This is a genomic window from Pseudomonas sp. S11P7, from assembly GCF_023195435.1.
Classification (GTDB): Bacteria; Pseudomonadota; Gammaproteobacteria; order Pseudomonadales; family Pseudomonadaceae; genus Aquipseudomonas; species Aquipseudomonas fluorescens_G.
This window is the reverse complement of record NZ_JALPKS020000002.1, coordinates 3,880,749-3,938,419: the sequence shown is the minus strand read 5'-3', so window position 1 is coordinate 3,938,419 and position 57,671 is coordinate 3,880,749. Positions and strand designations below refer to the sequence as shown.

Sequence of the window (57,671 nt, the reverse complement as noted above, 5' to 3'; positions counted from 1 at the left end):
CTGGGCCTGCAATTGCTCGAAGTGCTCGGACGTCAGGGCGACAGCGAGGCGTATGAGCAACAGGAAAATCACCTGCGCGAACTTGGCGTCGACGAACAGCCGTTACGGGAAACACGCGCCCGCCATCCGAAACTGGCCGGCAGCGCGGCGCTGGCGTCTGCAGTGCCGATTGTCGCGGCCGCGCCTGCGATAGTTGCTCAACCACCGGCCGAGGACGACTTCGAACTGAAGCTGGGCGAATTGTCGATGGAGTCCAGCTGGGACCTCGAAGACACCCGTCAAGCCCCTTCAGCCGAAAACGCCGACCTCGGCGCAGGGCTGGAAGTACTGCCTCAGGATTTCGAGCTGCCCGAACCGACGACCGGGGAAGAAGCGGAGCTTGAGTGGATTCCCGAACCGGATGCACAGCCGCTGGACGATGACTTTCTCAATGAGTTTGCTGATCCCAAGCCTTCGATAGTGCTTGAGCCGTTGGACCTGCAGGCGCCTGAACCTGGCGGCTCGCAGAAGCTTGAACAGGCGCAAACCTGCATCGACGACGGCGACATCGACAGTGCAATCGCACTGCTCAATGAATTGCTCAAAGAGGGCGATGAACCGTTGAAGCAAACGGCGCGCACGTTGTTGGCGGGAATTCGCTGATTTCGGCAGTTTTGTAGCGCATCCGATAACGCTTTCGCGAGCAGGCTCGCTCCCACAGGGAAACGCATTTCAATGTGGGAGCGAGCCTGCTCGCGAAGACTGACTGCCGGGCAACACCGGCCTAGAACGTCTGCCCCAGGTTCAAATAAACCGCCTGCTCATCCGCATCATTCAGGCCATAACTGAAATTCAGCGGCCCCAGCGGCGTATCAAAACCGATGAACACGCTGGCCGCGTTGATGTAGCCGCTGTCGAATTCATTGTCGTTGTTCCACGCCCGGCCGCGTTCCAGCGAGGCGCCGGCGTACAGCGGGAAGTCCAGCGGCAGATAGGCGCGAGGCGTCAGGCGGCGGTAGTACACCGCGCGCATCAGGCTGATGTTCTGCCCGGAAATCGCGTCTTCACGGAAACCCGACAACTGCCGCGCACCGCCGAGCAGGAAGCTCGATGTCACCACATTGGCGTCGTTGAGCGTGCGTCCGTAGCGCCCGCCGAGAATCAGCGTGTCCGGCCCATGGCTCATGGCCTTGTCAATCTTGAAATCCCACTGCCGATAACGCGTATCCGAACCGAGCCCAGGCTCGTACTGCACCAGGGTCAGGCTGATGTCCTTGCCTTCATGCGGGAAGTAAACGTTATCCAGCGAATCGTAGGAATACTTCAGCGCATAGAAACCTTCGTTGAAGTTCTCGCTCGGCAGATCCTGATCACCAATGCGCACATCGGCTTTGCCCCAGGCTTCGCCGACGCCGAAGCGCACTTCACCGTTGTTGCCGATCTGGCGACCGAGGTTAAGGCCGAAACCGTAGCGCTCGACGCGATATTGCGCGATCGGGTCGTTATCCAGCACCGAATCGACGTTCTGCGCTTCGAACGACGCGTACGGCGCGACGAAGTAGCGCGAGCCAACGTCCAGCGGTTGGTAGAACTCGCTGTACAGCTCCTGTTTATCGCCGATCTGTGCGCGAGTCAGCCATTCCGCGCCGAGGCGGTTGATGCCGTTGACGCGGTAGCTGGCGCCGAGGTTGAAGGCGCTGTCGCCGCGCATGTCGTCCGACAGGTTGAGGCCGACCCGCAAGTAATCAGTCCCGCTGCGTTTGCCGCGGGCACTGATCACCAGGGTGTGATCGTTGCCCTTGTGTACCACGCGGTATTGCACCTGTTCAAAATAATCGAGGCCGTACAGCGTGCCCATGTCCGAGTGCAGACGGCCCAGATCCAGCGGCTCGCCGACCGGTTGGCGGATGTAATAGCGGATCACATCGTCGTCGACCTTCGAATCGTTCTCGACGCGGATCGCGGTGATGATCGGCGTGCGCTGGCCGGGTGAGCGCGCGGCGTTGAGTTCGGCGTCCTGGGATTGCTTCGGTTTGAGCACGGCGAGGCGCTTGTCGAGGATGCGCGTCGCGCGATAACCGGCGTCGATCATCTCCTGGGTCTTGCCGAAATCGGTCACGCCGTAGGCGGCCAAGGCGGGCTGGATCAGCACGTCGGTGGCTTTCAGTGCGGCCAGTTGTTCTTCGGAATTGCTGCGAGTCATCAGGGTGATCGACTGATTCAACACGTCGACTACCGTGGTCAGTTGCTTGCGATTGCGCAATGGCGTACCGATGTCGACCACGATGGCTACATCGACACCCATTTGCCGCGCCACATCAAGGGGAATGTTGTCGGTCATGCCACCGTCCACCAGCAGCCGGCCGTCGAGTTCGACCGGGGCGAACACCGCCGGGATCGACATGCTGGCGCGGATCACCTGGGGCAAATGACCTTTGCGAAACACCACTTTTTCACCGTTGGCGATGTCGGTGGCGACGGCGCGGAAGGGGATCGGCAGCTTGTCGAAGTCGCGGGTATCGCTGGTATGTGCCAGCAGGCTCTCCAGCAGCAGCGCCAGGTTCTGGCCCTGAATCACCCCCAGCGGCAGGCCGAGGCTGCCGTCGTCGCGGAAGCTGAGTTTCTGTTTCACCAGAAAATCGCGGTCGTCCTGCTTGCGCCGGAACGGCACGTCTTCGCGTGGTGGCGCGTCGGACAGCGCCGCTTGCCAATCGATGCTCAGCGCGAGTTTTTCCAGCTCATCGACCTTGTAGCCCGAGGCGTACAAGCCGCCCACGACGGCGCCCATGCTGGTGCCGGCGATCGCGTCGATCTTGATGCCTTGTTCTTCCAGCGCCTTGAGCACGCCGATATGCGCCAGCCCGCGCGCCGCACCGCCGGACAGCACCAGACCGATTTTCGGTCGCGGCGCTTCGCTGGCGTGAACGAAAAATGGCAGGAAACCAAGCAGCAGGCAGAACAGCAAACGGCGCATTGTGAGTCTCGGGGCAAGCGATAAAGCCGGCTATTATAGCGGCGCCCTCTGTCTCAGGAGTTTCAGCGAACATGACTGTCGCAAAAGCAGAAGTTGTCATTACCTATTGCACGCAATGCCAATGGCTGTTGCGCGCCGCGTGGCTGGCGCAGGAGCTGCTCAGCACCTTCGGCGACGACCTCGGCAAAGTGTCGCTGGTGCCGGGCACTGGCGGAGTCTTCCACATCAGTTGCGATGGCGTGCAGATCTGGGAGCGCAAGGCTGACGGCGGTTTTCCCGAGGCCAAGGTGCTGAAACAAAGGGTTCGTGACCGAATCGACCCGGAGCGCGACCTCGGCCACAACGACCGCACTCAGTGAGACGCGGCCTCGGCGGCGACGGCTTTCTTCTCGGCATGCCCTGACATCCGCGCTGAGACGACGATGGCGACAATGATCAGCGCGCCGCCCAGCAACATTCTCGGTGTCGGGTTCTCATCGAACAGCAGCCAGGCAATGGTGATGCCGTAGACCGGCTCCATCGCGAACACCACCGCCGCCGTGCGCGCCTTGATCACCGCCAGACTGGCGACGAACAGACTGTGCGCAACTCCGGTGCAGAACACGCCGAGCAGGGCGATCCACAACCAGTCCAGTGCGCGCACTGCACTCAGTTGCGGCGCCGCGACCGGCAGCAGACACAGCGCCACCACCACGTTCTGGCACAACGCCGCCTGCACCGCCGGAATTCGCCCGGAGCTGGCGCGGTTGGTCAGCGACAGCAGCGAAAACAGCAGGCCCGATAGCACCGACCAGAGCAGACCGATGGTCGCGCCGCTGCCCAGATCGAACGCCGGAGTCACCAGAATCAGGCCAACACTGACCAGCAGCACCAGCAGCATCTCGTTGGCGCGGATGCGTTCGCGAAAGATCAGCCCTTCGAGAATCACCGTGAAGGCCGGGAAACTGGCAAACCCCAAAGTCGCGATAGCGACGCCGGCGACTTTCACCGAGAGGAAAAAACTCACCCAGTGCCCAGCCAACAACACGCCGCTGAGCGCGAGGCGACGCCAGTCCACGGCCTGGAGTTTTTGCCAGCCGTGCTGACTGGCGAAGCGGGCAAAGAAGGCCAGGGCGAGTACGGCGAACGCGGCACGACCAAAGACGATCACCGCAGGCGAGGCGGCAGCGAGTTTGCCGAACACACCGGTCAGGCCAAACATCAGAGCGCCGATGTGCAGGGCGCCAAGGGCGGTACGCGGAGTCATTGCGATCCTTTTATTTCAAATAGGTGGGACTTGATCGTTCCCACGCTCTGCGTGGGAATGCCTCCGGGGACGCTCTGCGTCCAGTGACGCGGAGCGTCACGGGCTGCGTTCCCACGCAGGAGCGTGGGAACGATCAATCATCTGCGGCAGCTACTGCATTGAACCGCGGATCGCCCGGTAAATCTGTCGCCAGGCTAGCGACTTTTGTCGCAGGAGTCGCGGCGCAACTGACGCGGCGAAGCGCCGAACTCACGCAGCACCGCAGCAGAAAAGGCACTCTGCGAGGCATAGCCGACACGGCTGGCGATTTCGCCGATCGGCAGCGGTGTGTCGCGCAGCCATTGCACCGCCAGATGCAGGCGCCGGCTGCGGATGTAATCCATTGGCGTCTGCCCGCACTCAGCCATGAAGCGTGCATGCAACCGTGCGCTGGACAACCCGGCAACCCGTGCCAGGTCGGCGACTTGCAGCGGATAAGCGGCGTATTGCTCGATATGCGCATCCAGCGCGGCATAGGGCAGGCGACGAGCGGCGAGTTCGGCAGGCCGCGCGTGGTTCAGGCTGGCCAGCAGCAGCACCGCGCCTTGTTGCGCAATCAACGGATCGGCGACCGGGCTGTTTGCCAGCCAACTGACCAACTGGCTTTGTCCCGCATCCAGCGACAACCGCCCCGGCTGATCGAGCATGCGGCGACTGGCGTCGGCATGCTGACCGAGCGAATCCGTCAGCCACCCTCCGTCGGGGACGTCGAGCACCAGACAGCGGCTGCCGCCGGGGCTGCCACAGGCGTGATGAGCGCCGGTCGGGATCACCACAAAGCTTTGCTGGCGCACCTGGCTGCCGCAACCTTCAACCTCGAAATCCAGCGCACCGGACAGCCCGAATACCAATTGCGCGTGGTCGTGAATGTGCACGATCAGGTCGTGGGTGTAGTGACGCAAGGTGAGGATCGGTCGCATGGCAGGCAGTCTCCGCAGTGGCCGCCAGTCTACACCGCCGCCATCAGGATGCGTTGTCACAGGACTGACTTGCGCTTGTCATGGTCGATTCACCGGGCCGGTGCACGATGGCGAAAACATCGCAGAGGGTTGTCCATGACCAGCGCCGAGCTCGCCAGACCCAGCCGCAAGCAACGGGTGCGAACCCTTTGGATTTCCGACGTGCATCTGGGCACGCGCGATTGCCAGGCGGAACACTTGTCGAAGTTTCTCAAGGGTTATCACGCCGACAAGATCTACCTGGTCGGCGACATCATCGACGGCTGGAAACTGCGCGGCGGCATGTATTGGCCGCAGGCGCACACCAACGTGATCCGCCGCTTGCTGACCATGAGCAAGCGCGGCACCGAAGTCATCTACGTCACCGGCAACCACGACGAATTCCTGCGCCGCTATTCGAAACTGATTCTGGGCAATATCCAGTTGGTCGACGAGGCGGTGCACGTCACCGCCGACGGTCGTCATCTGCTGGTGATTCATGGCGATCAGTTCGACGTGATCACCCGTTACCACCGCTGGCTGGCGTTCCTCGGCGACTCGGCCTACGAATTCACCCTGACACTCAATCGCTGGCTCAACCACTGGCGGGCGCGTTATGGCTATGGCTACTGGTCGCTGTCGGCGTACCTGAAACACAAGGTCAAGACCGCGGTGAGTTTCATCAGCGACTTCGAAGAAGCGATCGCCCATGAATGCGTGAAGCGCGAGTTGCATGGCGTGGTCTGCGGGCACATTCACCATGCCGAGATTCGTAAAGTGGGCGAGGTGGATTACCTCAACTGCGGCGACTGGGTGGAATCGTGCACGGCGTTGATCGAGCACTGGGATGGCACGATCGAGCTGTACCGGCTGGCGGATGCGCAGGCGCGCGAGGCGCAGCTCAAGGCGGCAAAGGTCACCGAACTCGCCTGATTCTCGGGTGGTTGAGAGGGCCTCATCGCTGGCAAGCCAGCTCCCACAGGGTTCCTGGGTGCACACAAAATGTGTGAGAGATCCAATTCTCTGTGGGAGCTGGCTTGCCAGCGATGGGGTCAGAACAAACAACATCAAACCGTGGTGTGTTCTTCCATTGCGGCTTTGTAGATCGAGTTCTTCGGCTGCGCAAACAGCCGCTCCATCATCGGCTCAAAGAAACTTAACGGCAGCGTGTCATACGCCGGATCAAATGCCGCCGCATCGTACTTGGCGCAGAACTCGGCCGTCGCCTGAAACTGCGGATGCTCCTTGAACTGCTCACGCAGGTGCCGATCCATGCCCAGGTGATGAAAGAAGTAATACCCCTGAAATACCCCATGCTTCTCGACCATCCACAGATTTTCGGCGCTGACGAACGGCTTGAGAATCGCTGCAGCGATGTCTGGATGGTTGTACGAGCCGAGGGTGTCGCCGATGTCATGCAGCAGCGCGCAGACCACATATTCCTCATCGCGGCCATCACGAAACGCACGGGTCGCGGTTTGCAGCGAGTGGGTCAGGCGATCCACCGGAAAGCCGCCGAAGTCGCCTTCGAGCAATTTCAGATGGGCGACGATCCGTGCCGGCAATTGCCTGGCGTAGGCACTGAAATCCGTGGCGATGATCGCCCAGTCTTCCTCAGTGCCGTCTTTCATGTGGGTAAAGCGGGCAGTGGCATTCATGGGCAGACCCTCCTTCAGAACGCTACGCGACCCAGAATCATGTCGCGGTACATGACGAAGTCACCGAGCAGGCTGTACAACGGATGCTGGAAAGTCGCCGGTCGGTTCTTTTCAAAGAAGAAATGCCCGACCCAGGCGAAGCTGTAACCGGCCAGCGGCAAGGCCAGCAACAGCAGCCACGCGCCTTTGGCGATGCTCAGGGCGAGAATGAAGATCACCAGCGAAGTGCCGATGAAATGCAGGCGGCGGCAAGTGCTGTTGCTGTGCTCGGCGAGGTAATACGGGTAGAACTCGGCGAAGCTGTTGAATTGCTTTACGTTTTCCACGACTGCGGTCTCTGTGGTTATTGTTCTGGCGACGAGTTGTGCGGCGGGTAGCGTATTTGAGTCTAGAGTGATCATGGGGGTGGGCCAGTGACAATCGGCGCCACTTTAGTATCCTTCGCAAATCGGGCCGTAACATGCGGCCCATCATGTATAAGAAAAACGCCATGAGCGAACGAACGACTTCTGCAAGCTGGGCGATGGGGATTGTCAAAGCGCTGGAGATGGACGGCCTGGATTGCCGGGTTCTGTTCAAGCAACTGGGGCTCGATTACGCAGCGCTGGATGATCCGGATGCGCGTTTTACGCAAGACTCCATGACCCGGCTCTGGCAACGCGCGGTCGACCTGTCCGGCAACCCGGCGATCGGCCTGAACATGGGTAAGGTGGTGCGACCGGCCTCGTTTCATGTCGCCGGTTATGCGCTGATGTCGAGCAATACCCTGGCCGAAGGTTTTCAACGGCTGGTGCGTTATCAGCGCATCATCGCCGAAAGCGCCGACCTGAGTTTTCGTCTGCTCGATGAAGGTTACGGACTGATTCTGACGGTGCACGGCGATCATCTGCCGCCGACCCGGCAAAGCGCCGAAGCTTCGCTGGCCTGTGCACTGGCCCTGTGCGGCTGGCTGAGCGGGCGCCCGCTGCATCCGGTCAAAGTGTTGGTGCAGGGCGACCAGCCCGCCGATCTCGAACCTTATAAACAAGCCTTCCACGCGCCGCTGGTGTTCAACGCGCCGTACGACGCGCTGATCTTCAAGCGCGCCGACATGGAAGCGCCGCTGCCCACCGCCAACGAAGCGATGGCGTTGCTGCATGATCGTTTTGCCGGGGAATATCTGGCGCGGTTTTCCGAGAGCCGCGTGACGCACAAGGCGCGCCAGGTGCTGTGCCGCTTGCTGCCGCAGGGCGAGCCCAAGCGCGACACCGTGGCGCAGACCCTGCATCTGTCGCAGCGCACCTTGCAGCGCCGGTTGCAGGAGGAGGGCACCAGTTTTCAGCAGTTGCTTGATGACACTCGCCGCGAGCTCGCTGAACAGTATCTGGCGCAACCAAGCATGACCTTGCTGGAAATCGCCTACCTGCTGGGCTTCGCCGATCCGAGCAACTTCTTTCGCGCTTTCCGTCGCTGGTTCGACACCACGCCCGGCGACTACCGGACGCGGTTGCTGCAGGCAACAAACGCGGTCAGTGACGCCAGAACGCCGGAATACACAGCACAAATACCGTAATGATCTCCAGTCGGCCGAGCAGCATGCCCGCCGACAGAATCCACTTGGCCGCATCCGGCAGGGTGGCGAAGTTGCCAGCCGGGCCGATGGTTTCACCCAGGCCCGGGCCAACGCCGGACACGGTGCTGGCGGCGCCTGTCAGCGCGGTCATCCAGTCGACGCCGAGCAAGGACAGCAGCAGGGCGATCACGCAGATGGTGATGGCGAAGAAAAACGAGAAAGTCAGAATCGAGCGCACGATCTCTTCGTCGAGGCGGTGGCCGTTGTACTTCTGCTTGATCACCGCTCGTGGGTGGATCAGCTGATTGAGGTTGGCCTTGAGCAGAATATAGGCGACCTGAAAGCGGAAAATCTTGATCCCGCCCGCCGTCGAGCCGGAACAGCCGCCGATAAAGCCCAGATAGAAAAACAGCATCAGCGAAAAATTGCCCCACAGGCTGTAGTCGCCGAGGGCAAAACCGGTGGTGGTGACCACCGAGGTCACGTTCAGCGCCACATGCCGCAGGGCTTCGAGCCAATGGAGCTTGGTGGTCCACCAGTACCAGGTGCCGAGCACCAGCCAGGTCACCAGCAACATCGCCAGCAAACCCTGCACTTGTTGGTCGCGGAGCAACGCTTTGCGATTGCCGCGCAAGGTCGCCACGTACAGGGTGAACGGCAGGCTGCCGAGAATCATCACGACAATCGCCACCCAATGCACCGCCGGCTGCGTCCATTTCGCCAGCGACTGGTCGGACGTGGAAAAACCGCCGGTGGAGATCGCCGACATCGCGTGGTTGATCGCATCGAACGGGCTCATCCCCGCCCACCAGAACGCCAGGCTGCCGAGGATAGTGATGCCGACGTAAGCCGCCACGATCAGCCGCGCCACCATGTGCGAGCGCGGCATGACTTTCTCTGAACGGTCCGAGGATTCGGTCTGGAACAGGCGCATGCCGCCGATACGCAGCAGCGGCAGAATCGCCACTGCCATGCCGATAAAGCCGATGCCGCCGATCCAGTGCAACAGCGAGCGCCACATCAGGATCCCCGGCGACATGGTGTCCAGGCCGTTGAGCACGGTGGAACCGGTGGCGGTGATGCCCGACATGCTTTCGAAGAACGAGTCGGTGTAGCTGATGTGCTGGGTCAGCAGAAACGGCAGTGCGGCAAAAATGCACACCACCAGCCAACTGCTGACAGTCAGCAGATACATGTCTCGCGGGCGCAGGTGAACGTGTTCCGGACGGCCGGGAATCACCAGTGCGAGGCCGGCGACGAAGGTGATCATGCTCGCCCAGAGGAACGACGGCAGGTCGCTGGTGCGCTCGAAAATCACCAGCGTGGCCATCGGCACGACCATGGCCACAGCCAGGGTTATCAGGAAAATGCCGATGATGAAACCAATGGTCCGTAAGGTCGGCAACGCCATGAAATCCGCTCGGGCTGATGGGGGAAGGGCGCCATTCTACCCGCGGGGCAGGGCATGTAAACCGGCAGGCGCTGCGCAGTTAAAGCTAGAATAGCCGCACATTTTTCAAAGGAGGTGGCCGATGCAGGCTCTCGACGCGTTGCTCAACCGTGTTTCCGTTCCCCGCCTGGTCGAACCGGCCCCCACTGCCGAGCAGCGCGAAGCCCTGTTTGGCGCCGCCCTGCGCGCGCCGGATCACGGGCATCTGCAGCCGTATCGTTTCCTGACCGTTGAAGGCGCCGCGCGTGAGCAAATGGGTGAGTTGCTGGCCGAAGCTGCGCAAATGCAGGCCGGCGAAGTCACCGAAGCAATGATCGACAAGGCCCGCAACGGCCCGCTGCGGGCGCCGCTGGTGGTGGTGGTGATTGCGAAACTGCAGGAACACGTCAAATACCCCAAAGCCGAGCAATTGCTTGCGGCCGGGTGCGCGGCGCACGGGATTTTGCTGGCGGCGTATGCGCAGGGGATTGGTGCGGTGTGGCGGACTGGGGATCTGGCGTATTCCAGTCATGTGGCAAAAGGCTTGGGGTTGGCAGAAGGCGAAGAAGTCATCGCATTCTTGTACCTTGGCACCCCGCAGAAAGAACCGCGGGTGGCGGAGAAGGTTGATCTGAGTCAGTTCGTCAGTGCCTGGCCCGGTAACGCCTGAAGATCAAGAGCACCCTCACCTAGCCCTCTCCCGGAGGGAGAGGGGACTGATTGGGGGATGCTATAGAACTACGTCGAAATGAGCCGTCTTCGCTGAATCCACAATCGATTCAGGCGCAGGACGTGTTGTTTCCGCGAATCCATAATCGACTCAGACGCAGGAAGTGTTGTTTCTGCGAATCCAGAATCGACTCGGTTTATCAGGTCGACGTGGAACGTAAGACGCCTCGGTCAGCCCCCTCTCCCTCCGGGAGAGGGCTGGGGTGAGGGTAGCTTTCAGGGCTGCACCACCGCCCCAGGCACCAGCGGCAATTCCAGACTCGCGACAAACCCGCCCTGCGGATGATTGGCCAGCGTCAGCGTGCCGCCATGCCGCTCCGCCGCCCGCTTGGCAATCGCCAGCCCCAGCCCATGTCCCGCGGCCGTCTGCCCCGGCGCCCGGTAAAACGGCTCGGCCAACTGACTCAGATGCTCAGCCTGCACCCCCGGCCCATGGTCGCGCACGCTGATGACAATCCGCTCGCCCTGACGCCAAGCCTGCAAATCAATCGGCTGCTCCGGCGGATTGAAGCGCTGAGCATTGCGCAGCAGGTTGTCGAGCGCACGCTCGATCATCGTCGGCCAGCCTTTCAGGTTCAGCTGCGGCTCAGCCTCCAGGCGCACGGTCTGCTCGGGCGAGCCCAGCTGCGCGTCCTTCTGCAAGGCACCGAGCAGGGCATTCAGGTCGACCTCTTCAGCACTGGCGTTGTCGGCGTCGACCCGCGCCAATACCAGAATCTCACTGATCAACGCTTCCAGCCGATCACATTCGCGGGTCAGCCGTGGCCAGAGCTTTTCCCTTTCTTCCGGGTTCGCCCGTTCGGCCAGCGCCAGGGCAATGCGCAGCCGCGCCAGCGGTGAACGCAATTCGTGGGACACGTCGCGCAGCAATTGCCGTTGACTGCCAATCAGGCTCTGCAAACGCGCGCCCATGCGGTTGAAGTCGGTGGCAAGGACGCCGAATTCATCGCGGCGGTTAGCCAGTTTGGCCAGGCTGTTTTGTTGATAGGTGGTTTGCCCCAGATCATGCACCGCACCGCGCAAACGGCTGAGCGGGCGGGTGATCGAGAACGTCACGAGCAGACTGAACAGGGTCAGCACGACCAACGCGATGCCCAGCGCACTCAACGGCCAGAGCAGGCTTTCGCGGTGCCAGGCATCGAGTTCCGGGTGGGGTATGCGGTAGATGAACAGGTAGGTGTCACCGGTTTTTTCACTGGTGATTTCATCGGTCAGGCGCCGCCACGGCAAGCGGCGGTCGTCGTTGTTCTGCCGCGCTTCGAACGCGGCGGCGCGGCGCGGGAAAGTGCCGCGTACGACCGGATCGCCGGTTTCATTGAGCACTTGAACGTCGATGTGATACTGGCGCTTGCGCTGTTCGAGAATGTTCTGCGCGGCTTCCTCGCCCTGAGCTTCGTAGGTTTGCGTCCATTCACTGGCCAGGGTATTGAGGCCGGGATGGCGGCTGAGAATCCACGCGTCCTGGTTGAGCATGTGCCCGAGCAGAATCGACAGCCCCGCGACCAGAGCAATAGCCAGCCAGAAGCTCGCGAGAATACGCCAGAACAGTGAACGCACAGAAAGTCCTCAAAACAAACACACCGATCAAATGTGGGAGCGAGCCTGCTCGCGGAAGGCGTAGTGTCAGTCAATACATCTCTGGCTGATACACCGCCTTCGCGAGCAGGCTCGCTCCCACATTCGATTTGAATGGAACAGGCCCGACGGGGTCAGCCGTCGGGCCCAGGGTCAAACCATTATTGCGCTTTTTGCGCCTGCTGCGCTTTCCACGCTTTGAACTCGGCCCACTCGGCACGGCGTTCAGCGCGCTTTTTCTGGATCTCGTCGAACTGCTTCTGTTGTTCCGGTTTCAGCAGGGCACGAACATCGGACTCGGCTTTCTTGTGGTTGGCCGCAATCTCGTCCTTCATGGCTTTCTGATCCGCCGGCGAGAGTTTTGCCAGGTACTTGTCGACCACTTGCTTACGCTCGTGCATTTGCTCGCCCATGATCTTGCGGATCTGCTCGCGCTGTTCGCGGGTCAGGTCGAGCTGGCTGTACGGGCCCTTGCCATGCATGCCGCCGTGCATCTGACCACCGTGGCGCGGACCGTCAAGCGGGCCACCCATCGGGCCCCCGTCCTGTGGCAGGGCCATGGCCACGGTTGGCAGAGCGGCAGCGAACATCAGAGCGATAAGAGTCTTGCGCATGGTGTATCTCCTTGTCTCGTTCCCGGTACGTTCCGGATGAGTGCAGATTACGCAGATCAAGGTCAGCGGCGGTCAGGGCAGCGTAAAGCTTGGGTAAAGACGCTTTGTCATCGAGCTGACATACCCGGGGGCTTGAAGATCTAAAGCAACGTCAAAAGCCCCTCACCTAGCCCTCTCCCGGAGGGAGAGGGGACTGACCGTGCGGGATGCGAGAGCTACGCCCACGTGCAACACCGAGTCGAACACAAATTTTCAAAGCCAACCAAAATCGGCTCCCTCTCCAGGGGGAGAGGGCTGGGGTGAGGGGAAAATCCACCACAAATCCCAAGCCAACCGCTCCGCTCTTCACCACTCAACAATGAGCGTTAGCTCGAGTGCCCTTGATCTTGATCTTGCCTAACCAGCGACATCGGAAGGCTGAGTGGAGGGATTGATCCGGGCGTGGGAGCGCAGCGACCGTCTGGCGCAGCCAGACACAGCGGAAGGAGGTGCAGCGAAGCAAACCGTAGCCGCTGCGCCCGGATCGATCCCGGAGCGAAGGGACCCGAGCTTGCGAGGGCCGAACGCAGGAGCAAAGCCTTTTCGTTCCTTTTTGGCGTCTGAAAAAGGGACTCGCCGTAAGGGCGAAACCGCCAGCAGCCACACTCGAAACAACGGATATGCCCCCAAAACCCCAACCAAACAAAAACCATCGCCAGCTCAGGCCACGAGCGCCGATTCAAAGGCTGTAGTAATAACCCCGACTCCGCAACGCAACGATCCGCGGCCGTCCGTCCGGGTGAGGGCCGATCTTCTTGCGCAAGTTGCTGACATGCATGTCGAGGCTACGGTCATACAGAGTCAGCTTGCGGCCAAGGGCGATCTGCGCCAGTTCCTGCTTGTCCAGCGGCTCGCCAGGCTGCTTGAGCAAGGCTTCGAGCAAACGGCTTTCAGAGACGGTGAGGGTCTGCTCTTTTTCATCGATGCTGACCACACCGCGCACCGGGCTGAAACTCAAATCACCCAGCTCAAGCTGCGTCGACACCGCGGCCGGGTGACTGCGGCGCAACACGGCGCGCAGGCGTGCAGTGAGTTCGCGCGGATCACAAGGCTTGGCCAGATAATCGTCGGCGCCCAGTTCCAGACCGAGAATGCGGTCCAGCGGCTCGCCGCGGGCCGAGAGCATCAGCACCGGCAGATCGGCGTGATCGTTGCGCAATTGCTTGAGCAGTTCCAGACCGCTGCCGTCGGGCAGCATCACGTCCAGCACCACCGCCGCCGGAGCGGTTTCAGCCAAGGCCTTGCGGGCACTCTGGCCATCGTGGCAGGCGCGCACCTGGAAGCCTTCCTGGCTCAACCAGCTACTCAGGAGTTCGCACAACTCCTGGTCATCATCAATCAATAACAGCTCGCTCATGACTCACTCAATTTAGCCATTGCCGACGTTTTCGGCTTGCTCCACTGGCAAAGATACCGCAGAGCAGCGCCAATAGCGCTACCCCCGCGCCCGTGACGAACCACTGTTGCTGATCGGTCAGCAAACGCGGCAGCGGACTGGCCTGCGCTTCCTTGAGTTGCAGCTTCAGGCGCTGGTTCTCCTGGCGCAACCGGGCAAGCTGGGCGCTTTCACGAGTGTTGTCGGCATTTTGCAGTTGTTTGCTCAGTTCTTCTCGTTGTTGCTCGCTGGCCTTGAGGCGCTGCTGCAACTCGGTGATCTGGCTGCCGGCACTCAGCGAAAATGGCGTGGAACTGCCGCCATCAGTGATTTCCTCACCATGGGCGGGCGCCATGATCGACAACGTGACCCACATCAGACACAACGGACCCTTGCGCATCGCGACACCTGTTTGCAATGGATATTGGGCAGGTTGTCGGCAGGCGAACGAGAATAATGAGCGATTGAGAACGCGATGAACCGACAAGGTTCATCGCGCGGGGGCAGGCTTAAGGCAGGACTTGCTTGAACGGCTTGACCACGACATTGGCGTAGACGCCAGCGGCGATGTACGGATCGGCGTCCGCCCAGGCCTGCGCGGCGCTCAGCGAGTCGAATTCGGCGACGATCAGGCTGCCGGTGAAACCCGCTGCGCCCGGATCATTGCTGTCGACCGCCGGGTGCGGGCCGGCGAGCACGATGCGGCCTTCGCCCTTGAGCGCTTGCAGGCGTTCCAGATGCGCCGGGCGCGCGGACAGGCGAGCTTCGAGCGAGTTGGCGACGTCGGTGGCAATGATGGCGTAGAGCATGTCAGTCCTCGGTTTTTGGTGTTGTGGTATCGGCGTCGTGCAGGTGACGTGACAGATAGATGCCCTGGGCGACCAGGAACAGCACGGTCATGCCCAGGCTGCCGAACACCTTGAAGTCGACCCAGATGCTCTGGAAGGTGAAGGCGACGAACAGGTTGGCCGCGCCGCAGAACAGGAAAAACCCGATCCAGGCGATGTTCAGGCGCGTCCAGACCGGATCCGGCAGGGTCAGCGCGTGGCCCATGATGCGTTTGATCAGCAGGCGGTCACCGATGAAGTGGCTGCCGATGAAGGCTGCAGCGAACAGCCAGTTGACCACCGGCGCTTTCCATTTCAGGAAGGTTTCGCTGTGGAAGGCCAGCGTCAGGCTGCCGAACACCAGGCAGGCGATCAGGGTCAGCCATTGGCTCTTTTCCAGCTTGCGCTGCTTGATGAACAGCGCGCCGTAGACCACCAGCGAGCTGATGATCAGCATCGCCGTGGCGCTGTAAATTCCGCCTACGGTCACTTGTTGGCCAGCGATATCGACGACCCGGGGATCAAGTTTGTAAACGATGAAAAACAGCAGAAGCGGGATGAAATCGATGAATTGTTTCACAGTGAGAGCCAGAAGCTGGATGTGGCGGCATAATAACAAACATATGGGCGCGCGATAGCGCCAGCTGATTTGAGGTTACAACTCCCCGTGAATGTTGATTTGCACTGCCACAGCACGGCCTCCGATGGCGCCCTGGCGCCTGCGGTTCTGGTTGCGCGTGCGTTTGAAAACGGCGTGCAAGTCCTGGCGTTGACCGACCATGACACCCTCGAGGGCCTCGCCGAAGCGCGCACGGCCGCTAATGAGCTGGGCATGCAACTGATCAACGGTGTCGAATTGTCCTGTACCTGGGGCGGGGCGACCATTCATGTGCTGGGCTACGGTTTCGACGTCAACGCTGCGCCGTTGGTCGAAGCGATCGCCAGATTGCACGATGGTCGCTGGCTGCGGTCGGAAGAAATAAGCCGCAAGCTCGCCCTCAAGGGCATGCCCGGTGCCCTCGACGGCGCCCGGCAAATCCAGCAGGAACTGGGCGACAGCGGCAACGCCCCGGCCCGTCCGCATTTCGCCGACTGGATGGTGCGTGAAGGTTTTGTAAAGGATCGCGCCGAGGCATTTCGCAAATGGCTCGGCGCCGGCAAGCTGGGTGACGTCAAATTGCACTGGCCGACACTGGAAGATACCGTCGGCACGCTGCGCGCCGCCGGTGCCTGGGTCAGCCTGGCGCACCCGTGGCACTATGATTTCACCCGCAGCAAGCGCCGCAAGCTGATTGCCGACTATATTCAAGCGGGCGGGCATGCCATTGAAGTGGTCAATGGCTATCAGCCTGCGGAACAGGTGGGCAGCCTGGCGATCCTTGCCCGTGAGTTCGGTCTGCTGGTCAGCGCCGGCAGTGACTTCCATGGCCCTGGCGGCTGGTCCGAGATCGGCCAGTACCGGCCGGTTCCCGAGGACCTTCCACCCCTGTGGTGTCGGTTCAAACATGACCCAGTTATTGCCGCCGTCTGAACAGGTAGAGAATGTGAGTCAATTTTTCCAGATCCATCCGGAAAACCCGCAAGCGCGCCTGATCAAACAGGCGGTCGAGATCATTCGCAAGGGCGGGGTGGTGATCTATCCCACGGACTCCTCCTACGCGATCGGTTGCCAGATCGGCGACAAAACCGCCATCGAGCGTGTGCGCCGTTTGCGTCAGCTCGACGAAAAAAACAACTTTGCGCTGATCTGCAGCGACCTGTCGCAATTGGGCAACTACGCGAAGATTGATACCGGCACGTTCCGTATTCTCAAGGCGCATCTGCCGGGCCCGTATACCTTTATTCTCAACGCGACCCGCGAAGTGCCGCGCCTGCTGCTGCATCCGAAGAAGCGCACCATCGGCCTGCGCGTGCCAAGCCATCCGATCGCGCTGGCGCTGCTGGCCGAACTGGGCGAGCCGCTGATGAGCGTGACGCTGATCATGCCCGGCGATGAAGACCCGCTCAGCGATCCGTACGAAATGCGCCAGTTGCTCGAACATCAGGTTGATCTGATCATCGATGGTGGTTTTGGCGGCATCAAGGCGTCCACGGTGATTGACCTCACCGGCGACGACCCGGAAGTGGTCCGCGTCGGTTGCGGCGATCCGACGCCGTTCATGGTCGAAGCCTGAATGTCCGCAGTGGAAACCGTCGTCGATCCCCAGGCCGGCGCCCAGCAGGAGTTGCCGTTTGCCATGGTCTATGGCCAGGCGGTCATGGAAATGCCGCTGGATCTGTACATTCCACCGGATGCGCTGGAAGTCTTCCTCGAGGCCTTTGAAGGCCCGCTCGACCTGCTGCTGTACCTGATCCGCAAACAGAACATCAACATCCTCGACATTCCAGTGGCGGAAATCACCCGCCAGTACATGGGCTATGTCGAGTTGATGCAATCGGTGCGGCTGGAGCTGGCTGCCGAGTATCTGGTCATGGCGGCGATGCTCGCCGAGATCAAATCGCGCATGCTCCTGCCGCGCGCCGAAACGGTCGAAGACGAAGAAGACGACCCGCGCGCCGAACTGATCCGGCGCTTGCAGGAGTACGAGCGTTTCAAGGCCGCTGCTGAAGGCATCGATGGCCTGAGCCGCGTGGGCCGCGATGTGATCGTGCCCAAGCTCGATGCCCCGGAAGCGCGGGCGCGCAAGCTGTTGCCCGACGTGGCGCTGGAAGAGATCTTGATGTGCATGGCCGAAGTACTGCGCCGTGGCGACATGTTCGAAAGTCACCAGGTCAGCCGCGAAGCGCTGTCGACCCGCGAGCGCATGAGCGATGTGCTGGAACGGCTCAAGGGCGGCGGTTTCGTGCCGTTTGTCGAGCTGTTTACCGCCGAAGAAGGACGCCTCGGTGTGGTGGTGACCTTTATGGCGATCCTTGAACTGGTCAAGGAATCCTTGGTCGAGCTGGTGCAGAATGAGCCGTTCGCCGCGATCCACGTGCGAGCCCGAGCCGAATAACGAGTCCTTGTATGAACCTGACTGAACCCCGCGAGCTGGCGCCCCTGCTTGAAGCCTTTCTGTTGGCCTCGGGAAAACCGCAATCGCTTGAGCGCCTGTATGAACTGTTCGAAGAAGGCGAGCGGCCGGAACCCGCAGTCTTCAAGAAAGCCCTGACCCTGCTGGGCAAGTCCTGCGAGGGCCGCGCCTTCGAGCTTAAGGAAGTCTCATCGGGTTACCGCTTGCAGATCCGCGAAAAATTCTCACCGTGGGTTGGCCGACTCTGGGAAGAGCGCCCGCAACGTTATTCCCGCGCCTTGCTCGAAACCATCGCGCTGATTGCCTATCGTCAGCCCATTACTCGTGGCGAGATCGAAGACGTGCGTGGCGTGGCGGTCAACAGCAACATCACCAAAACCCTGCTCGAGCGTGAGTGGATCCGCGTCGTCGGCTACCGCGACGTACCGGGCAAACCGGCGATGTTCGCCACCACCAAGGCGTTTCTTGATCACTTCAACCTGAAGAACCTCGAAGACCTGCCGCCGCTGGCCGAACTGCGCGAGATGGAAGCCGAACCAGTTCTCGATTTCGACGACGCGCCGGTGCCGCAGAGTCTGCAGGAACTGGCCGACGCCAGTGCCGAGCCGGAAGAAGAAAAAGAGGAAACCAGTTTCCACAGCCTGCTGCTGGAACTGGACAGCATGGAGGAGGGGATCAAGACCGACTTCGATGATTTGCTGCGCGATGCCGTGGATGGCGAAGCATCGCTCAGCGAGCCAGCGCCGACCCCCGACGTTGAACTCGAAGCCGAGCCTGGAGCCGAAGCTGAAGACGACGTTCTGGGTGTCGCCGAGGCCCGCGAGAAACTCTTGGACGCTGTCGCGGCCCTCGAACAGCCGGAACCGGAACTCAGCGAAGAAGAAGCCGAAGCCCGCGCACTGGCCGAAGCCATCGAAGCTGAACGGCGCGAATTCGAGGACTGATGCAAATCTCTGTGGGAGCGGGCTTGCCCGCGATTGCGGTGGGTCAGACCCAATGATGTTGACTGACACTCCGCTATCGCGGGCAAGCCCGCCCCCACAGGGTTTGATGTGTTCTGGAGAGGATGATGAGTTCCACCAAAGACCCGTGCATCAGCCTGTGCAAATTCTCCGACGACATCTGCCTCGGCTGTGGCCGCAGCAAGCGTGAGATCAAGGCCTGGAAAAAACTCGACAAGGACGACAAGCGCACTGTGCTCGCCGAAGCCGCGTTGCGCCTGATCAAACTGCGCGGTGCCGGTCGGCGGAAAAACAAATAACCGGCGATCGATCAGCTAGTCTCTGATGCGCAATGCCGTACATCCGCGTATGATTCGCGACCCTTCGCCGATCCCTTCGGCCGAAGACCAGATTCCAATGCTTCAGGCGCCGCCTGAACAGACCACACCGGGAGGTGCCCAGATGAGTGACATCAATCAGAAAGACGACCAGGAAATCGGCCCTGCAGGCGAAAAGCTGCAGAAGGTCCTCGCGCGTATCGGCGTCGGCTCGCGCCGTGACGTCGAGTCCTGGATCAGCCAGGGCCGCATCAAGGTCAATGGCAAAGACGCCACCCTCGGCCTGCGCGTCGACATGCATGACGCCATTACCATTGATGGCAAGGTGATCAAGCGCGAAGAAGCCGCCGAGTCGGTCCGCCGCGTGATCATGTACAACAAGCCCGACGGCGAAATCTGCACCCGTGACGACCCGGAAGGCCGTCCGACCGTGTTCGACAAGCTGCCACGTCCGAAAGAAGGCCGCTGGATCAACATCGGTCGTCTCGACATCAACACCACCGGTCTGCTGATGTTCACCACCGACGGTGAACTGGCCAACCGCCTTATGCACCCGTCCTACGAGATGGACCGCGAGTACGCCGTGCGTGTACGCGGTGAAGTCGACGACGAGATGATCGAGCGTCTGAAAGCCGGCGTGGTGCTGGAAGACGGCCCGGCGCGTTTCACCGACATTCAACAGGCACCGGGCGGCGAAGGTTTCAACCACTGGTACCACTGCGTGGTCATGGAAGGGCGTAACCGTGAAGTGCGTCGTCTGTGGGAATCCCAGGGTCTGGTGGTCAGCCGCCTGAAGCGCGTGCGTTTCGGTCCGGTGTTCCTCAACTCCGACCTGCCGATGGGCCGCTGGCGCGAAATGAGCCAGTACGAAGTCGACGTGCTCAGCGCTGAGGTCGGCCTGACCCCGGTGGCGATGCCGCAGTTGAACGCCAAGAGCAAGGACAAACTGGAACGCATGCAGCGTAAATCGTCGCGGCCGATGGCCAAGACCGAGCGCGTGCGCACCCTGCGTCCTGCCGCTGGCGCGCCCACCGCGCCGCGCCCGAGCCGTGAGCCGCAGATCGAAGGCGAGCGCCCAGGTCGCAAGCCAGTGGCCCGTGACGGCGAGCGCGCACCGCGTCCGGCCAATGGTCGTACCGAGCGTGGCGAAGGTCGTGCACCGGCCGGTCGCGGTACGCCAGTGGCGGATCGTCCGGCGGACACCACCAACAAGCGCCCGGCCAAACCGGCGCCGAAGCGTCCCGGGATCAAACTGGTCGACGGCGACAAGCCTTCGGGCAAGCGCCGTGGCGCCCCGGCAGGTTCCGGTCAGCGTCCGGGTTTCGGTCGTCGCAAGCCGGAATAAAGACAGCTGCAAGTTTTAAGCTGCAAGCTGCAAGTAGAAACGCCAACCTTTGAGGTTGGCGTTTTTTTGCTCTTGATTTTTGCTTTGTGCTTGCGGCTTGAAACTTGCCGCTTGCAGCTGCTCTTAAAACACAAATCGCCCATCAAACACCGGTTTGTCATCCAGTGCCAACACCCCACCCGAAAAGATCAGGTCCAGGTGATGACTGCCCTTGGCCCCGCCACCCAGGCCCAGGTGCAGGCCGCAATGCCGCTCTTCAAACCCGGCATTGCGCGCGTACAGGTCTTTCACGCCTTCATTGGTGCCAATCCCCAACTCCTCAATCCGTCGGTTCGACGGGTTGGCGTCGAGGTATTTGTTGAAATCATGCTCCAGCCCCGGCACGTCAGTGGCGATGCGGCTGATGGTCGAGTTTTCGATCCACAGCTCCAGGGGGGATTCGAGCACGCCGTACTTGCGCGCAAACGGAATGGTGCTGAGGAAGGTGCCCTTGAATTTCACGTGGCCGTTGATGGCTTCGCTGTGCGTGGCGATCTCGCCAGGGGCCAGGTCGAAGTTGCCGACGCCGTTGATGTCGGTCCATTTCTTGATGCTGCTCAGCGGCGTTTCAAACCATGAGCCGTCGTCGTCCTTGAAACTCAGCGTCGTCGCCTGCGACATGCGCTGGATCAAATGGCTATTGAGCCCGGCGATACGCTGTGGCGTGACGCTGAAGGTGTCGTAGAAATAATCGCCGTAATCCTTGAACAGCAGCGACTTCTTCCAGTTTTGCGCCATCACCGCTTGCAGCGCGCGGACGAATTCCGGGCCGTCGGGGCGCGGGTTGGGCAAAGTCGAAGAGTCGTAGAAGAAAATGTACAGATCGCTGTCGGCAATCGCCTCGGCCAGCGCTGTGGTGCTTTCCAGGTCCAGACGGCGGGCGCTGAAGCGAAAGCGCGGATGCTCGCCGGCCTGTTCGGCGATGGCACCGGTCAGGGCTTCGTAATCGGCGGTGTGGCCGAGCAATACCTTTGCCGAATCAAGGCCGGCAAGGGCAGGGTGATGTTCGAGGTAGTAAAGGAAATGCGAGATGGCGCGGGGCTTGTCCATGAGTCCTCCCTGACTGACCGGGAAATGAAGCGGCAGACACGACCGGCCGGACCGTGCCTGCCCGGGGATGTCTTACAGAGGCCACATCGCCGTGCCGAACGGCACGACCGCATCGGCTTGCATCATTTCCACGGCGGCCTCATGGGTCGGTGCTTCAAACCATTCGTCCAGTTGCAGTTCGGTATCCAAGTCTTTTTCCAGTGCTTGCATGGTCGATCTCCTAGATGACTTTCACGGTTTATGACTGGCCGGTCGAGGTGGCCGGCAAGACGTGAAAAACCTAGTTCAGCGGCTTTTGTAATGCAAAAAATTATCCATTTAATTTTTAAATAGACTTTTTGTTCTGTTTTTAACGGCGGTTTTTCTTGTTTGAAAACAAAAAACTGCAAGGCCGATTTCATTAGCAAGCTAGCTACCGTCAATTTGCAGACGTCCTACGGATTGTTCTGAAATGGAAGCTTTGCGTTACGCCCTGTCAGGGAATATTTACGAAAATCAGCGCCAAACCGCCTGAATGATCAGCAAGCGAAGCGCTGTAAGGACAACCTGCCGAACGCCGTCCCGCCGGGGGCCGCGCAAGGCTCTGGCGCGCTTGTTTCAGCGGCGCAGGCAAGGTGATATGCGGCCCATGCCTGTCGTGCAGGTGCATAACAAGAAGGAGGCGCAATGAACGCCGTGACTGATCTCCATTCCTTTCCGTGGGACGGTTTTTTCCTCGTCCACGCCGATGGTCTGCAAAGGCCTGACTCAATTTTTGCAGCCGCCCGAATGTCCCGGGGCGGACACACGCAATCCCGGCAACCGACACGCTGATCCAGCGGAGTCTGGCAGCAGGGGGTTAGCGGTGTACAATGCGCCGCGTTTTAACTGTGACCCTCTGCGTAATCGCGCAAATCTCAAGGCTACCCGCCTTGTTCACTCCGTCGCGCCACAAGCGTGCCGGGTTCGATTTCGTCACAGATAAAAACAAGCAGGTGACGCATGACCGTTGTAAACAAGCTGAACTCCTGGTGCCTGCGCTGGGGTTTGATCGGGGCTGCCTGAAATCGCAACCTTGCAGCAACGTCTACTGCACACCATCAAACCTTGCGTGAGACCTTTTTCATGAGTGGACAACCCTCGCAGTCAGGCGAGCTGAAACGCGGCCTGAAAAATCGCCACATTCAACTGATCGCCCTCGGTGGCGCGATCGGTACCGGATTGTTCCTCGGCTCGGCCGGGGTGCTGAAATCCGCTGGCCCGTCGATGATCCTCGGCTACGCCATCTGCGGCTTCATCGCCTTCATGATCATGCGCCAGTTGGGCGAGATGATCGTTGAAGAGCCGGTGGCCGGTTCCTTCAGCCATTTTGCGCACAAATACTGGGGCGGTTTCGCCGGCTTCCTGTCGGGCTGGAACTGCTGGATTCTGTACATTCTGGTGGGCATGTCCGAGCTGACTGCGGTCGGCAAATACATTCACTACTGGGCGCCGGACATCCCGACCTGGGTTTCGGCGGCGGCATTCTTCGTGCTGATCAATGCGATCAACCTGGCCAACGTCAAGGTCTTTGGTGAGGCGGAGTTCTGGTTCGCGATCATCAAGGTCGTGGCGATTGTCGGCATGATTGCCCTGGGCAGCTACCTGCTGGTCAGCGGCCATGGCGGCCCGCAGGCCTCTGTCACTAACCTGTGGTCCCACGGCGGGTTCTTCCCCAACGGTGTCAGTGGTCTGGTGATGGCCATGGCGATCATCATGTTTTCCTTCGGCGGTCTGGAAATGCTCGGCTTTACCGCAGCCGAAGCCGACAAGCCAAAAACCGTGATCCCGAAAGCGATCAATCAGGTGATCTACCGCATCCTGATTTTCTACATCGGCGCGCTGGTGATCCTGTTGTCGCTGACGCCATGGGACAGCCTGCTGGAAACCCTCAATGCGTCGGGCGATTCGTACAGCGGCAGCCCGTTCGTGCAGGTGTTCTCGATGCTCGGCAGCAACACCGCCGCGCACATCCTCAACTTCGTCGTGCTGACCGCGGCGTTGTCGGTGTACAACAGCGGCACCTACTGCAATAGCCGCATGCTGCTGGGCATGGCCGAGCAGGGCGATGCGCCGAAGGGTCTGGCAAAGATCGACAAGCGCGGCGTGCCGGTGCGTTCGATTCTGGCGTCGGCGGCGGTGACCCTGGTCGCCGTGCTGCTCAACTACCTGATCCCGCAACATGCGCTGGAACTGCTGATGTCGCTGGTGGTTGCGACGCTGGTGATCAACTGGGCGATGATCAGTTTCTCGCACTTCAAATTCCGTCAGCACATGAACCAGACCCGGCAGACGCCGCTGTTCAAGGCGCTCTGGTACCCGTACGGCAACTTCGTCTGCCTGGCGTTCGTGGTGTTCATCCTCGGCGTGATGCTGCTGATCCCGGGGATTCAGATCTCGGTCTACGCGATTCCGGTGTGGGTGGTGTTCATGTGGGTCTGCTACCTGATCAAGAACAAGCGCAGTGCGCAAACCGCGTTGCCTGCAACCGCGAAATAACCGCGCGCGCATAAACAACAAACCCGGCCAATGTGCCGGGTTTGTTGTTTTCAGCCTTACACAACCCCTTGTAGGAGTGAGCCTGCTCGCGATAGCGGTGTGTCAGTCGACAAATATGTAACTGATAGACCGCTATCGCGAGCAGGCTCACTCCTACAGGGATCTGCGTCTGGCTTGAGAGCTGTTTCAGGTTATCCTGCACCCTCTGAATACGGACGCTTTTCCATGCTGGTGATTTCCAACAACGTGCATCTGCCCGATGCCGAGATCGAGCTGACGGCCATCCGTGCGCAAGGCGCCGGCGGGCAGAACGTCAACAAGGTGTCGAGTGCCGTGCACCTGCGCTTCGACATTCCCAACTCATCGCTGCCCGAGTTCTACAAGGAACGTTTGCTGGCGCTGCGTGACAGTCGCATCACCAGCGAGGGCGTGTTGATCATCAAGGCGCAGCAATATCGCACCCAGGAAGCCAATCGCGCCGATGCGCTGGAGCGGCTGGTCGAGTTGATCCTCAGTGCGACCAAAGTGGAAAAGAAACGCCGTCCGACCAAGCCGACCCTCGGCTCGAAGAAGCGCCGGCTCGAATCCAAGTCCAAGCGCGGCGACATCAAGGCCGGGCGCGGCAAGATCGACTTCTAGTCCTCGCGGTATTTCGCGGTGTGCTTGTACAGATAGACACTCAAGCCAAGCCCGCTCAGCGCGGCGAGCGCAGCAAACAGAAAGATCGACGCAAAGCCGAACCCTGCGGCAATCGCCCCGGCCAGCGGCCCGGTAATCCCCAGCGACAAATCGATGAACAGCGAGTAAGCGCCGACCGCCGCGCCACGGCTTGAGGCGGGCACCAGATTCACCGCCTCGACGCCCAGCGCCGGGAACACCAGCGAGAAGCCAAATCCGCTCAACGCCGCCCCCGCCAGCGCCCAGTGTGCATCCGGTGCGATCCACAGCAGCAGTAACCCGAGGGTTTCTACCGACAGGCAGGCAATCGCCACGCGGAACCCACCGAGGCGGTTGATCAAATTACCGAACAGCAGCCGCGCGCCAATGAAGCTGGCGCCGAACAGGCTCAGGCACAGCACCGCGTTGTCCCAATGCTGCGTTGCGTAATACAGGGTGATGAACGTGGCGATGGTGCCGAAACCGATCGAGCCCAGCGCCAGGCCGCAGCCATGGGGGAAGACTTTGCCCAGCACATGGATGAACGGCAGGCGCTCACCGGCAACAATCGGCGCGGCGGTTTTCGGCCACGCCAGCGCCAGGCCGAGCAGGGCCAGCAGGATGATGCTGACGCCCATGCTCCACAGCCCCAACTGGCCCACCAGCCAGACGCCGAACGGCGCACCGATCGCCAGCGCGCCGTAACTGGCGATGCCGTTCCAGGAAATCACCTTGGCCGTGTTGGCCGCACCGACGCGGCCGATGCCCCAGCCAATCGAGCCGGAACCGACCAGACTCTCGGCGCTGCCCAATACCAGGCGGCCGATCAACAGGCTGATCAGGCTGAACAGCGGCAGGCTTTGCGTCCATGCCGAGAGCAGCATGAACACACCGCTCAAGCCACACCCGGCCAGACCGATCATCACCGCACGCTTGCTGCCCTGGTTGTCAATGATCTTGCCAGCGTACGGGCGGCTGAGCAGGGTGGCGAGGTATTGCACGCTGATCACCAGCCCGGCGATCACCGCGCCAAAACCGAGGTCGCTGTGCACGTAACCGGGCAACACCGCCAGTGGAATGCCGATGTTCAGGTAGCCGATAAAGGTGAAAAGGACGATGGAAACGACTTGCAGCGTAACCGCCAGTGGGCGCTGGGGCGCGGGTATAGACGACATGAGTAACGATCCACGGGAGCAGCAGATTAGATAGGCTGCTCATGATACCGGCGTGAACCGATCAGAGGCGGGGAAAAGTAAAACTATTTGCCGGGCGGCGCGTTCAGGACTTGGCTGGGGCGACCAGTTGGGTGGTGACCAACGCGGCGAGGGCGTTTTCTTCACTGCCGAAACGTGCGAGCAGGGCAGCCTGTTTCTCCGGGGAGAGGCGGTTCCAGATGTCGATCATTTTCTCGGTCGCACCGATCAGGACGGCGGCTTGGCTTTCGGAGAATTCGTCGGTCATGGCGGGCTCGGGTTTCAGGCAGTGTGGAAAGCGCATGTTAGCGCTTTCCACACGGTCTGTACGGCGGGTCTTACGCTTCGCTGTCGGCTTTGCGGCTGTCAGCGGCTTCTTGCGGCTCGGGCTTTTCGGCGCCGGCGTGTTGCGGGGTCGTCTGCTCAGGTACGTGCAGGCTTGGGAAGGGGAGATTAGGAATCTCGTGCATGGTTGCGCTCCTCGCTAAGTCTGTTGATAGATCAGGTGCTCCGCGCTTTACAAAGCCTGCGCAGGATACAGCAGGAAAAATGACAATCAGACTTTTAATTCAAATTAATGCGACAGATGGCCGCAGGGGCGAGAGAGTGCGGTGTTTGATCGTTCCCACGCTCTGCGTGGGAATGCAGCCCGGGACGCTCTGCGTCCCTTTCAAAGCCGAACGCAGAGCGTCCGAAGAGGCGTTCCCACGCGGAGCATGGGCACGATCAGTCATTGCGGTGTTTGATCGTTCCCACGCTCCGCGTGGGAATGCAGCCCGGGACGCTCTGCGTCCCCTCTCTGTCAGCGAGGTTATTTGCAGACGTCAGCGATGGCGTCGGCGAGCAAGGCGAGGCGGGTGGCGTCGATGCCGGCGACGTTGGCCCGGCCCGAACTGACCATGTACACGCTGTGCCGCTCGCGCAGATGCTTGACTTGCTCCGGCGACAGGCCGGTGTAGGAGAACATCCCGCGCTGCACGCCAATATGCGCGAAACGCTCGCGCAAACCGTGCGGTTCCAGCGCTTCGACCAAACCGCTGCGCAGTTGCGCGATGCGCAGGCGCATGGCTTCCACTTCATCGGCCCAGCGCGCTTTCAACTCCGGATCGGCAAGGATCGTCGCGACCACCGCAGCACCATGATCCGGCGGCGTCGACCACAGATTGCGGGCGATGTTGGCCAGTTGGCTGCGGATGTCGATCAGCTTGTCCGCGCTTTTCGCGCAGACGATCAGCGCCCCGGTGCGGTCGCGGTACAGGCCGAAGTTTTTCGAGCAGGAGCTGGTGATCAGCAACTCGGGCACTTGCGTCGCGAACAACCGGGTCGACCACGCGTCCTGCTCCAGGCCATCGCCAAAGCCCTGATAGGCGAAGTCGATCAGCGGCAACAGATCGCGGCTGCGCACGATCTCAAGCACGCGCTGCCAGTCGTCATGGCTGAGGTCGAAACCAGTCGGGTTGTGGCAGCACGCATGCAGCAGCACCACATCACCCTTTGGCGCTTCCTTGAGTACGGCGAGCATCGCTTCGACGTCGAGGCGGTTGTCGCTGCCCACGTACGGGTAGTGACTGACCTTGACCCCGGCCGCAGCGAAAATGGTTTCGTGAATCGGCCAGGTCGGGTTGCTCAGCCACACGCCTTTGCCCGGCAGGCACTGGGCGATGAAGTCGGCTGCCAGGCGCAAGGCACCGGTGCCGCCCGGTGTCTGCGTGGCGCCGGCGCGCTGTTCGGCGATCAGCTTCGAGTCGGCGCCAAGCACCAGCTCATTGATGACCTTGCCGAACAGCGGATTGCCGTGGCCACCGATGTAGGTCTTGGTGTCCTGGCTGTCGACCAGCCGCGCTTCAGCCATTTTTACCGCCTCGGGAATCGGCGTCAGGCCTTGGGCGTCCTTGTAGACGCCAACGCCGAGGTCGAACTTGCGCGGATTACTGTCCTGCGCGTAAGCCTCCATCAAGCCGAGGATCGGGTCGCCGGGCACCCGGCCGATGGCGTCGAAGTGCATTACTTGCGTCCTTCTGCGGTCTTGGCCACTTCGTCAGTGCGCGCGGCCATGATGAAGTCGTTGCGGTGCAGGCCTTTGATCGAATGGCTCCACCAGGTCACGGTGACTTTGCCCCATTCGGTCAGCAGGCCCGGGTGGTGACCTTCAGCCTCGGAGATTTCGCCGACGGCGTTGGTGAATGCCAGCGCGTGCTTGAAGTTCTTGAACAGGAAGACTTTCTCCAGCTGCATGATGCCGTCGCGGACTTCGATGTTCCAGTCAGGGATCTGCTTGATCAGGATCGGCAGTTCTTCATCGCTGACTTGTGGCGCATCGGCGCGGCAGGCTTCGCAGTGGGCTTGGTTCAAAGTGGACATGGTCGGTTCCTGAAATCGAGTGTGTTTTTTATTCAAGGGTGTGCGCCCGTCGGTACCGTCACGCTAAACCAAAGTGGCGGCGACGCACAGGCGCAATTGTCAGCAAAAGTCGCGGTTCAGGCGGCTTTGGGTTTTGGCGGAAATTTTGGCGCGTGCAAGCCCAGCTGCATGCCTTGGCGCACCATGGCCATGATGTCTTCATGGGCGACGTCGAACAGGCGCTTGAGGTTGGGCAGGACGAAATACAACGGCTGCAGAATGTCGATACGGTAAGGCGTGCGCATCGCTTCGAGCGGATCGAAAGCTTGATGCTCAGGCTCGTCTGACAGGCAGTAAACGGTTTCTTTGGGCGACGACAGAATGCCGCCACCGTAGATGCGTTTGCCTTGCGGCGTATCGACCAGGCCGAATTCGATGGTCATCCAGTACAGGCGCGCCAGATACACGCGTTCTTCCTTGGTCGCTTGCAGGCCGAGCTTGCCGTAGGTGTGGGTGAATTCAGCGAAGTACGGGTTGGTCAGCAGCGGACAGTGCCCGAAGATCTCGTGAAAGATGTCCGGCTCTTGCAGGTAGTCCAGTTCTTCGCGGGTACGGATAAACGTGGCGACGGGAAACTGCTTGCTGGCGAGCAATTCAAAAAACGTCTGGAAGGGAATCAGCGCCGGCACGCGCGCGACCTGCCAGCCGGTGGTTTCGCCGAGCACCTTGTTGATCTCGCCGAGCTGCGGGATGCGGTCGTGGGGCAGACCGAGTTTTTCGATACCGTCCAGGTACTCCTGGCACGCGCGACCTTCAATCACCTTCAACTGGCGAGTGATCAGCGTGTTCCACACCGCATGTTCTTCGGCGGGGTAGTCGATAAAACCTTGCGCATCGGGCTCGCGAGCCACGTATTGCGTCTGCTTCATGCTGCTCTCCTGCTAGGGGAATTCGTTTTTGTTATGTCCAGCGATAGACAGAGGATTACCCGGGAGCGTGTGGATGTGCAGCAGGTTGAAACGCTTGTGCGTAGGAAATTTCTCTTCAATTCGTAAAATAATCGTTACGCTTTGCCGGATAAGTCGCATCTGCGGCGATTGGCGGGTTTGAAAAGGGCGTTGTCTGTCACATAATCTTGACAACAAATTGCTCGCCTCGACAGAAAGTCGTGCGCTGTTCCCCTACAGGTTTCTCTTCGTTCAACCGGGCCTCTTTTTATGCGCATCAAAGTCCACTGCCAGAACCGCATCGGCATCCTGCGCGACATTCTCAACCTGCTCGTGGCTTACGGCATCAACGTCGCGCGCGGTGAGGTCGGTGGTGAGCATGGCAATGCGATCTATCTGCACTGCCCGAACCTGATCAACATTCAGTTCCAGGCGCTGCGGCCGAAGTTTGAGGCGATTGGCGGGGTGTTCGGCGTCAAGCGGGTCGGGTTGATGCCCAGCGAGCGCCGGCATATGGAGTTGAACGCGTTGCTCGGGGCGCTGGAGTTTCCGGTGCTGTCGATCGACATGGGCGGTTCGATCGTCGCGGCCAACCGCGCGGCGGCGCAGTTGCTCGGCGTGCGCGTCGACGAGGTGCCGGGCATTCCGCTGTCGCGTTACGCCGAAGATTTCGACTTGCCGGAACTGGTGCGCGCCAACAAATCGCGAATCAACGGCATGCGCGTCAAGGTCAAGGGCGACGTCTTTCTGGCCGACATCGCGCCGCTGCAATCGGAACACGACGACAGCGAGGCCATGGCCGGTGCGGTATTGACGCTGCATCGCGCGGATCGCGTCGGTGAGCGCATCTATAACGTGCGTAAACAGGAATTGCGCGGCTTCGACAGCATCTTTCAGAGCTCGAAAGTCATGGCGGCTGTGGTCCGTGAGGCGCGGCGCATGGCGCCTCTCGATGCACCGCTATTAATAGAAGGCGAAACCGGCACCGGTAAGGAATTGCTCGCGCGCGCCTGCCACCTCGCCAGTCCGCGCGGGCAATCGCCGCTGATGGCGCTCAACTGCGCCGGGCTGCCGGAGTCGATGGCCGAGACCGAGCTGTTCGGCTACGGCCCCGGCGCTTTCGAAGGCGCGCGCGCCGAAGGCAAACTCGGCCTGCTTGAGCTGACCGCCGGCGGCACGCTGTTTCTCGACGGCGTCGGCGAAATGAGCCCGCGCTTGCAGGTCAAGCTGCTGCGCTTTTTGCAGGACGGCTGCTTCCGCCGGGTCGGCAGTGACGAGGAGGTTTATCTGGATGTGCGGGTGATCTGCGCGACGCAGGTGGACTTGTCCGAGTTGTGTGCGCGCGGCGAGTTTCGTCAGGATCTGTATCACCGCTTGAACGTGCTGTCGCTGCACATTCCGCCGCTGCGCGAATGCCTCGATGGCTTGACGCCGCTGGTCGAACATTTCCTTGATCAGGCCAGCCGGCAGATCGGTTGCGCGCTGCCGAAACTGGCGCCGGCGGCGATGGACCGGCTCAGTCATTACCACTGGCCGGGCAACGTGCGGCAGCTGGAGAACGTGCTGTTCCAGGCGGTGTCGCTGTGTGACGGCGGTAAGGTCAAGGCGGAGCATATTCGCCTGCCGGATTACGGCGTGCGTCAGCCGCTTGGCGATTTTTCCCTTGATGGAAATCTTGACGAGATCGTCGGGCGCTTCGAGAAAGCCGTGCTGGAGCGCTTGTATTCAGAACATCCGAGCAGCCGGCAGTTGGGTAAGCGGCTCGGCGTTTCGCACACGACGATTGCTAACAAACTGCGTGAGTACGAAGTCGGCAAAGAGTCGGGCAGCACGTGATCGTTCCCATGCTCCGCGTGGGAACGCCTCAATGGACGCTCTGCGTCCGCTGTCGGGACGCAGAGCGTCCCGGGCTGCATTCCCACGCAGAGCGTGGGAACGATCAGAGCCGGAAGTTGCGTTGGCTATGATGGCCTCATCGCGAGCAGGCTCACTCCTACAATGAACCGAGCTTCATCTGAACGAACGCGGTCAACTGTAGGAGTGAGCCTGCTCGCGATGAGGGTGGCCGCCGTTGCCTGATGCCAAAGGTTGCCACCCACCGGCAGGACACCGCCGGTTTTTCGTCTTCGATACATTTCAAATTTGCCCCGCAAAACCCTCAAGTCCTTTGTTTACCGGGCCTCGCACCGCCAATAAAAAGTTGGTCTGCTAATTGCTTATGGCTCAGCAGTACAGCGGTGGGCGGCAAACGTCCGGCATGCAGAGGAAAGAGTGTGGACAAGTACCTTTATGTGGCAATGACCGGCGCCAGCCAGAACGCACTGGCGCAGCGGGCGCATGCCAACAACCTGGCGAACATCTCCACCAACGGTTTTCAGCGCGACCTGGAGCAGGCGCGTTCGATGCCGGTGTTCGGTGACAGCTTTCCGGCGCGTGCGTTTGCCATGAGCGAACGGCCCGCCACCGACTTCACCCCAGGCTCGCTGGTGCAGACCGGCCGTGACCTCGACGTCGCCGTGAGCGGCAATGGCTGGATCGCCGTGCAGAACCCCAACGGCGGCGAAAGCTACGTGCGCACCGGCAGTCTCAACGTCGATGCTCTCGGCGTGCTGCGTGCCGGCAACGGTATGCCGGTAATGGGCAATGGCGGTCCGATCGCCGTACCGCCCGAGCAGCAGATCGAAGTCGGCGAAGACGGCACCATCAGCATTCGGGCGATGGGCGAGGGCCCACGGGTCATGGCTGAAGTCGACCGGATCAAACTGGTCAACCCCGACATCAAGAACATGAACAAAGGCCTCGACGGCTCGATTTACACCAAGGACGGCCAACCGGCGCCGGCCGATGCCAACGTCAAACTGGTCTCGGGTTTCCTTGAGTCGAGCAACGTCAACGCCGTGGAAGAGATGACCTCGGTGCTGGCGCTGGCCAAGCAGTTCGAGTTGCACGTCAAGATGATGAACACCGCCAAAGACGACGACCAGGCCATGGCTCGGGTCTTGCAGATCAGCTAATTATCAGAACGTCGCGCCGTAAAACAGGCGCACGAGGAGAATCGAATGCTTCCGGCTCTATGGGTTGCCAAAACCGGTCTGTCCGCCCAGGACACCAACCTGACCACCATTTCCAACAACCTGGCGAACGTTTCGACCACGGGTTTCAAACGTGATCGCGCCGAGTTCCAGGACCTGCTCTATCAGATCAAGCGTCAGCCTGGCGCCCAGTCGACCCAGGACAGCGAACTGCCGTCGGGTCTGCAAGTGGGTACTGGTGTGCGCATTGTCGGCACGCAGAAAAACTTCACCGCCGGCAGCCTGCAAACCACCGAGCAGCCGCTGGACATGGCCATCGACGGTCGCGGTTTCTTCCAGATCCTGCAGCCGGACGGCACCACTTCGTACACCCGCGACGGTACCTTCCACCTCGATTCCAATGGCCAGATCGTCAACGCCAGCGGCTTCGCGCTGGAGCCAGCGATCGTCATTCCGAACGACGCGCAGACCTTCACCGTTGGCCGCGACGGCACCGTCTCGGTGACCATTGCCGGCAACCCGGCTGCCCAGGTGATCGGCAACCTGCAAACCGCCGACTTCATCAACCCGGCCGGTCTGCAAGCGGTAGGCAACAACCTGTTCCTGGAAACCGCCGCTTCCGGCGCACCGCAAGTCGGTACTCCGGGCCTGAACGGTTTCGGTACCACGCTGCAGAACACCCTGGAAACCTCCAACGTCAGCACCGTTGAAGAGATGGTCAACATGATCACCACTCAGCGCGCCTACGAGATGAACTCCAAGGTGATTTCCACCGCCGACCAGATGCTCTCGTTCGTAACGCAGAATCTGTAATCAAGTCTATGGGGCGGCCTGAGGTCGCCAGCAACACCGTGAGGTAGGGTCATGAAGCGCTTTGTATCTGTTCTGGCATTGAGTGGGGTCGTCTCGCTCGCGGGCTGCGTCGCCCCGACGCCCAAGCCCAATGACCCGTATTACGCCCCGGTGTTGCCGCGCACACCGCTGCCGGCTGCCGCCAATAACGGCTCGATCTATCAGGCCGGTTTCGAGCAGAACCTGTACAGCGACCGCAAGGCGTTCCGGGTGGGTGACATCATCACCATCACCCTGAACGAGCGCACCCAGGCGAGCAAGAATGCCAACTCGCAGATGGACAAGAACAGCGACAACAGCATCGGTCTGACCTCGTTGTTCGGCTCCAGCCTGACCACTAACAACCCGATCGGTGGTGGCGACCTGAGCCTGAATGCCGGCTACAGCGCTGACCGTTCGACCAAGGGTGACGCCAAGTCCGGGCAAAGCAATAGCCTGACCGGTTCGATCACCGTGACCGTGGCCGATGTGTTGCCCAACGGCATCATCGCCGTGCGGGGCGAGAAGTGGCTGACCCTGAACACCGGTGACGAACTGGTGCGCATCGCCGGCATGGTCCGCGCCGATGACATCGCCACCGACAACACCGTGTCGTCGACTCGCGTTGCCGATGCACGCATCACCTACTCGGGTACCGGCGCGTTTGCCGATACGAGTCAGCCAGGCTGGTTCGACCGTTTCTTCCTCAGCCCGCTGTTCCCTTTCTAGGTGGCGACTTTGAAATTCAAACACCTGATGCTGGCTGCCGCGTTGATGTCGGCAGCCTTCGGTGCCCACGCCGAGCGGCTGAAAGACATCGCCAGCATTTCCGGCGTGCGTTCCAACCAGTTGATCGGTTACGGCCTGGTGGTCGGGCTTAACGGCACCGGTGACCAGACGACGCAAACCCCGTTCACCCTGCAGACCTTCAACAACATGCTCTCGCAGTTCGGCATCAAGGTGCCGCCGGGATCGGGCAACGTGCAGTTGAAGAACGTCGCGGCGGTGTCGGTGAGTGCCGATCTGCCGGCGTTCGCCAAGCCGGGTCAGCAAGTCGACATCACCGTTTCCTCGATCGGTAACTCCAAGAGCCTGCGTGGCGGCACCTTGCTGCTGACGCCGCTCAAGGGTATCGACGGCAACGTCTATGCGATCGCCCAGGGCAACCTGGTGGTCGGTGGTTTCGATGCCGAGGGTCGCGACGGTTCGAAGATCACCGTCAACGTTCCGTCGGCCGGTCGTATCCCTGGCGGTGCGTCGGTGGAGCGTTCGGTGCCGAGTGGTTTCAACCAGGGCAACAGCCTGACGCTGAACCTCAACCGCTCCGATTTCACCACTGCCAAGCGCATCGTCGACAAGATCAACGATATGCTTGGCCCTGGCGTCGCCCAAGCCATCGATGGCGGCTCGATCCGCGTCACTGCGCCGCTCGATCCGAGCCAGCGCGTCGACTACCTGTCGATCCTGGAAAACCTCGAAGTCGATCCGGGTCAGGCAGTGGCGAAAGTCATCATCAACTCGCGTACTGGCACCATCGTTATCGGCCAGAACGTGAAAGTCTCGCCGGCCGCCGTGACCCACGGCAGCCTCACCGTGACCATCACCGAAGACCCGATCGTCAGTCAGCCGGGCCCGTTGTCCAACGGCCAGACTGCTGTGGTCCCGCGTTCACGTGTAAATGCCGAGCAAGAGGCCAAGCCGATGTTCAAGTTCGGCCCGGGCACCACCCTCGACGAGATCGTGCGCGCGGTGAATCAGGTTGGCGCCGCACCGGGTGACCTGATGGCCATCCTCGAAGCCCTGAAGCAGGCCGGCGCGTTGCAAGCCGACCTGATCGTGATCTGAGGCCGGCCACCATGGATATGCGCAAAAGCGGTCTGGTCAGCAGCAGCGATTCGGGTTCGTACTCCGACCTCAATCGTTTGAACCAGCTCAAGGTCGGTGACAAGAACAGTGACGAAAACATGCGCAAGGTTGCGCAGGAATTCGAATCGCTGTTCCTTGGCGAAATGCTCAAGTCGATGCGCTCGGCCACCAATGCGCTCGGCCAGGACAACCCGCTGAACACGCCGGCTGCCAAGCAGTATCAGGAAATGTACGACCAGCAACTGGCGGTTTCCATGTCCCGCGAGGGCGGTGGCATTGGCCTGGCCGACGTGCTGATCCGGCAGATGTCGAAGAACAAACCGATGGCCCCGGGTGAGGCTGCCGCCGCGTCCGCCGCCAAGCAGCAGGAAGCGCTGGCCAAGGCGGCCGCCGTGCCGACACCGATTGCCGCCGGTACCGTTGCTACCAACGGCCCGTTGTCGCGACTCAATGGCGAGCGGCCGTTGTGGGCGTCGCGTTCGGTGAATGCGCCGAATACCGATATTTCCCACCGCAACGACATGCAATTGATCAATCAGCGTCGTCTGGCTTTGCCGCCGAAACTGGCTGATCGTTTGCTCGCCGGGCTGGTGCCATCCGCGCCGGCAACTGCAGCGACGGCAGCGTTGGCGAACAACGCCTTGCCACAACGTGCCGCGACCCCGGCGATCGGTGGTTCCGGCCCGCTGTACAACGGCGACTGGCTGGCCCGCGCCGAAGAGCAGAAAGCCGCCGCTGGCGGGCAGATGCAGGTCTACGGTCGCGCCATGGCGCAGATTCCGCTGGCGCCGCCGAAAAAGGCTTTCAGCTCGGCCGACGAATTCGTCAACACCATGCTGCCGATGGCCAAGGAAGCCGCCGACCGCATCGGCGTCGATCCGCGTTATCTGGTGGCCCAGGCGGCGCTGGAAACCGGCTGGGGCAAATCGGTCATGCGCGCCCAGGACGGCAGCAGCAGCCACAACCTGTTCGGCATCAAGGCGAGCAGCAACTGGAAGGGCGATTCGGCCCGGGCGATCACCAGCGAGTTCCGCAACGGTGCGATGGTCAAGGAGACGGCCGAGTTCCGTTCCTACGCCTCGTACAAGGACAGCTTCCACGATCTGGTGACGTTGCTGCAGAGCAACAATCGCTATCAAGAAGTGCTGAAGTCGGCCGATAACCCAGAACAGTTTGTACGCGAGTTGCAGAAGGCCGGTTACGCCACCGACCCGAACTACGCCAACAAGATTTCGCAAATTGCCAAGCAGATGAACAGTTTCGAAAACTACGCTGCGGCGGGTGTCTCCACCACGCCTTTATAAGGCACCAGGTAATAAGGTCTGAACCATGAGTTTGCTCAATATCGGGATGTCGGGACTGTCGGCCAGCCAGTCCTCTCTGGCTACGACAGGCAACAACATTGCCAACGTCGATACCGCCGGTTATTCGCGTCAGCAAACCGTACAGGGCACCAAGTCGTCGCAGCAGTACGGCACCGTGTTCATCGGTACCGGCACGACCCTGGCCGACGTGCGCCGGGTGTACAACTCGTACCTGGAAAGCCAGTTGCACACCGCGACGTCGCTGGACAGCGAAGCCGCGTCGTTCCTGGCCCAGGCCACGCCATTGGACGCGATGCTCTCGGACACCAACACCGGCCTGACCGGCGTGCTGCAGAAGTTCTTCACTTCGCTGCAGGGCGTGTCGACCTCGGCCACCGATGACACCTCGCGCCAATCGGTGCTGACCGGTGCGCAGGCGCTGAGCAGTCGTTTCAATACCATCGCCAAGCAACTCAACGACCAGAACACCACGATCAACGGCAGCCTGGGCGACATGACCGCCCAGGTGAACAAGCTGGCGACCTCGATCGCCAACCTGAACCAGAAGATCGGCGAGATCTCCACCAGCGGCGGTGCGCCGAACGACCTGCTCGACAGCCGTAACGAAGCCGTGCGCCAACTGTCGGTGCTGACCGGCGCCCAAGTGGTTGAGCGCGGCACCAGTTTCGATATCTACGTCGGCAGCGGCCAGCCGTTGGTGATCGGCAACACCACCAACACCCTGAGCATGGTCGCCAGCAAAGACGATCCGTCGCGCATGGCCATTCAGATGGACCGCGGTTCGAGCACCATCGACATCACCTCGGTGATCAGCGGTGGCGAAATCGGTGGCTTGCTGACCTATCGCAAGGAAGTCCTTGACCCGTCGCTCAATGAGCTGGGCCGAGTGGCCCTGGTGGTCGCCGATCAGATCAACCGCCAGCAAGCTCAGGGCATCGACAAGAACGGTGATTTCGGCGCGGCGATTTTCAACAACATCAACAGTGCCGCGCTGATCAGCCAGCGCAGCATTGCCAAAGATGGCAACAGCGCCGGTTCCGGCAACCTCGATGTGACGATCAAGGACACCGGCAAGCTGACCACCAGCGATTATCAGGTCACGTTCACCAGCGCTACCGACTACACCGTCAAGCGTTCCGACGGCACCGACATGGGCGCGTTCAGCACCACGACCAACCCGCCACCCGTGATCGACGGTTTCACCCTCGCTCTGAACGGCGGTGCGTTGAGCGCCGGTGACTCGTTCAAGGTCACGCCGACCCGTAACGCGGCGGCGAGCATTCAGACAGTGCTGACCGATCCGAAGAAAATCGCCGCCGCAGGTCCTTTGACCGGCGTGGCCAGCGCCAACGGTCTGGGCACTTACACCCAGCCGACGCTCAGCGACAAGATCGACATCTACAACCCGACCGCTCAGGCCGACATGCAGGCGGCGCTGAAGAATTCGACGCCGGTCAAACTGGTATTCGGCGCGGCCAGCGGCGGTAGCCAGTCGTACACTCTGGTGGATGCCAAGGGCGGTACTCTGGGCACCGGCACCATCGTGCCTGGCCAGTCGAACACCCTGAATCTGAAAGTCGGCATCGTCGATGCCAGCGGCAACCCGGTGATGGATACGACCGTCACGCCGAACGTGCAGAAAACCTTCACCGTGCAGACCACCGTGGGCGGCACGCCGAAATCCGGCGAGACCTTCACCATGAACCTGACCGGTGCGGCGTCTTCGGACAACCGTAACGCGCAAGCGCTGGTCGGTCTGCAAACAGCACAAAGCGTCGACACCGGCTCGGCGAGCAAGGGCATCAGCCTGACTGACGCCTACAACAAATTGGTGACCAACGTCGGTACCAAGACCGCCCAGGGCAAGTCCGACAGCGCTGCGACCAGCGCGATTCTGGATAACGCCAAGGGCGCTCGCGATTCGTTGTCCGGGGTCAACCTGGATGAAGAAACCGGCAACCTGGTCAAATACCAGCAGTACTACACAGCGTCTTCGCAGATCATCAAAGCTGCGCAGGAAACTTTCGCCACGCTGATCAACAGCCTTTAAGGAGTCGTAATTCATGCGCATTTCCACCGCTCAGTATTACGGAACGCAAGCTTCGGACTATCAGCGTAACTTCAACAAGGCCGTTGCCACCGCCAGCGAGGCGAGCAGCCTGCAGCGCATCAACACCGCGGCGGATGATCCGATCGGCGCCGGGCGCTTGCTGCAACTGGGCCAGCAGGCCGCGATGCTTGATCAGTACAAGACCAACGTCGACACCACCAAAAGTGCGCTGAACGTGCAAGAGTCCACGCTGGACTCGATCACCACGGCGCTGGCGCGTGCCAAAGAGCTTGCGCTGGCTGCCAACAACGGCACGATCACCGACAAGGACCGCCAGGCTTACGCTTCGGAAATGGGCGAGATCCAGCAACAAGTGCTGGGCCTGATGAACGCCAAGGACGCCAACGGCAACTACCTGTTCTCCGGCTCGAAAACCGACACCGCGCCCTACTCGAAAAATGCCGACGGCACTTTCACTTACAACGGCGACCAGACCACCATCAATCTGGGCATTGGCGACGGCATGACTGTCGGCACCAACACCACCGGTTGGGACGCCTTCCAGCAGACCATCAACACCGGTCGCACCAACACCAAAATGACCGCGCCCGCTGTGGATGACGGCCGTGTCGTGCTGTCCAACGGCACTGTTGGCACTGCTGCCAGCTACGACGCCAAATTCACCGCCGGCCAGCCGTATACCATCGATTTTGTCAGCAGCACCCAGCTGAAAATCACCGATGCCCTGGGTAATGACGTCACTGCCGAAGCCAGCCAGAACGGCCTGATCAGCAACAGCAGCGGCGCCAACCAGACCGTCAGTTTCCGTGGCGTCGACCTCAAGTTGAACGTCAACCTCAAGGCCGGCGACACCAACCCGGATGCAGTCATTGCCGGGCACAGCTTCCAGCTGTCGAGCACGCCTGATTCGTTCACCACCACGCGCAGCCCGGGTAATACCTCGACGTCGGTGATCACCGGTTCGTCCATCACCGACCAGGCCGCTTACACCGCCGCATTCCCGCAGGGCGGTGCAGTCCTCAAGTTCACCAGCGCGACCGATTTCGATCTGTACGCAGCGCCGGTGACGGCTGACAGCAAGCCGGTATCGTCGGGCACCGTGGTCGGTGGCAACGCGACTGCTGCCGGTGTGACCTTCGCACTCGGCGGTGCACCAGCGACGGGCGATCAGTTCTCGATTCAGCCGAACAATCACCAGACCCAGAACGTGCTCGACACCCTGGGCCAGATGATCACGGCGCTGAACACCCCGGTCGATGGCGATCCGGTTGCCAAGCAGAAACTGCAGGGCGCCATGGAGGCGGGCCTCGGCAACATCGACGCCGCCGCCAATCAGATCGGCACCGCCGTCACCACCATCGGTGCGCGCGGTCAGGCACTGGACATGCAAGCCATCACCAACGACAGCCTGAGCACAGCGAACACCACGACCCAAGGCTCGATCCGTGATTCCGATCCGGCCGAAGTCATGACGCGCCTGACCTTGCAGCAGACCATGCTGCAAGCCTCGCAACTGGCGTTCAGCAAGATCAGCCAGTTGGGTCTGTTCAACAAGATCTGACGGTGGGCGGGCGTGCGAGCGCCCGCTGACCTTGTCCCTCTGTTAATGATTTTTGCGGTATCAAGGGCTCGCTTTTCCGAGCGGGCTCGCACCGCCTGTGAGCCCGCCGTGAATTCACTCCCCCTCGTCAGCATTGCCATTCCTGCGTTCAATCCGCGCTTTTTCGAGCGGACGTTGAACAGTGCCGTCAGCCAGACGTACAGCAATCTGGACATCGTCGTGTGCGATGACAGTCGTGGTGACGAGATCAAGGACATCGTCAGCCTGGTCATCGAGCAAACCGGGGTCCAGGTACGCTACGTTCGCAATCCGCAGACCCTGGGGCTGGTGGGCAATCTGAAGGTCTGCCTCGAACAGGCGCGCGGCGAGTTCATCAAATTCCTGTGTGACGATGACTTGCTCTATTCGGCCTGCATCGAACAGCAGGCCCATGAGTTACAGCGCGAAGAAGTCAGTCTGGTGATCGCTCAGCGGCTGCTGTGGGACGCCAACGACATCATTCTGCCGGCCCGTTTGGAAAACAGCTCGCTGTCACCCGTGAGCGCCTTGCTCAAAGGCGACGATGTGCTGAGCATTTTCGAGAAGTTCCCGGTCAATGTCCTCGGCGGCTTCAGCAGTGCGTTGTTCCGGCGTGCCGATGTCGCCGAACTGTTGCCGGCGCTCACTGAAGAGGGTGCATGCTTCGTTGCGACCCTGGATTTTGCCTTGTATGTCTGTCTGCTGCGACGCGGCAACATGGTGACGTCCAACAATGTTCTGAGCGCCGAGCGACTTTACCCTGAGCGTTTGAGCGCGCAGCAACCGATGAAGGATGCTGCCGAGGTTGAGCGCGAGTGGCTTTCGCAAATGCTCAAAGTGCGCAGCGGCGAGTCGGCACCCGCGAAGGGCTGGGTTCGCTATGTGCGACTGACCAAGGCCGATGAGTCGCCGCGCGTTTGGGACGAACTGCCACTGAGCCGTACGCTGGGTACCAAGCAAAGCCGCCAGGAAATGGGCGTGGGTGTCGACAGCTTCAGTTTCGGCGAGCTCTATGCACAGTGGCTGGCATGTCGGGTGCTGACCGAGACGCAGCGAAAATGGTTGCCGGAGACCCTTGCGGGCTGGCCGCAGCAGCCGAGAATCGTGCCGATCGTCATTGATGCGCAGGGTAGCCGCGACGGTCTCGAGCGCACTCTGCAAGCGCTCGCTGCCCAGGACTATCCGCCGGAGCTGGTGCTGGTGCTGTCCGTAGCCTGTACCGAAGCGCAGCTGCAGGATCGAGTGTTCCACATGCCGTTGCAGGATGATGGTCTGGAGCAGATCAATACGCTGTTGCCGCAACTCGAAGGCGCCGACTGGTTCTATCTGCTGCAACCGGGAGATCGCCCGGTGGCGCCGGCATTGCTGGTGATGGCCGATCGCATCGCGCATTCGCGGTCGCTGACGTGTCTGTACAGTGATGAAGGCAGCCTGCGCGACGGCGAATCGGCGGAACCGGCGTTCAAACCGGACTTCAACCTCGACCTCATGCGCAGTTATCCATACGTCGGGCGAGCGCTGGCATTCCAGCGCGAACGCTTCCTCGCGCTCGGTGGGTTTGCGCCAACATTCGCCGAACTGGCGCCACACGACATGCTCTGGCGGATGGCCGAAAGCGATGGCCTGCACGTCATTGGCCACGTCGCTGAAGTGCTGCTGGAGTCCAAGTTCGACCTGTCGCAATGGCTCACCGAGCCTGGTGTGCTGGAGCAAAGTCCGCGAATTCTCGAGGCGCATCTGCAGCGCCTCGGCATTGCTCATGAAATCCGCCAGAACGGGCTGCTCAATCGTGTCGACTACCGTCACGCGCAGCGCCCTCTGGTGTCGGTGATCATCGTCACTCAGGACCAGACTGCCGCCTTGCAGCGCTGTGTCGAAACGCTGCTGGAGAAAACCGCCTACACCGAGTATGAATTGCTCCTGGTCGACAACGGCAGCGAAAGCGCCGAAGCGCTGGCGTGGCTTGACGGCATGGCGCAGCTGGGCAGCGACCGGATTCGCGTGCTGCGGTGTGCGCAAAAGGACAATGTCGCTGCCGTGCACAACTTCGCCGCACGCCAGGCGCGCGGTGAGTATGTGCTGCTGCTCAATGCCTTTGCGGTGATCACCCAGGCCGACTGGCTCGACGAACTGCTCAATCATGCACAACGTCCTGAAGTCGGGGTGGTCGGCGCCAAGCTGTTCAACCCGGACGGTGGCGTGCTGCACGCCGGTCTCATCCTGGGTCTGAACGGGCCGGCGGGTCTGCCGTTCTACGGCCAGCCGATGCAGTCGGATGGGTATATGCACCGGCTGCAGGCTGTGCATGACCTGAGCGCGGTCGGTGGCGATTGCCTGGTGATTCGCAAATCGGTATTCGAAGCGGCCGGCGGCCTGGACGAGCAGGATTTCAAGCAAACGCTCAATGTCGTGGATCTGTGTCTGCGCATTGGCCGCGACGGTTATCTGGTGGTGATGAACCCGCACGCCGTACTGGCGGTGGGCGCGCGGCCAGGTACGGCGGCGACGCCGGCAGAGGAAGCGCAGCACGCCGAGGAAAAGGACACCTTTTATCAGCGCTGGCTGCCACTGGTTGCGCGCGATCCGGCCTATAACGTCAACCTGACGTTGCAGGGCGTAGGCGCCACCAACTTCAGTCTCGAACCAGGCCTGCGTACCGGCTGGAGAGCCTTCTCCAAGGCACAACTGCCGAACGTGCTCGCGGTTCCGATCAACGCCTCTGCCATCGGCCATTACCGTATGAGCCAGCCACTGATCGAGCTGGAAGCAGCCAACCGCGTGGAAGGGCGCATCTGTTACGGCTTGCCGTCGATCATTGATATCGAACGCCAGGCGCCCGATGTGATCGTCCTGCAGGGGCGCTACTCGGAGCACGCCATCGATGAAATCCCGCCGCTGAAGAAATTCTTCAATGCCCGACGGATTTTCGAGCTCGACGACTATGTGATCGATGTTCCCCATCGCAATGCGCACATTCGCAATATGCCGGGCAAGTCGGACATGGAGCGTATGGTGCGCCGGGCGATCGGCCTGTGCGATCGCGTGGTGGTCTCTACCGCGCCCCTGGCCAACGCGCTGTCGGACATGCATCACGACATTCGCGTGGTGCCGAACATGTTGGCCAAGGATCTGTGGGGGCACCTGCGCAGCCAGCGCCGCACCTCGAAAAAACCGCGTGTCGGCTGGGGCGGCGGCACCAGTCACCATGGCGATCTGGCGGTGATCGCCGACGTGGTCCGCGAACTGGCGAATGAAGTGGACTGGGTGTTCTTCGGCATGTGCCCGGATGACTTGCTGCCGTACATGCACGAATTTCACGGTGTGATCCCGCTGGATGTGTATCCGGCAAAACTGGCCAGCCTGAACCTTGATCTGGCTTTGGCGCCGCTGGAGTTCCACATCTTCAACGACTGCAAGAGCAACCTGCGCCTGCTGGAATACGGCGCCTGCGGCTATCCGGTGGTCTGCACCGACACCGAGGCCTATCGCGGTTACTTGCCGTGCACCCGGGTCAAGACCAACACGACCGATGAATGGCTGCAGGCGATCCGCATGCATCTGGCTGACCCGGATGCCAGCTATCGCATGGGCGATGAATTGCGTGAGGTGGTGCTGCGTGACTACGTGCTGCGCGGCGATAACCTGCGGCACTGGGAATACGGCTGGCTGGCGGATTGATCTGTCGCAAGGCTTCATTGAAAGGCGATCTCTCGGGTCGCCTTTTTTACAGAATCAACGATTTGTACGAGTCGATCAGGCGAGGGAATGCGCGCTGGACAGGCAATGCCCGCACTGACGGATCCGGTTTCAACAACAACGCAAGGAAGATGTGATGACAGTCGTGAATGGAACGAGTGAAGCGGACGTCCTGCTGGGCACCGACAGCAATGACCAACTCTATGGACTGGAGTCGGATGATGTCCTGCTGGCAAGTACGGGATCGGATGAGCTCGATGGCGGTGACGGCTTCGACACGGCGAATTACTACGCAATAACCTCAGGAATCAACGTCGAACTGGCCGAGGGTGCGACTACCGTCACCGGCCCCGACGGCAAGCTCGATACGCTGATATCCGTTGAGAAGATCGTCGGCACCTTTTCCAACGATACGTTCAGCAGTTCGGTAGCCGGCGTGACGCTGGAAGGCAGCAGCGGTGACGATGTCTACATCGTCACCGCCGAAGACGTGACCATCGTCGAGGAAGACTGGGGTGGCTATGACGAACTGCGCACCAGCCTCAACAGCTTCAAGATGGCTGGCTTCGTCGAGAAGCTGACCTTCACGGGTACCGGTGATTTCAAGGCTTACGGCAGTGACACCGACAACGAGATCATCGCGGGTGCCGGTAACGACTGGCTGTGGGGTGGTGATGGTGCCGATCATTTTGTCGGGGGGGACGGTTACGACACCGTCAGCTACAGCGACAGCCTTGAAGGGGTGCGAGTCGAAGACTTCGCCAACTACGACGGCCTGACCATCGCCTATGGCGATATTTTCACCGGCATCGAAGCGCTTCAGGGTTCGGGCTTCGATGATGTGATTTATCGTCACAAGGACTCGATGAGTATCGATGGTGCGCAGGGCTACGACACTGTCAATTACCGCTACGCCTTCGACGTGGCCAATGTCGTGATCGGCTATGGCAGCAACCTCGCTGGTGACACGCTGCTCAACGTGGAAGAGGTTATCGGTACCTCAGGCGCCGATCGTTTTGTCGTCAATGCCAGTGGTGTGAAGGTGGCTGGCGGTATCGGTGATGACGTTTATACGATCAACAGCACCGGCGTGACTGTCGAAGAAGACGACAGCTTCATGGGCGGTACCGATCATGTGTACACCAGCCTCTCCGAGTTGAAGCTGAGTGCGTTCGTTGAGCGGTTGACCTATACCGGCAGCAGCGATTTCACCGGTTACGGCAATGACGAGAACAATACGATAGTTTCCGGGGCCGGGAACGATGTGCTGCTGGGCGGGGCGGGGGCCGATAACTTTGAAGGTGGCGCGGGCATAGACATCGTCAGCTATGACGACAGTACTGAAGGCTTGAGCGCCTCGCTGAAATGGGGAGCGCAGAGCGGTATCGCCTTCCATGACGTCTACATCGACATCGAAGGCCTGCGCGGCAGCCAGTTCAATGATGTCCTGGAGGGTGAGTGGGGCGACAACGTCCTTGAAGGCGGTGGTGGTGACGACCAGATTCAGGGTGGCGATGGCAACGACCATATCTACGGTGGTCTGGCATCCGGTCTCGATGCAGCCGGGCAGTCCGACACCTTGTTCGGTGGCTTGGGCGATGACGTCATCATCGCTGCGCGCGACGGTCTGTTTACCTGGGTCAGTGGCGATGAAGGCAATGACAACATTACCCTTGGACGAGGCGTGGCCTATGGTGGGCAGGGGAATGACGTGTTGATCTTCAACGGCACCGGCCCGTCGAGTGTGGGCGGCAGCGGGTTTGGCGAGCAGGGCGATGATACCTATGTGGTGAACACGTCTGCGTTGGTGACGATCAAGGATGAAGGGCTGGATGCCAATGACACGCTGATTCTGAACACGATCGCTGACGCCAGTCAGTTGAGCGTGACCCGTGTAGGCGATGACGTTTATCTGCACAGTGCCAATGACGGTAGCAGTGGCGTGCCGGACAGTGGTGTGCGGCTGGTGGACTGGTATGCGGGGTTTGCGACTATCGAGCATGTTCAGACGGCTGATGGTCAGGTCTTTGAACTGCCTGCGGGTGGTGATGGGTTTGCCATGTTCGGGTAGTTGTCGGGGGCTTTGAGAAGGGGGATGAATCTTTGGGTTCGTCCCTTTTTTTTTTTGGCCTTGGCGGCCTCTGGGCCGACCAGGCTCTTGGTGTTTTGGGTGAATATCCGTTGCTTCGGGTGTGGCTTATGGCGGTTTCGCCCTTACGGCGAGTCACCTTTTTCAAACGCCAAAAAGGTAACCCAAAACGCTTGCTCCTGCGTTCGGCCCTCGCAGGCTCGGGTCCCTTCGCTCCGGGATCGATCCGGGCGCAGCGGCTACGGTTTGCTGCGCTGCACCTACGTCCGCTGTGTCTGGCTACGCCAGACGGTCGCTGCGCTCCCACGCCCGGATCAATCCCTCCACTCAGCCTTCCGATGTCGCCGGTGACGCAAGATCAAGAGCACTCGAGCTGGCGCTCATTGTTGAGTGGTGAAAAGCGTCGCATGGCTTTGGATTGGTGGCGTGGCTACCCCCTCACCCCAGCCCTCTCCCCCTGGAGAGGGAGCCGATTTGTGGGCTTTTCAAAGTCTGAGTTCGACTCGGTATTTCAGGTCGGCGTACCTCTCGCATCCACCTCGGTCAGTCCCCTCTCCCTCCGGGAGAGGGCTAGGGTGAGGGGCTTTTGATTTTTGCTCCGGCTGGTGTTCCTCGTTGTCAATGATTTTGGAGCTGGCGCGTTTCCTGCAAGTCCCCCTCAAATCGCCATAAAACGAGCGCTCGCGGTTATTTCACCTGCGCCCGGAACGGCAAAAGGTGTCGCCGCGGCCCGCAATGCTCAACAAAGCCATGCGCAGCCCGGTGAAGAACAAGAGGGGAGACGATGAAGGCAGTAATTTTGGCGGGTGGCCTCGGTACGCGCATCAGCGAAGAGTCGCACCTCAAGCCCAAGCCGATGATCGAGATCGGCGGCAAGCCAATTCTCTGGCACATCATGAAGCAGTATTCCGCCCATGGAATCCACGACTTCGTCATTTGCCTGGGCTACAAGGGTTATGCGATCAAGGACTTCTTCGCCAACTACTTCCTGCATACCTCCGACGTCACCTTCAACATGCGCGAAAACCGCATGGACGTGCACCAGAACTACAGCGAGCCGTGGAGCGTCACCCTGATCGACACCGGTGAGGAAACCATGACCGGCGGCCGTCTGTTGCGCGCCGGCCGTTATCTGCAGGATGAAGAGGCGTTCTGCTTCACCTACGGCGATGGCGTTTCCGATATCAACATTGCTCAGCTGGTCGACTACCACAAAGCCCACGGGCGTCTGGCGACCGTCACTGCCGTGCAGCCGCCGGGCCGTTACGGCGCCCTTGAGCGTCAAGGCGATCAAGTGCTGGGCTTCACCGAAAAACCCCGTGGCGATGGCGGCTGGATCAACGGCGGCTTCTTCGTGCTCTCGCCAAAGGTGTTGCCATACATCGCTGATGACGCCACCACCTGGGAAGCCGAGCCATTGGCGCGTCTGGCTGCGGACGAACAGTTGAAAGCCTTCGAACACGAAGGTTTCTGGCACCCCATGGACACCCTGCGCGACAAGAATCATCTCGAAGCACTGTGGCAGAGCGGGGAGGCCCCATGGAAGCAATGGGCCTGAGTGCGGATTTCTGGCGCGGCAAACGCGTTCTCGTCACCGGACACACCGGTTTCAAAGGCAGCTGGCTGACCCTGTGGTTGCAAAGCCTTGGCGCGCAAGTCAGCGGCTTTTCGCTGGACCCGTCCACCGAGCCGAGCCTGTTCCATCTGGCGCGGGTCAGCGAGGGCATCAACGATCAGCGCGGTGACTTGCGCGATCTCGGCGCCTTGCTGGAAATCATTGCCGACACCGAACCGGAGATCGTCCTGCATCTGGCGGCGCAGCCGTTGGTACGCGAAGGCTATCGCGATCCGCTCGGCACTTATTCCAGCAACGTCATGGGCACGCTGAACCTGCTCGAAGCGATTCGTCAGGTCGGTGGCGTGCGCGCCTGCGTGCTGGTGACCACCGACAAGGTCTACGCCAATAAGGAATGGCTGTGGCCGTACCGCGAAGACGAAGCCCTCGGTGGTCACGACCCGTACAGCAGCAGCAAGGCCTGTTGCGAGCTGTTGGCGCAGTCCTATGCCGCGTCGTTTTTCCCGGCGGACAAACACGCCGAACACGGGCTGGCTTTGGCCACCGCGCGTGCTGGCAACGTGCTAGGCGGCGGTGACTTTGCCCCGGAGCGCCTGATTCCCGACGTGCTCAAAGCCTGGAGTGCAGATGAGCCGGTGACCCTGCGCTACCCGCAAGCCGTGCGCCCGTGGCAGCACGCCCTTGAACCGCTGGCCGGCTACCTGCAGTTGGCCGCAGGCCTTTATGAGCAAGGTCCGGAGTATGCCGGCGCGTGGAACTTCGGCCCCGGTGAGGCGGACATGTGCAGCGTCGGCGAAGTCGTCGAATTGCTCGCCAGCCGCTGGCCGCAGGCACCTGGTTTGCGTATCGAAAAAAGCGAATTGCATGAAGCTGGCCTGCTGCGACTGGACAGCAGCCGTGCGCGGCAATTGCTGGGTTGGCAAGCACGCTGGACCTTGCAGCAATGCCTGGCCCAGACCCTCGACTGGCATCTGGCGTGGCAGAACGGCGATGACATGCGCACCGTCACCCTTGGGCAACTGAACCTGTACCGAGGCGCGCTGTGAGCGAGTTCTCCCTGAAGGCGTTGCCACTGGGCGGGCTGTTCAGCGTCCAGCACAAGCGCTTCGAAGATCAGCGCGGGCACTTCGCCCGGTTGTTCTGCGAGGGCAGTCTGAGCGCGTTCGGCAGTGCGTTCCACATCCGCCAGATCAATCATTCCTGCACGCGCGAGCAGGGCAGTGTGCGTGGGCTGCATTATCAGAATGCCAACGCTCCGGAAGCCAAACTGATCACTTGCCTGCGCGGTGAAGTCTGGGATGTCGCGGTGGATCTGCGTCCTGACTCGGAAACCTTCTTGCAATGGCACGCCGAACATCTCAAGGCTGGCGACGGTCGCAGCCTGCTGATCCCGGCTGGCTTCGCCCACGGCTTCCAGACCCTCAGCGAAGATGCCGAACTGCTTTACCTGCACAGCGCCGATTACGCGCCGGAGCATGAGGGCGGGCTGTCGGTAAACGATCCGCGGCTGGCGATTGCCTGGCCATTGCCTGTCAATAATTTGTCAGCGCGTGATTCCAGCCATCCCGCGCTCGATCAACACTTTGCTGGAGTGCGTCTATGAACTGCCGTGGGTGTGCTGCACCGCTGAGCCTGCCGCTGATCGACCTCGGCACCTCGCCACCGTCCAACGCCTATGTACATGCCGATCGCCTGGAGCAGGCCGAGCAATGGGTGCCGCTCAAGGTCGCGGTATGTCAGCAATGCTGGCTGGTACAGACCGAGGATTACACCCGCGCCGACAGCCTGTTCGACGCCGAGTACGCCTATTTCAGTTCGTTCTCCAGCACCTGGCTGGCCCACGCCGAGCGTTATGTCGCCGAGATGGTCGAGCGCTTCGGCCTCAACGCTGACAGCCGCGTAGTCGAAGTCGCCGCCAACGACGGCTACTTGCTGCAATACGTCGCCGCGCGCGGCATTGCCTGCCTGGGCGTCGAGCCAACCCGCAGCACTGCGCAGGCGGCACGCGAGAAAGGCCTGGAGATTCGGGAACTGTTCTTCGGTCGTGACACCGCCGCGCAGCTGCAAAGCGAAGGCTGGGGCGCCGACCTGATGGCGGCCAACAACGTGCTTGCGCATGTGCCGGACATCAACGATTTCCTCGGCGGTTTTGCCACGCTGCTCAAGCCGAGCGGTGTCGCCACCTTCGAATTTCCGCAACTGCTGACGCTGATGGCCGGTGCGCAGTTCGACACGCTGTATCACGAACACTATTCCTACCTGTCGCTGACCGCCGTGCAGACTTTGTGCGAGCGCAATGGCCTGGAAGTTTTCGACGTCAGCCAGTTGAGCACCCACGGCGGCTCGCTGCGCGTGTTCGTGCAGCGCAAGGACGGCGAGCGCCGAGCGGTACAAGCGGCCGTTGAGCAACAGTTGCAGGCCGAACTCGATGCCGGGGTGAAAACCGCTGACTACTACGCGACGCTCGCGCCCGCCGCTGAACGCATCAAACATGAACTGCTGCGCTTTCTTTTGCAGGCCAAGGCCGAGGGCAAACGGGTGGTCGGTTACGGTGCGGCGGCCAAGGGCAATACCTTGCTCAACTACGCCGGGGTCAAGCCGGACCTGCTCGCCTGGGTCGCGGATGCCAACCCGCACAAGCAAGGCAAATTTCTGCCGGGCAGCCGCATCCCGATCGTGGCGCCGGCGCAGATCGATATCGACAAGCCGGACTACGTGCTGGTGCTGCCATGGAACCTGCTGCACGAAGTCAGTCAGCAGCTGGCGCAAGTGCGTCAGTGGGACGGACGCTTCGTGATCGCCGTGCCTGAGTTGAAAGTGCTGTGAAGGTGCTGGTCACGGGCGCCACGGGTTTTGTCGGTCGGCATCTGGTTGCCGCGTTGCTGGCATGCGGCTGCGAAGTGCGCGCGGTGGCGCGTAATGCGCAAACCGCGCAAGGCATGCCGTGGATCAACGACGTCGAGTTCGTCGCCGCGGATATTCATGCTGCTGACCTCGATGTCCGCGCGTTGACCGCTGGCATCGATGCCCTGGCGCATCTGGCCTGGCCGGGTTTGCCGAACTATCGGGCGCTGTTCCATTTCGAGCACAACCTGATGGCCGATTATCGCTTTATCAAAAGCGCGGTCGAGGCCGGCTTAAAGCAGGTGCTGGTCACCGGTACCTGCTTCGAATATGGCATGCAAAGCGGCCCGCTCAGTGAAACAACCGAGCCACGCCCGAGTAATCCGTACGGTCTGGCGAAACATACGCTGCACCTGTTTCTGCAGAGTCTGCAGCAGGAACGGCCGTTCACCCTGCAATGGGCGCGGTTGTTCTATCTGCACGGCGAAGGGCAGAACCCCAACAGCCTGCTCGCGGCGCTGGACCGGGCGATCGATGCCGGTGATGCGTCATTCAACATGTCGGCCGGTGAGCAGTTGCGCGATTTTCTGCCGATTGAAAACGCGGCCGGTTACCTCGCCGCGATCCTGCAAAAACACGATTTCAATGGCGTAATCAATTGCGCCAGTGGCCAAGCAGTGTCGGTGCGCTCGTTGGTTGAGCAGCGTCTGCGCGAACGCGGCGCGACGATCCAATTGAACCTCGGCCATTACCCCTATCCGAGCCACGAACCGCTGGCGTTCTGGGCGGTGACCGAGCGCTTGCAACAGTTACTGGGAGAGCCGCAATGAGGCACGAGTTGTATCGGGTCACCGACCTGCCGGTGTTGCAGAACCGTACCTTCGCTGACGCAGCATCGGCGCAGGCGTCGGCGAGTGCCGACATGCTGTTGGTACAGGACGCGCGCAGCGGTCTGATCTTCAATGCTGCGTTCGATGCCGACAAGCTCAGCTACGACGCCGATTACCAGAACGAGCAGGCGCATTCCGGCCAGTTCCAGAAGCACTTGAATGACGTCGAAGGCATTATCGCCAGGCACTTCAAGGGCCAGGAACTGATCGAGGTCGGCTGCGGCAAGGGCTATTTCCTCGAACTGCTCAAGCGCCTGGGCTACTCGATCACCGGCATCGACCCGGCTTACGAAGGCGAAAATGCCGACGTGATCAAGGCGCCGTTTACCCGCGGCCTGGGGCTGGCCGCCGATGCGATCGTTCTGCGCCATGTGCTGGAGCATATCCAGGACCCGGTGAGCTTCCTCGCCGTGATCGCCGAGGCCAATCAGGGCGGGCAGATCTACATCGAAGTGCCGTGCTTCGACTGGATTCTCGAACACAAGGCCTGGTTCGACCTGTTCTATGAGCACGTCAATTACTTCCGCCTCGATGACCTGCGCCGTCTGTTCGGCACCGTACATGAGGCTGGCCATCTGTTCGGTGGCCAATACCTGTACATCGTCGCTGACCTGGCGACGTTGCGCCTCGCCCCGGAACAACCGGTGCCGCGCCTGACGTTGCCGGATGGCTTCACCGCCAGCCTCGACCGCGCCGTGCAGATCATTCAATCCGCCCCCGAGCAGGGCTCGGCGATCTGGGGCGCTTCGTCCAAAGGCGTGATCTATTCGCTGTTCCTGCAACGTGCCGGGGTGGCGGTGGACCGCGTGGTCGATATCAACCCGGCCAAGCAGGGGCGTTATCTGCCGTTGAGCGGTGCGCGGGTGTCGTCGCCGCAAGAGGCGATGGATACGCTGCCCGAAGGCGCCAACCTGTTTGTGATGAATTCCAATTACCTCGAAGAGATCAAGCGGATGACCGGTGGACGCTACGTCTATCACGCCGTCGACAGCGCTTCGTTCCAGTGACCCTTGAGATGACCAACATGACCGACAACAGCATCAACCAAGCCTTCGAAGCCGAGTGCCGCGAGCAGATCGCCCAGCAGGGTGACAACCCGAAACTGACCGGCCTGGCCCGCGATTTCTTCAACGAATCGGCAAAGCACAAGTACAGCTACCACTTCTCGTGGATGGGCCGCCCGATCATCCAGCTGCCGCAAGACATGATGGCCATGCAGGAGATCATCTGGCAGGTCAAACCGGACCTGGTCATCGAGTGCGGCATCGCTCACGGCGGTTCGATCATCTACTACGCCTCGTTGCTGGAACTGCAAGGCCACGGCGAGGTGCTGGGCATCGACCTGGATATCCGTGCGCACAACCGCGAAGCGATCGAAAGCCACCCGATGGCCAAGCGCATCAAGATGATCGAAGGCTCGAGCATCGATGCAGGCATCGCCGCCCAGGTGCAAGCGGCGGCCAAGGGCAAGAAAGTCATTCTGGTGCTCGACTCCAACCACACCCACGATCACGTCCTCGAAGAGCTGCGTCTCTACGCACCGCTGGTGTCGGTCGACAGCTATTGCGTGGTGATGGACACCGTGGTCGAAGACATGCCGGCCGATTTCTTCCCGGATCGTCCGTGGGGCCCGGGTGACAACCCGAAAACCGCGGTGTGGAAATACCTGGAAGAAAACCAGGATTTCGAGATCGACCAGCAGTTGCAGAACAAGCTGCTGATCACCGTGGCGCCGGACGGCTATCTGCGTCGCGTTCGTTAATTCGCAACATCCCCAAAGCGTTATCTCGGCGAGTCGCCGGTTGTGGAGAGAAGTTATGCAAGGCAAGTACAGTTCTGAACTGACGCTACCGCTCAGCGAGTTGTTGACGGTGGTGCTGATTACTCACAACCGGCCGGCGTTCCTGCGCCGTGCGGTGAAGTACTACAGCAGCTTGCCCTGCCGCATCATGGTGCTGGACTCCTCGCCGGAACGGCCGGAAGGCGATTTCTCCGCCGTCGATTATCATCACGTGCCGCAATTCGCCTATTGGGGCATGCAGGCCAAACTGGCCTATGGCGTCGAGCAACTGACCACGCCCTATATGGTGCTGGCGGCGGATGACGACTTCATCGTGTTCGATTCGCTCTGCGAGTCTGTCGGCTTTCTCCAGGCCAATCGTGACTATGGCATGTGCCATGGCTATTGCCTGATGTACCTGGCCAAGGCCGATGGGGTGAACTACTACCGCCGCGACAAGAAGGTTCAGGAAGACTATTCATCCGAGCGCGCGCAGGACCGCGTCATTGACTACATGAGTCAGTACATCCCGCCGTTTTACGCCGTGACCCGTACCGATCTGATGAAAACCTGGCACTCGGCATTGCCGCCGGGGACCAATTTTCAATGGCAGGAAATCGGTCACGTGTACTTCCTGCTGGCCAGCGCCAAGGCACGGATCCTGCCAATTCCTTATGTGGTGCGCGAGATCAACTACGGCGTGTCCGAACACAATACCGATGTATATCACTCGCTGACCTATCTCGATGCCAGGTCGGTCGCCGAACGAGAGGCGTTCGCCGATTTCCTCGTCTCGCTGCCTACCGGTATTCAAAACCTCGATGCAGGGCAGGCCAAGGCATTTGCTCTGGAGAGCTTTGCGGCGATGGCCGAGAGTCTTGCGGTCGGTCGGGCGTTGACTGCCGAGCTGATTTTCGAGTCGACCTGGAATCAGCAATTGCGCCGGCCAGATCGGCGTTTCGGCCCACTGCAGTACGTCGAGATGCCGTTCTACAACCAGGCGTTTTTCGATCTTCTGGAGCAGTTCGAATTCATGCTGCACACCCTGCCGGCGGGTCGCCTTCAGCTGGAAGGGCTGGAAGGCGTATGGACGCGTCAGGCGCATCTGCTGCAGGCGCGCAATAACGATACGCCGGAGAGTGTGATCGACCGGTTGTGGCAGGCGCATGATCTGAATGCGTTCAATCAGGTCGTTGCCAAGCGTCTGGCCGCGCAAATGCAAGTGCTCGGTGACGAGACGGCGGCGCAAATGCATGAATGGATCGCCCGCCTCGAGGCGCTGACGGTCGATGATCATCAGCGCACGTTCGACAAGATGCAATCGGGACGTTTGTTGGATTGGCTGGCTGCACGCGCACCGGCCATCGAGCAGCTCGAGTCGATCCGCCAGCACGTGGCTGCTGAAGGGGGTGGCCCGCAGTTCGGTATCTTCCTGCTTGATCTGGACAACGACATCGACAAGTTGCAGGTGTCGCTCGACAGCCTGGTCGAGGGGCACTGCAAAGCATTCAGGATTGTCGTGTTCACCACCGGTGAAGCGCCGGCAGCGACCACTGCGCGGAACACCTTGCACTTTGTCCGTGTCACGCCCGGCAATCTCGTCGACAAACTCAACCAGAGCGCTCAGCAGTCGCCGAGCGACTGGTTGATGTTGGCTCAGGCCGGTGATGAGTTCACCGCCACCGGCCTGTTGCGCGCCAGCCTTGAACTGATGGGTGCCCAAGGTGTGCGTGCTGTCGCCACCGATGAAATCCAGCGCAAGGAAAACGGTGCGCTGGTCGACGTGTTCCGCCCCGGTTTCAATCTGGATCTGCTGCAAAGCGTGCCGTCACTGATGGCGCGCCATTGGTTGATCCGTCGCCAGGTGCTGCTCGAGGTCGGCGGCTATCAGGCCGATTTCAGCAAGGCGCTGGAATTCGATCTGTTGTTGCGCATCATCGAGCAGGGTGGCCTCGACGGCCTCGCGCATCTCGACGAGCCGCTGTTGATCACCGAGCGGGCGCCGCTGGAGGAAAACACCCACGAACGCCTGGCATTGCTGCGCCATCTCGGCAATCGCGGCTACAAGGCCAAGGTTACTTCGCAAACGCCGGGCACCTGGCAGGTCGATTATCGCCACACCGAGCAGCCACTGGTTTCGATCATTGTGCCGGTCATCGATGATTTGCCGGCGCTGCGTCGTTGCCTGGAAGGCGTGCTGCTGCGAACCCGTTACAGCCGCTACGAAGTATTGCTGGCGGCTGACGCCCGGCAGTCGGCGCAGGTCAATGACTGGCTGGGCACGCTGCGTCATGCCAGGGTCAATGTATTGCGTGCCGATCAGCCACTGAGCGAGGTCGCGTTGTACAACGCCGCCAGCGAGCAGGCCCAGGGTGATTATCTGGTATTGCTGGCCGCTGACAGTGAAGTGGTCAACCCGAACTGGATCGATTCGCTGCTCAATCACGCCCAGCGCCCGGAAGTCGGGATCGTCGGTGCCAAGCTGGTCGATCGCGACGGCAAGGTCTCGCACGCCGGTTTGATCCTGGGTCTGAACGATGGCGTGGGTTCGCCCTTCATCGGCGAGAAACACAAGGCCGAGGGTTACATGCAGCGTCTGGTCGCCGAGCAAAATTATTCGGCCGTCTCCAAGGTCTGCATGATGGTGCGCAAAGAACTGTACAGCGCCTTGGGCGGGCTGGATGAAGCGACTTTTGCTGAAGGTTTCGCCGATGTCGACCTGTGCCTCAAGGCCGGTCAGGCCGGTTACCTCATCCTGTGGACGCCGCTGGTGCAAGTGCTGCACAACGGCGAGCTGGCACAAAAGCCAGCGGCACTGGCGACGCTGCGTGAAAAATGGCCCGACGCCTTCGCGCACGACCCGGCCTACAACGCCAACCTGGCCCTGACCGGCAAAGGTTTCACCCTGGGCGAAAGTGCCCCGATCAACTGGGCACAGTTGCTCGCTTAAGCTCGCCGGACAGGAATCAGAACATGTTCAACGGTAAATCGATCTTCATCTCCGGCGGCACCGGCTCGTTCGGGCGCAACTTCATCCGTCGCTTGCTGGAGCAATACCAGCCCAAGCGCGTGGTGGTGTTCTCGCGTGACGAGCTGAAACAGTACGAGATGCAACAGACCTTCAACGCGCCGTGCATGCGCTATTTCATCGGTGACGTGCGCGACGCCGATCGCTTGCGTCAGGCCATGCGCGGTATCGACTACGTGGTGCATGCCGCGGCGCTCAAGCAAGTACCGGCGGCGGAATACAACCCGACCGAATGCATTCGCACCAACGTCAACGGCGCGGAAAACATCATCGCCGCCGCGATCGACAACGGTGTGAAAAAAGTCGTGGCGTTGTCCACGGACAAAGCGGCCAGCCCGATCAATCTGTACGGCGCGACCAAGTTGCTTTCGGACAAACTGTTCGTCGCTGCCAACAACATTGCCGGCGAGCAGCAGACCCGATTCGCCGTGGTGCGTTACGGCAATGTCGCCGGTTCGCGCGGTTCGGTCGTACCGTTTTTCAGCAAGCTGATCGCCGACGGTGCCAAGGAGTTGCCGATCACTGACGAACGCATGACGCGTTTCTGGATCACCCTCGATCACGGCGTGCAATTCGTGCTCGACAGCTTCGCGCGGATGCACGGCGGCGAAGTGTTCGTGCCGAAGATTCCGTCGATCCGCATCGTCGATCTGGCGCGCGGCATGGCCGAGCATTTGCCACACAAAAACGTCGGCATCCGTCCCGGCGAAAAGCTGCATGAGCTGATGGTGCCGCTGGACGATGCGCGCATGACCCTGGAGTTCGAGGATCACTACACCATCCAGCCGTCGATTCGCTTTACCAGCGTCGATGTCGATTTTGCCGTCGACAAACTCGGCGAGCGTGGGCGCGCGGTGAGCGAAGATTTCGAGTACCGCTCCGACACCAACCCGCAGTTCCTTTCGGTCGGGCAGATCGCCGACCTGCACGCGAAACTCTCGGCATGATCCCCTACGGTCGGCAAAGCCTCGATCAGGCGGACATTGATGCAGTGGTCGCGGTGCTGCAATCGGACTGGCTGACCCAAGGCCCGACCATCGAACGCTTCGAGCAGGCGATGGCCGCGCGTTGCCAGGCCGATTTCGCCGTGGCGGTGTGCAACGCCACCGCGGCGCTGCACATCGCTTGTCTGGCGGCGGGGCTGGGGCCGGGCGATCGTTTGTGGACCACGCCGAACACCTTTCTCGCCTCGGCCAACTGCGGGCGCTATTGCGGCGCCGAGGTGGATTTCGTCGACATCGATCCGCTGACCTGGAACCTCGACGCGGTGGTTCTTGCTACGAAGCTGGAACAGGCCGAGCGCGACGGCACGTTGCCGAAAGTGCTGGTCGCGGTGGCGTTCTCGGGACAGAGCTGTGACATGCGGCGCATCGCCGAACTGGCGCAGCGCTATAACTTCACCGTGATCGAGGACGCCTCGCACGCGGTCGGCGCCAGCTATGCCGGGCGCCCGGTCGGGTGCGGCGAATTTGCCGCGATGACGGTGTTCAGTTTCCATCCGGTGAAAATCATCACCAGCGCCGAGGGCGGCATGGTCCTGACCAATCGCCCGCACCTGGCCGAGCGTCTGCAACGCCTGCGCAGTCACGGCATGACCCGTGATGCGCAGCAGATGACCGAGCCCAGTCACGGGCCCTGGTACTACCAGCAGATCGAGCTGGGCTTCAACTATCGGATCACTGACCTGCAAGCGGCGCTGGGGCTGTCAC

The 57,671-nt window shown here is 61.0% G+C and carries 53 protein-coding genes (2 of these 53 cut by a window edge); 33 read left to right on the top strand and 20 right to left on the bottom strand.

Going from position 1 to position 57,671, the window contains the following annotated elements:
- Positions 1–642 carry the 3' end of a FimV/HubP family polar landmark protein gene (locus tag M0746_RS18115; protein ID WP_258450112.1) on the top strand. The gene continues 1,092 nt to the left of window position 1, outside the view, so 642 of the gene's 1,734 nt are visible here — the last part of the coding sequence; its start codon lies beyond the left edge, outside the window; it ends in the stop codon at positions 640–642.
- A 121-nt stretch (positions 643–763) separates the two neighbouring features.
- Here M0746_RS18115 and M0746_RS18110 read toward each other — a convergent pair whose 3' ends face one another.
- Positions 764–2,953, bottom strand: a complete 2,190-nt coding sequence (locus tag M0746_RS18110; protein ID WP_258450111.1) for a patatin-like phospholipase family protein — start codon at positions 2,951–2,953, stop codon at positions 764–766.
- Positions 2,954–3,024: 71 nt separating this feature from the next.
- Between M0746_RS18110 and M0746_RS18105 the strand changes: the two genes are divergently transcribed.
- Positions 3,025–3,312: a SelT/SelW/SelH family protein gene (locus M0746_RS18105; RefSeq protein WP_208938285.1), complete on the top strand. Its 288-nt coding sequence runs from the start codon at positions 3,025–3,027 to the stop codon at positions 3,310–3,312.
- Here M0746_RS18105 and M0746_RS18100 read toward each other — a convergent pair.
- Positions 3,306–4,199, bottom strand: a complete 894-nt coding sequence (locus M0746_RS18100; protein WP_208938284.1) for a DMT family transporter — start codon at positions 4,197–4,199, stop codon at positions 3,306–3,308. The two genes, M0746_RS18105 and M0746_RS18100, sit on opposite strands and share 7 nt — an antisense overlap.
- A gap of 194 nt (positions 4,200–4,393) precedes the next feature.
- Complete coding sequence (locus M0746_RS18095) at positions 4,394–5,158, bottom strand: AraC family transcriptional regulator (RefSeq protein ID WP_258450110.1); 765 nt, start codon at positions 5,156–5,158, stop codon at positions 4,394–4,396.
- 135 nt (positions 5,159–5,293) lie between these two features.
- Between M0746_RS18095 and M0746_RS18090 the strand changes: the two genes are divergently transcribed.
- Complete coding sequence (locus M0746_RS18090; protein WP_093103584.1) at positions 5,294–6,109, top strand: UDP-2,3-diacylglucosamine diphosphatase; 816 nt, start codon at positions 5,294–5,296, stop codon at positions 6,107–6,109.
- Between the two features lie 134 nt (positions 6,110–6,243).
- On the opposite strand, the gene M0746_RS18085 is transcribed toward M0746_RS18090, so the two are convergent.
- Positions 6,244–6,834 carry an HD domain-containing protein gene (locus M0746_RS18085; RefSeq protein WP_258450109.1) on the bottom strand — a complete coding sequence of 197 codons (591 nt, stop codon included), beginning with the start codon at positions 6,832–6,834 and terminating at the stop codon, positions 6,244–6,246.
- Positions 6,835–6,848: 14 nt separating this feature from the next.
- A complete protein-coding gene (locus M0746_RS18080; RefSeq protein WP_208938280.1) occupies positions 6,849–7,160 on the bottom strand; it encodes an Mpo1-like protein in 312 nt (103 codons plus the stop codon).
- 164 nt (positions 7,161–7,324) lie between these two features.
- Between M0746_RS18080 and M0746_RS18075 the strand changes: the two genes are divergently transcribed.
- A complete protein-coding gene (locus M0746_RS18075; RefSeq protein WP_222703790.1) occupies positions 7,325–8,386 on the top strand; it encodes an AraC family transcriptional regulator in 1,062 nt (353 codons plus the stop codon).
- Here M0746_RS18075 and M0746_RS18070 read toward each other — a convergent pair.
- Complete coding sequence (locus tag M0746_RS18070) at positions 8,343–9,797, bottom strand: TrkH family potassium uptake protein (protein WP_208938279.1); 1,455 nt, start codon at positions 9,795–9,797, stop codon at positions 8,343–8,345. The genes M0746_RS18075 and M0746_RS18070 overlap by 44 nt on opposite strands.
- Before the next feature lie 121 nt (positions 9,798–9,918).
- On the opposite strand from M0746_RS18070, the gene M0746_RS18065 reads away from it, so the two are divergent.
- Positions 9,919–10,485 carry a nitroreductase family protein gene (locus M0746_RS18065; protein ID WP_258450108.1) on the top strand — a complete coding sequence of 189 codons (567 nt, stop codon included), beginning with the start codon at positions 9,919–9,921 and terminating at the stop codon, positions 10,483–10,485.
- A 275-nt stretch (positions 10,486–10,760) separates the two neighbouring features.
- Here M0746_RS18065 and M0746_RS18060 read toward each other — a convergent pair whose 3' ends face one another.
- The 6 genes from M0746_RS18060 to M0746_RS18035 all read right to left on the bottom strand — a co-directional run bounded on the left by M0746_RS18060 (position 10,761) and on the right by M0746_RS18035 (position 15,554).
- Positions 10,761–12,101, bottom strand: coding sequence for a HAMP domain-containing sensor histidine kinase (locus tag M0746_RS18060; protein ID WP_258450107.1), 1,341 nt, complete (start codon positions 12,099–12,101; stop codon positions 10,761–10,763).
- A 179-nt stretch (positions 12,102–12,280) separates the two neighbouring features.
- On the bottom strand, positions 12,281–12,733 hold the full coding sequence (locus M0746_RS18055; RefSeq protein ID WP_258450106.1) for a Spy/CpxP family protein refolding chaperone: 453 nt from the start codon (positions 12,731–12,733) through the stop codon (positions 12,281–12,283).
- Positions 12,734–13,451: 718 nt separating this feature from the next.
- Positions 13,452–14,129 carry a response regulator transcription factor gene (locus M0746_RS18050; protein WP_208938276.1) on the bottom strand — a complete coding sequence of 226 codons (678 nt, stop codon included), beginning with the start codon at positions 14,127–14,129 and terminating at the stop codon, positions 13,452–13,454.
- Positions 14,130–14,136: 7 nt separating this feature from the next.
- Positions 14,137–14,547, bottom strand: a complete 411-nt coding sequence (locus tag M0746_RS18045; RefSeq protein WP_090282308.1) for a translation initiation factor 2 — start codon at positions 14,545–14,547, stop codon at positions 14,137–14,139.
- Between the two features lie 109 nt (positions 14,548–14,656).
- Positions 14,657–14,956, bottom strand: coding sequence for a YciI family protein (locus tag M0746_RS18040; protein WP_258450105.1), 300 nt, complete (start codon positions 14,954–14,956; stop codon positions 14,657–14,659).
- Position 14,957: 1 nt separating this feature from the next.
- Positions 14,958–15,554 (bottom strand): septation protein A, encoded by a 597-nt coding sequence (locus M0746_RS18035; protein WP_208938274.1) that lies wholly within the window; start codon positions 15,552–15,554, stop codon positions 14,958–14,960.
- An 87-nt stretch (positions 15,555–15,641) separates the two neighbouring features.
- Between M0746_RS18035 and M0746_RS18030 the strand changes: the two genes are divergently transcribed.
- The 6 genes from M0746_RS18030 to rluB all read left to right on the top strand — a co-directional run bounded on the left by M0746_RS18030 (position 15,642) and on the right by rluB (position 20,612).
- Positions 15,642–16,505 carry a PHP domain-containing protein gene (locus M0746_RS18030; RefSeq protein ID WP_208938273.1) on the top strand — a complete coding sequence of 288 codons (864 nt, stop codon included), beginning with the start codon at positions 15,642–15,644 and terminating at the stop codon, positions 16,503–16,505.
- 13 nt (positions 16,506–16,518) lie between these two features.
- Positions 16,519–17,148 carry an L-threonylcarbamoyladenylate synthase gene (locus M0746_RS18025; protein ID WP_258450104.1) on the top strand — a complete coding sequence of 210 codons (630 nt, stop codon included), beginning with the start codon at positions 16,519–16,521 and terminating at the stop codon, positions 17,146–17,148.
- Positions 17,149–17,271: 123 nt separating this feature from the next.
- Positions 17,272–17,970 carry a segregation and condensation protein A gene (locus M0746_RS18020; RefSeq protein WP_172828192.1) on the top strand — a complete coding sequence of 233 codons (699 nt, stop codon included), beginning with the start codon at positions 17,272–17,274 and terminating at the stop codon, positions 17,968–17,970.
- Positions 17,971–17,981: 11 nt separating this feature from the next.
- Entirely contained in the window at positions 17,982–18,932 is a 951-nt protein-coding gene (gene scpB / locus M0746_RS18015) for an SMC-Scp complex subunit ScpB (RefSeq protein ID WP_258450103.1), read from the top strand.
- Between the two features lie 125 nt (positions 18,933–19,057).
- Positions 19,058–19,249: a DUF1289 domain-containing protein gene (locus M0746_RS18010; protein WP_090282312.1), complete on the top strand. Its 192-nt coding sequence runs from the start codon at positions 19,058–19,060 to the stop codon at positions 19,247–19,249.
- A gap of 142 nt (positions 19,250–19,391) precedes the next feature.
- Positions 19,392–20,612, top strand: coding sequence for a 23S rRNA pseudouridine(2605) synthase RluB (gene rluB, locus M0746_RS18005; protein WP_090282313.1), 1,221 nt, complete (start codon positions 19,392–19,394; stop codon positions 20,610–20,612).
- A gap of 123 nt (positions 20,613–20,735) precedes the next feature.
- Here rluB and M0746_RS18000 read toward each other — a convergent pair whose 3' ends face one another.
- Together M0746_RS18000 and M0746_RS17995 are read right to left on the bottom strand one after the other, a co-directional pair.
- The gene (locus M0746_RS18000) at positions 20,736–21,701 is read right to left on the bottom strand and encodes a leucyl aminopeptidase (protein ID WP_258450102.1); all 966 of its coding nucleotides are present in this window, start codon (positions 21,699–21,701) and stop codon (positions 20,736–20,738) included.
- A 72-nt stretch (positions 21,702–21,773) separates the two neighbouring features.
- On the bottom strand, positions 21,774–21,911 hold the full coding sequence (locus M0746_RS17995) for a hypothetical protein (protein WP_003222780.1): 138 nt from the start codon (positions 21,909–21,911) through the stop codon (positions 21,774–21,776).
- 894 nt (positions 21,912–22,805) lie between these two features.
- On the opposite strand from M0746_RS17995, the gene M0746_RS17990 reads away from it, so the two are divergent.
- Together M0746_RS17990 and arfB are read left to right on the top strand one after the other, a co-directional pair.
- Entirely contained in the window at positions 22,806–24,218 is a 1,413-nt protein-coding gene (locus M0746_RS17990; protein WP_208938271.1) for an amino acid permease, read from the top strand.
- Between the two features lie 225 nt (positions 24,219–24,443).
- Positions 24,444–24,857, top strand: coding sequence for an alternative ribosome rescue aminoacyl-tRNA hydrolase ArfB (gene arfB, locus M0746_RS17985; protein WP_208938270.1), 414 nt, complete (start codon positions 24,444–24,446; stop codon positions 24,855–24,857).
- Here arfB and M0746_RS17980 read toward each other — a convergent pair.
- From M0746_RS17980 to phhA, 6 genes are all read right to left on the bottom strand, one after another.
- Positions 24,854–26,041 carry an MFS transporter gene (locus M0746_RS17980; RefSeq protein ID WP_258451501.1) on the bottom strand — a complete coding sequence of 396 codons (1,188 nt, stop codon included), beginning with the start codon at positions 26,039–26,041 and terminating at the stop codon, positions 24,854–24,856. The genes arfB and M0746_RS17980 overlap by 4 nt on opposite strands.
- Positions 26,042–26,153: 112 nt before the next feature.
- Complete coding sequence (locus tag M0746_RS17975) at positions 26,154–26,336, bottom strand: hypothetical protein (RefSeq protein ID WP_038364048.1); 183 nt, start codon at positions 26,334–26,336, stop codon at positions 26,154–26,156.
- A gap of 70 nt (positions 26,337–26,406) precedes the next feature.
- Entirely contained in the window at positions 26,407–26,538 is a 132-nt protein-coding gene (locus tag M0746_RS17970; RefSeq protein ID WP_258450101.1) for a hypothetical protein, read from the bottom strand.
- Positions 26,539–26,879: 341 nt separating this feature from the next.
- Positions 26,880–28,073 carry an amino acid aminotransferase gene (locus M0746_RS17965; protein ID WP_258450100.1) on the bottom strand — a complete coding sequence of 398 codons (1,194 nt, stop codon included), beginning with the start codon at positions 28,071–28,073 and terminating at the stop codon, positions 26,880–26,882.
- Positions 28,073–28,429, bottom strand: coding sequence for a 4a-hydroxytetrahydrobiopterin dehydratase (locus M0746_RS17960; RefSeq protein WP_016771115.1), 357 nt, complete (start codon positions 28,427–28,429; stop codon positions 28,073–28,075). Before M0746_RS17960 ends, M0746_RS17965 begins: the two co-directional genes overlap by 1 nt.
- Before the next feature lie 116 nt (positions 28,430–28,545).
- Positions 28,546–29,337, bottom strand: a complete 792-nt coding sequence (gene phhA / locus M0746_RS17955) for a phenylalanine 4-monooxygenase (RefSeq protein ID WP_208938267.1) — start codon at positions 29,335–29,337, stop codon at positions 28,546–28,548.
- A gap of 288 nt (positions 29,338–29,625) precedes the next feature.
- Here phhA and M0746_RS17950 point away from each other — a divergent pair, with 288 nt between their 5' ends.
- The 20 genes from M0746_RS17950 to pseC form a co-directional block, all read left to right on the top strand.
- On the top strand, positions 29,626–31,191 hold the full coding sequence (locus M0746_RS17950) for a sigma-54-dependent transcriptional regulator (protein WP_208938266.1): 1,566 nt from the start codon (positions 29,626–29,628) through the stop codon (positions 31,189–31,191).
- A gap of 437 nt (positions 31,192–31,628) precedes the next feature.
- On the top strand, positions 31,629–32,369 hold the full coding sequence (locus M0746_RS17945; RefSeq protein WP_203421190.1) for a flagellar basal body rod protein FlgF: 741 nt from the start codon (positions 31,629–31,631) through the stop codon (positions 32,367–32,369).
- A 45-nt stretch (positions 32,370–32,414) separates the two neighbouring features.
- Positions 32,415–33,200 (top strand): flagellar basal-body rod protein FlgG, encoded by a 786-nt coding sequence (gene flgG / locus M0746_RS17940; protein ID WP_090282324.1) that lies wholly within the window; start codon positions 32,415–32,417, stop codon positions 33,198–33,200.
- Positions 33,201–33,251: 51 nt separating this feature from the next.
- Positions 33,252–33,947, top strand: a complete 696-nt coding sequence (flgH, locus tag M0746_RS17935; RefSeq protein WP_016771110.1) for a flagellar basal body L-ring protein FlgH — start codon at positions 33,252–33,254, stop codon at positions 33,945–33,947.
- Between the two features lie 27 nt (positions 33,948–33,974).
- Positions 33,975–35,063, top strand: coding sequence for a flagellar basal body P-ring protein FlgI (locus M0746_RS17930; RefSeq protein ID WP_011333019.1), 1,089 nt, complete (start codon positions 33,975–33,977; stop codon positions 35,061–35,063).
- Positions 35,064–35,074: 11 nt separating this feature from the next.
- Entirely contained in the window at positions 35,075–36,388 is a 1,314-nt protein-coding gene (gene flgJ, locus M0746_RS17925) for a flagellar assembly peptidoglycan hydrolase FlgJ (RefSeq protein ID WP_258450099.1), read from the top strand.
- 25 nt (positions 36,389–36,413) lie between these two features.
- The gene (gene flgK / locus M0746_RS17920; protein ID WP_208938263.1) at positions 36,414–38,459 is read left to right on the top strand and encodes a flagellar hook-associated protein FlgK; all 2,046 of its coding nucleotides are present in this window, start codon (positions 36,414–36,416) and stop codon (positions 38,457–38,459) included.
- Between the two features lie 13 nt (positions 38,460–38,472).
- On the top strand, positions 38,473–40,041 hold the full coding sequence (locus M0746_RS17915) for a flagellar hook-associated protein 3 (protein WP_258450098.1): 1,569 nt from the start codon (positions 38,473–38,475) through the stop codon (positions 40,039–40,041).
- Between the two features lie 108 nt (positions 40,042–40,149).
- Complete coding sequence (locus M0746_RS17910) at positions 40,150–43,737, top strand: glycosyltransferase (protein WP_258450097.1); 3,588 nt, start codon at positions 40,150–40,152, stop codon at positions 43,735–43,737.
- Between the two features lie 154 nt (positions 43,738–43,891).
- Positions 43,892–45,826 carry a calcium-binding protein gene (locus tag M0746_RS17905; protein ID WP_258450096.1) on the top strand — a complete coding sequence of 645 codons (1,935 nt, stop codon included), beginning with the start codon at positions 43,892–43,894 and terminating at the stop codon, positions 45,824–45,826.
- A gap of 802 nt (positions 45,827–46,628) precedes the next feature.
- Positions 46,629–47,402, top strand: coding sequence for a glucose-1-phosphate cytidylyltransferase (rfbF, locus tag M0746_RS17900; protein ID WP_090282332.1), 774 nt, complete (start codon positions 46,629–46,631; stop codon positions 47,400–47,402).
- Positions 47,384–48,466: a CDP-glucose 4,6-dehydratase gene (rfbG, locus tag M0746_RS17895; RefSeq protein WP_208938259.1), complete on the top strand. Its 1,083-nt coding sequence runs from the start codon at positions 47,384–47,386 to the stop codon at positions 48,464–48,466. The genes rfbF and rfbG overlap by 19 nt, the downstream gene beginning before the upstream one ends.
- Complete coding sequence (locus M0746_RS17890; protein ID WP_258450095.1) at positions 48,463–49,023, top strand: dTDP-4-dehydrorhamnose 3,5-epimerase family protein; 561 nt, start codon at positions 48,463–48,465, stop codon at positions 49,021–49,023. The genes rfbG and M0746_RS17890 overlap by 4 nt, the downstream gene beginning before the upstream one ends.
- A complete protein-coding gene (locus M0746_RS17885) occupies positions 49,020–50,246 on the top strand; it encodes a class I SAM-dependent methyltransferase (protein ID WP_258450094.1) in 1,227 nt (408 codons plus the stop codon). The genes M0746_RS17890 and M0746_RS17885 overlap by 4 nt, the downstream gene beginning before the upstream one ends.
- Positions 50,243–51,094 carry an NAD-dependent epimerase/dehydratase family protein gene (locus tag M0746_RS17880; RefSeq protein WP_258450093.1) on the top strand — a complete coding sequence of 284 codons (852 nt, stop codon included), beginning with the start codon at positions 50,243–50,245 and terminating at the stop codon, positions 51,092–51,094. Before M0746_RS17885 ends, M0746_RS17880 begins: the two co-directional genes overlap by 4 nt.
- Positions 51,091–52,161, top strand: coding sequence for a class I SAM-dependent methyltransferase (locus tag M0746_RS17875; protein WP_258450092.1), 1,071 nt, complete (start codon positions 51,091–51,093; stop codon positions 52,159–52,161). Before M0746_RS17880 ends, M0746_RS17875 begins: the two co-directional genes overlap by 4 nt.
- Positions 52,162–52,178: 17 nt before the next feature.
- Positions 52,179–52,916 carry a cephalosporin hydroxylase family protein gene (locus tag M0746_RS17870; RefSeq protein ID WP_208938254.1) on the top strand — a complete coding sequence of 246 codons (738 nt, stop codon included), beginning with the start codon at positions 52,179–52,181 and terminating at the stop codon, positions 52,914–52,916.
- Between the two features lie 55 nt (positions 52,917–52,971).
- The gene (locus M0746_RS17865; RefSeq protein ID WP_258450091.1) at positions 52,972–55,884 is read left to right on the top strand and encodes a glycosyltransferase family 2 protein; all 2,913 of its coding nucleotides are present in this window, start codon (positions 52,972–52,974) and stop codon (positions 55,882–55,884) included.
- Positions 55,885–55,907: 23 nt separating this feature from the next.
- Positions 55,908–56,909 (top strand): UDP-N-acetylglucosamine 4,6-dehydratase (inverting), encoded by a 1,002-nt coding sequence (gene pseB, locus M0746_RS17860; protein WP_258450090.1) that lies wholly within the window; start codon positions 55,908–55,910, stop codon positions 56,907–56,909.
- Positions 56,906–57,671 carry the 5' portion of a UDP-4-amino-4,6-dideoxy-N-acetyl-beta-L-altrosamine transaminase gene (pseC, locus tag M0746_RS17855; protein WP_258450089.1) on the top strand. Its footprint extends 395 nt past the window's final position, so 766 of the gene's 1,161 nt are visible here — the first part of the coding sequence; its start codon is at positions 56,906–56,908; its stop codon lies beyond the right edge, outside the window. The genes pseB and pseC overlap by 4 nt, the downstream gene beginning before the upstream one ends.

Excerpts from the sequence above, each read along its gene's own strand:
- scpB (WP_258450103.1), top strand. The coding sequence starts at position 17,982 with ATGAACCTGACTGAACCCCGCGAGCTGGCGCCCCTGCTTGAAGCCTTT.
- M0746_RS17930 (WP_011333019.1), top strand. The coding sequence starts at position 33,975 with ATGCTGGCTGCCGCGTTGATGTCGGCAGCCTTCGGTGCCCACGCCGAG.
- M0746_RS17990 (WP_208938271.1), top strand. The coding sequence starts at position 22,806 with ATGAGTGGACAACCCTCGCAGTCAGGCGAGCTGAAACGCGGCCTGAAA.
- M0746_RS18065 (WP_258450108.1), top strand. The coding sequence starts at position 9,919 with ATGCAGGCTCTCGACGCGTTGCTCAACCGTGTTTCCGTTCCCCGCCTG.
- M0746_RS18095 (WP_258450110.1), bottom strand. The coding sequence starts at position 5,158 with ATGCGACCGATCCTCACCTTGCGTCACTACACCCACGACCTGATCGTG.
- arfB (WP_208938270.1), top strand. The coding sequence starts at position 24,444 with ATGCTGGTGATTTCCAACAACGTGCATCTGCCCGATGCCGAGATCGAG.
- M0746_RS17865 (WP_258450091.1), top strand. The coding sequence starts at position 52,972 with ATGCAAGGCAAGTACAGTTCTGAACTGACGCTACCGCTCAGCGAGTTG.
- rfbF (WP_090282332.1), top strand. The coding sequence starts at position 46,629 with ATGAAGGCAGTAATTTTGGCGGGTGGCCTCGGTACGCGCATCAGCGAA.
- M0746_RS17975 (WP_038364048.1), bottom strand. The coding sequence starts at position 26,336 with ATGACCGACGAATTCTCCGAAAGCCAAGCCGCCGTCCTGATCGGTGCG.
- M0746_RS17995 (WP_003222780.1), bottom strand. The coding sequence starts at position 21,911 with ATGCAAGCACTGGAAAAAGACTTGGATACCGAACTGCAACTGGACGAA.
- M0746_RS17970 (WP_258450101.1), bottom strand. The coding sequence starts at position 26,538 with ATGCACGAGATTCCTAATCTCCCCTTCCCAAGCCTGCACGTACCTGAG.
- M0746_RS18085 (WP_258450109.1), bottom strand. The coding sequence starts at position 6,834 with ATGAATGCCACTGCCCGCTTTACCCACATGAAAGACGGCACTGAGGAA.
- M0746_RS18090 (WP_093103584.1), top strand. The coding sequence starts at position 5,294 with ATGACCAGCGCCGAGCTCGCCAGACCCAGCCGCAAGCAACGGGTGCGA.
- M0746_RS17905 (WP_258450096.1), top strand. The coding sequence starts at position 43,892 with ATGACAGTCGTGAATGGAACGAGTGAAGCGGACGTCCTGCTGGGCACC.
- M0746_RS18075 (WP_222703790.1), top strand. The coding sequence starts at position 7,325 with ATGAGCGAACGAACGACTTCTGCAAGCTGGGCGATGGGGATTGTCAAA.
- rfbG (WP_208938259.1), top strand. The coding sequence starts at position 47,384 with ATGGAAGCAATGGGCCTGAGTGCGGATTTCTGGCGCGGCAAACGCGTT.
- M0746_RS18055 (WP_258450106.1), bottom strand. The coding sequence starts at position 12,733 with ATGCGCAAGACTCTTATCGCTCTGATGTTCGCTGCCGCTCTGCCAACC.
- flgG (WP_090282324.1), top strand. The coding sequence starts at position 32,415 with ATGCTTCCGGCTCTATGGGTTGCCAAAACCGGTCTGTCCGCCCAGGAC.
- M0746_RS18050 (WP_208938276.1), bottom strand. The coding sequence starts at position 14,129 with ATGAGCGAGCTGTTATTGATTGATGATGACCAGGAGTTGTGCGAACTC.
- flgK (WP_208938263.1), top strand. The coding sequence starts at position 36,414 with ATGAGTTTGCTCAATATCGGGATGTCGGGACTGTCGGCCAGCCAGTCC.
- rluB (WP_090282313.1), top strand. The coding sequence starts at position 19,392 with ATGAGTGACATCAATCAGAAAGACGACCAGGAAATCGGCCCTGCAGGC.
- M0746_RS18105 (WP_208938285.1), top strand. The coding sequence starts at position 3,025 with ATGACTGTCGCAAAAGCAGAAGTTGTCATTACCTATTGCACGCAATGC.
- M0746_RS17875 (WP_258450092.1), top strand. The coding sequence starts at position 51,091 with ATGAGGCACGAGTTGTATCGGGTCACCGACCTGCCGGTGTTGCAGAAC.
- M0746_RS17965 (WP_258450100.1), bottom strand. The coding sequence starts at position 28,073 with ATGCACTTCGACGCCATCGGCCGGGTGCCCGGCGACCCGATCCTCGGC.
- M0746_RS17885 (WP_258450094.1), top strand. The coding sequence starts at position 49,020 with ATGAACTGCCGTGGGTGTGCTGCACCGCTGAGCCTGCCGCTGATCGAC.
- M0746_RS17870 (WP_208938254.1), top strand. The coding sequence starts at position 52,179 with ATGACCGACAACAGCATCAACCAAGCCTTCGAAGCCGAGTGCCGCGAG.
- M0746_RS18110 (WP_258450111.1), bottom strand. The coding sequence starts at position 2,953 with ATGCGCCGTTTGCTGTTCTGCCTGCTGCTTGGTTTCCTGCCATTTTTC.
- phhA (WP_208938267.1), bottom strand. The coding sequence starts at position 29,337 with ATGAAGCAGACGCAATACGTGGCTCGCGAGCCCGATGCGCAAGGTTTT.
- pseB (WP_258450090.1), top strand. The coding sequence starts at position 55,908 with ATGTTCAACGGTAAATCGATCTTCATCTCCGGCGGCACCGGCTCGTTC.
- M0746_RS18070 (WP_208938279.1), bottom strand. The coding sequence starts at position 9,797 with ATGGCGTTGCCGACCTTACGGACCATTGGTTTCATCATCGGCATTTTC.
- M0746_RS17960 (WP_016771115.1), bottom strand. The coding sequence starts at position 28,429 with ATGTCCACTTTGAACCAAGCCCACTGCGAAGCCTGCCGCGCCGATGCG.
- M0746_RS18000 (WP_258450102.1), bottom strand. The coding sequence starts at position 21,701 with ATGGACAAGCCCCGCGCCATCTCGCATTTCCTTTACTACCTCGAACAT.
- M0746_RS18010 (WP_090282312.1), top strand. The coding sequence starts at position 19,058 with ATGAGTTCCACCAAAGACCCGTGCATCAGCCTGTGCAAATTCTCCGAC.
- M0746_RS17915 (WP_258450098.1), top strand. The coding sequence starts at position 38,473 with ATGCGCATTTCCACCGCTCAGTATTACGGAACGCAAGCTTCGGACTAT.
- flgJ (WP_258450099.1), top strand. The coding sequence starts at position 35,075 with ATGGATATGCGCAAAAGCGGTCTGGTCAGCAGCAGCGATTCGGGTTCG.
- M0746_RS18040 (WP_258450105.1), bottom strand. The coding sequence starts at position 14,956 with ATGCTCTACGCCATCATTGCCACCGACGTCGCCAACTCGCTCGAAGCT.
- M0746_RS17950 (WP_208938266.1), top strand. The coding sequence starts at position 29,626 with ATGCGCATCAAAGTCCACTGCCAGAACCGCATCGGCATCCTGCGCGAC.
- M0746_RS18100 (WP_208938284.1), bottom strand. The coding sequence starts at position 4,199 with ATGACTCCGCGTACCGCCCTTGGCGCCCTGCACATCGGCGCTCTGATG.
- M0746_RS18045 (WP_090282308.1), bottom strand. The coding sequence starts at position 14,547 with ATGCGCAAGGGTCCGTTGTGTCTGATGTGGGTCACGTTGTCGATCATG.
- flgH (WP_016771110.1), top strand. The coding sequence starts at position 33,252 with ATGAAGCGCTTTGTATCTGTTCTGGCATTGAGTGGGGTCGTCTCGCTC.